The 54924-nt window shown below is 73.2% G+C and carries 55 protein-coding genes, 1 other RNA gene and 1 pseudogene (2 of these 57 running past the window's edge); 28 read left to right on the plus strand and 29 right to left on the minus strand.

Annotated features, from left to right (window positions below; translation table 11 throughout):
- A protein-coding gene (locus DRV96_RS05835) for a GspE/PulE family protein (RefSeq protein ID WP_210756981.1) crosses the window boundary here: on the plus strand, positions 1-702 show its 3' end. The gene continues 1797 nt to the left of window position 1, outside the view; only the last 702 of its 2499 coding nucleotides appear in the window; its start codon lies beyond the left edge, outside the window; the stop codon is at positions 700-702.
- Between the two features lie 15 nt (positions 703-717).
- Here DRV96_RS05835 and DRV96_RS05840 read toward each other — a convergent pair whose 3' ends face one another.
- The 7 genes from DRV96_RS05840 to pedF form a co-directional block, all read right to left on the minus strand.
- A complete protein-coding gene (locus DRV96_RS05840) occupies positions 718-1017 on the minus strand; it encodes a hypothetical protein (RefSeq protein ID WP_235823302.1) in 300 nt (99 codons plus the stop codon).
- Between the two features lie 13 nt (positions 1018-1030).
- Positions 1031-1285: a sulfur carrier protein ThiS gene (gene thiS / locus DRV96_RS05845; protein WP_119288798.1), complete on the minus strand. Its 255-nt coding sequence runs from the start codon at positions 1283-1285 to the stop codon at positions 1031-1033.
- Between the two features lie 46 nt (positions 1286-1331).
- Complete coding sequence (locus DRV96_RS05850) at positions 1332-2597, minus strand: NAD(P)/FAD-dependent oxidoreductase (RefSeq protein ID WP_119288800.1); 1266 nt, start codon at positions 2595-2597, stop codon at positions 1332-1334.
- Between the two features lie 67 nt (positions 2598-2664).
- Entirely contained in the window at positions 2665-4512 is a 1848-nt protein-coding gene (locus DRV96_RS05855; RefSeq protein ID WP_119288802.1) for an aldehyde ferredoxin oxidoreductase family protein, read from the minus strand.
- 10 nt (positions 4513-4522) lie between these two features.
- Entirely contained in the window at positions 4523-4999 is a 477-nt protein-coding gene (locus DRV96_RS05860) for a 4Fe-4S dicluster domain-containing protein (protein WP_119288805.1), read from the minus strand.
- Between the two features lie 155 nt (positions 5000-5154).
- A complete protein-coding gene (locus DRV96_RS05865) occupies positions 5155-6000 on the minus strand; it encodes a substrate-binding periplasmic protein (protein ID WP_235823303.1) in 846 nt (281 codons plus the stop codon).
- Positions 5997-6476, minus strand: coding sequence for a cytochrome c-550 PedF (gene pedF, locus DRV96_RS05870; protein WP_119288809.1), 480 nt, complete (start codon positions 6474-6476; stop codon positions 5997-5999). Before pedF ends, DRV96_RS05865 begins: the two co-directional genes overlap by 4 nt.
- Positions 6477-6697: 221 nt before the next feature.
- Here pedF and DRV96_RS05875 point away from each other — a divergent pair, with 221 nt between their 5' ends.
- The 6 genes from DRV96_RS05875 (at position 6698) to DRV96_RS05900 (ending at position 12328) form a co-directional block, all read left to right on the plus strand.
- Positions 6698-8785 (plus strand): sigma-54-dependent Fis family transcriptional regulator, encoded by a 2088-nt coding sequence (locus tag DRV96_RS05875; RefSeq protein WP_235823304.1) that lies wholly within the window; start codon positions 6698-6700, stop codon positions 8783-8785.
- A gap of 282 nt (positions 8786-9067) precedes the next feature.
- Positions 9068-9805, plus strand: coding sequence for an MBL fold metallo-hydrolase (locus DRV96_RS05880; RefSeq protein WP_119288814.1), 738 nt, complete (start codon positions 9068-9070; stop codon positions 9803-9805).
- A 46-nt stretch (positions 9806-9851) separates the two neighbouring features.
- Positions 9852-10499, plus strand: coding sequence for a MotA/TolQ/ExbB proton channel family protein (locus DRV96_RS05885; RefSeq protein ID WP_162910960.1), 648 nt, complete (start codon positions 9852-9854; stop codon positions 10497-10499).
- Positions 10500-10506: 7 nt separating this feature from the next.
- A complete protein-coding gene (locus tag DRV96_RS05890) occupies positions 10507-11109 on the plus strand; it encodes a hypothetical protein (protein ID WP_119288818.1) in 603 nt (200 codons plus the stop codon).
- Positions 11106-11606: a hypothetical protein gene (locus DRV96_RS05895; protein ID WP_119288820.1), complete on the plus strand. Its 501-nt coding sequence runs from the start codon at positions 11106-11108 to the stop codon at positions 11604-11606. Before DRV96_RS05890 ends, DRV96_RS05895 begins: the two co-directional genes overlap by 4 nt.
- Positions 11603-12328 (plus strand): hypothetical protein, encoded by a 726-nt coding sequence (locus DRV96_RS05900; RefSeq protein ID WP_235823305.1) that lies wholly within the window; start codon positions 11603-11605, stop codon positions 12326-12328. The genes DRV96_RS05895 and DRV96_RS05900 overlap by 4 nt, the downstream gene beginning before the upstream one ends.
- Before the next feature lie 126 nt (positions 12329-12454).
- On the opposite strand, the gene DRV96_RS05905 is transcribed toward DRV96_RS05900, so the two are convergent.
- The 3 genes from DRV96_RS05905 to DRV96_RS05915 all read right to left on the minus strand — a co-directional run bounded on the left by DRV96_RS05905 (position 12455) and on the right by DRV96_RS05915 (position 16157).
- A complete protein-coding gene (locus DRV96_RS05905) occupies positions 12455-14194 on the minus strand; it encodes a PQQ-dependent methanol/ethanol family dehydrogenase (RefSeq protein ID WP_119288822.1) in 1740 nt (579 codons plus the stop codon).
- Positions 14195-14367: 173 nt separating this feature from the next.
- Entirely contained in the window at positions 14368-15333 is a 966-nt protein-coding gene (locus DRV96_RS05910; RefSeq protein ID WP_119288824.1) for a quinoprotein relay system zinc metallohydrolase 1, read from the minus strand.
- The gene (locus tag DRV96_RS05915; RefSeq protein WP_119288827.1) at positions 15330-16157 is read right to left on the minus strand and encodes a quinoprotein dehydrogenase-associated SoxYZ-like carrier; all 828 of its coding nucleotides are present in this window, start codon (positions 16155-16157) and stop codon (positions 15330-15332) included. The genes DRV96_RS05910 and DRV96_RS05915 overlap by 4 nt, the downstream gene beginning before the upstream one ends.
- A 172-nt stretch (positions 16158-16329) precedes the next feature.
- On the opposite strand from DRV96_RS05915, the gene DRV96_RS17995 reads away from it, so the two are divergent.
- A complete protein-coding gene (locus DRV96_RS17995) occupies positions 16330-17193 on the plus strand; it encodes an SAM-dependent methyltransferase (RefSeq protein ID WP_162910961.1) in 864 nt (287 codons plus the stop codon).
- 4 nt (positions 17194-17197) lie between these two features.
- On the opposite strand, the pseudogene DRV96_RS05925 reads toward DRV96_RS17995, so the two are convergent.
- Positions 17198-18151, minus strand: a pseudogene (locus DRV96_RS05925) (DUF808 domain-containing protein).
- A gap of 75 nt (positions 18152-18226) precedes the next feature.
- Between DRV96_RS05925 and DRV96_RS05930 the strand changes: the two are divergent.
- From DRV96_RS05930 to DRV96_RS05940, 3 genes are all read left to right on the plus strand, one after another.
- A complete protein-coding gene (locus DRV96_RS05930; protein ID WP_119288829.1) occupies positions 18227-18859 on the plus strand; it encodes a DUF938 domain-containing protein in 633 nt (210 codons plus the stop codon).
- A complete protein-coding gene (locus tag DRV96_RS05935; RefSeq protein WP_119288832.1) occupies positions 18856-19503 on the plus strand; it encodes a nitroreductase family protein in 648 nt (215 codons plus the stop codon). Before DRV96_RS05930 ends, DRV96_RS05935 begins: the two co-directional genes overlap by 4 nt.
- Before the next feature lie 69 nt (positions 19504-19572).
- Positions 19573-20418, plus strand: coding sequence for a DUF2189 domain-containing protein (locus DRV96_RS05940; protein ID WP_119288834.1), 846 nt, complete (start codon positions 19573-19575; stop codon positions 20416-20418).
- 34 nt (positions 20419-20452) lie between these two features.
- On the opposite strand, the gene DRV96_RS05945 is transcribed toward DRV96_RS05940, so the two are convergent.
- Together DRV96_RS05945 and DRV96_RS05950 are read right to left on the minus strand one after the other, a co-directional pair.
- Positions 20453-21085 (minus strand): response regulator transcription factor, encoded by a 633-nt coding sequence (locus DRV96_RS05945; RefSeq protein WP_119288836.1) that lies wholly within the window; start codon positions 21083-21085, stop codon positions 20453-20455.
- On the minus strand, positions 21085-22557 hold the full coding sequence (locus DRV96_RS05950; RefSeq protein WP_162910962.1) for a sensor histidine kinase: 1473 nt from the start codon (positions 22555-22557) through the stop codon (positions 21085-21087). The genes DRV96_RS05945 and DRV96_RS05950 overlap by 1 nt, the downstream gene beginning before the upstream one ends.
- A gap of 149 nt (positions 22558-22706) precedes the next feature.
- On the opposite strand from DRV96_RS05950, the gene DRV96_RS05955 reads away from it, so the two are divergent.
- Positions 22707-25001, plus strand: a complete 2295-nt coding sequence (locus DRV96_RS05955) for a TonB-dependent receptor (protein ID WP_119288940.1) — start codon at positions 22707-22709, stop codon at positions 24999-25001.
- Positions 25002-25077: 76 nt separating this feature from the next.
- Here the strand turns inward: DRV96_RS05955 and DRV96_RS05960 are convergent, their stop codons facing one another.
- Both DRV96_RS05960 and DRV96_RS05965 read right to left on the minus strand, forming a co-directional pair.
- Complete coding sequence (locus DRV96_RS05960) at positions 25078-26073, minus strand: quinone oxidoreductase family protein (RefSeq protein WP_419187034.1); 996 nt, start codon at positions 26071-26073, stop codon at positions 25078-25080.
- Positions 26074-26129: 56 nt separating this feature from the next.
- Complete coding sequence (locus DRV96_RS05965; RefSeq protein ID WP_119288840.1) at positions 26130-26519, minus strand: DUF2784 domain-containing protein; 390 nt, start codon at positions 26517-26519, stop codon at positions 26130-26132.
- A 21-nt stretch (positions 26520-26540) separates the two neighbouring features.
- On the opposite strand from DRV96_RS05965, the gene DRV96_RS05970 reads away from it, so the two are divergent.
- From DRV96_RS05970 to DRV96_RS05980, 3 genes are read left to right on the plus strand one after another with little or no spacing between them, the layout of a single operon-like run.
- Complete coding sequence (locus DRV96_RS05970) at positions 26541-26846, plus strand: putative signal transducing protein (RefSeq protein WP_119288945.1); 306 nt, start codon at positions 26541-26543, stop codon at positions 26844-26846.
- A gap of 25 nt (positions 26847-26871) precedes the next feature.
- On the plus strand, positions 26872-27816 hold the full coding sequence (locus DRV96_RS05975; RefSeq protein ID WP_119288842.1) for a DMT family transporter: 945 nt from the start codon (positions 26872-26874) through the stop codon (positions 27814-27816).
- On the plus strand, positions 27813-28424 hold the full coding sequence (locus DRV96_RS05980) for a nitroreductase family protein (RefSeq protein WP_119288844.1): 612 nt from the start codon (positions 27813-27815) through the stop codon (positions 28422-28424). The genes DRV96_RS05975 and DRV96_RS05980 overlap by 4 nt, the downstream gene beginning before the upstream one ends.
- Before the next feature lie 27 nt (positions 28425-28451).
- On the opposite strand, the gene DRV96_RS05985 is transcribed toward DRV96_RS05980, so the two are convergent.
- Positions 28452-29348, minus strand: a complete 897-nt coding sequence (locus tag DRV96_RS05985) for a LysR family transcriptional regulator ArgP (protein ID WP_119288846.1) — start codon at positions 29346-29348, stop codon at positions 28452-28454.
- Positions 29349-29424: 76 nt separating this feature from the next.
- On the opposite strand from DRV96_RS05985, the gene DRV96_RS05990 reads away from it, so the two are divergent.
- On the plus strand, positions 29425-30048 hold the full coding sequence (locus tag DRV96_RS05990; protein ID WP_119288848.1) for a LysE/ArgO family amino acid transporter: 624 nt from the start codon (positions 29425-29427) through the stop codon (positions 30046-30048).
- A 30-nt stretch (positions 30049-30078) separates the two neighbouring features.
- On the opposite strand, the gene acuI is transcribed toward DRV96_RS05990, so the two are convergent.
- A complete protein-coding gene (gene acuI / locus DRV96_RS05995) occupies positions 30079-31059 on the minus strand; it encodes an acrylyl-CoA reductase (NADPH) (RefSeq protein ID WP_119288849.1) in 981 nt (326 codons plus the stop codon).
- A gap of 105 nt (positions 31060-31164) precedes the next feature.
- Between acuI and DRV96_RS06000 the strand changes: the two genes are divergently transcribed.
- The 8 genes from DRV96_RS06000 (at position 31165) to DRV96_RS06035 (ending at position 37035) form a co-directional block, all read left to right on the plus strand.
- A complete protein-coding gene (locus DRV96_RS06000) occupies positions 31165-31734 on the plus strand; it encodes a C40 family peptidase (protein WP_119288851.1) in 570 nt (189 codons plus the stop codon).
- 47 nt (positions 31735-31781) lie between these two features.
- Positions 31782-32906 carry a GTP 3',8-cyclase MoaA gene (gene moaA / locus DRV96_RS06005; protein WP_119288853.1) on the plus strand — a complete coding sequence of 375 codons (1125 nt, stop codon included), beginning with the start codon at positions 31782-31784 and terminating at the stop codon, positions 32904-32906.
- Between the two features lie 2 nt (positions 32907-32908).
- Positions 32909-33217, plus strand: a complete 309-nt coding sequence (locus DRV96_RS06010; RefSeq protein ID WP_119288855.1) for a hypothetical protein — start codon at positions 32909-32911, stop codon at positions 33215-33217.
- Positions 33210-33821 (plus strand): molybdenum cofactor guanylyltransferase MobA, encoded by a 612-nt coding sequence (gene mobA / locus DRV96_RS06015; RefSeq protein ID WP_119288857.1) that lies wholly within the window; start codon positions 33210-33212, stop codon positions 33819-33821. The genes DRV96_RS06010 and mobA overlap by 8 nt, the downstream gene beginning before the upstream one ends.
- A 7-nt stretch (positions 33822-33828) precedes the next feature.
- A complete protein-coding gene (moeA, locus tag DRV96_RS06020; protein WP_119288859.1) occupies positions 33829-35115 on the plus strand; it encodes a molybdopterin molybdotransferase MoeA in 1287 nt (428 codons plus the stop codon).
- Positions 35116-35300: 185 nt separating this feature from the next.
- Positions 35301-36230 (plus strand): M23 family metallopeptidase, encoded by a 930-nt coding sequence (locus DRV96_RS18550; protein ID WP_162910963.1) that lies wholly within the window; start codon positions 35301-35303, stop codon positions 36228-36230.
- 9 nt (positions 36231-36239) lie between these two features.
- Complete coding sequence (locus DRV96_RS06030) at positions 36240-36575, plus strand: hypothetical protein (protein WP_119288864.1); 336 nt, start codon at positions 36240-36242, stop codon at positions 36573-36575.
- Positions 36576-36585: 10 nt separating this feature from the next.
- The gene (locus DRV96_RS06035) at positions 36586-37035 is read left to right on the plus strand and encodes a bactofilin family protein (protein WP_119288866.1); all 450 of its coding nucleotides are present in this window, start codon (positions 36586-36588) and stop codon (positions 37033-37035) included.
- Between the two features lie 16 nt (positions 37036-37051).
- Here DRV96_RS06035 and DRV96_RS06040 read toward each other — a convergent pair whose 3' ends face one another.
- From DRV96_RS06040 to DRV96_RS06055, 4 genes are all read right to left on the minus strand, one after another.
- The gene (locus tag DRV96_RS06040; RefSeq protein WP_119288948.1) at positions 37052-40126 is read right to left on the minus strand and encodes an efflux RND transporter permease subunit; all 3075 of its coding nucleotides are present in this window, start codon (positions 40124-40126) and stop codon (positions 37052-37054) included.
- A 10-nt stretch (positions 40127-40136) separates the two neighbouring features.
- The gene (locus DRV96_RS06045) at positions 40137-41375 is read right to left on the minus strand and encodes an efflux RND transporter periplasmic adaptor subunit (protein ID WP_162910964.1); all 1239 of its coding nucleotides are present in this window, start codon (positions 41373-41375) and stop codon (positions 40137-40139) included.
- A gap of 93 nt (positions 41376-41468) precedes the next feature.
- Complete coding sequence (rnhA, locus tag DRV96_RS06050) at positions 41469-41921, minus strand: ribonuclease HI (RefSeq protein ID WP_119288869.1); 453 nt, start codon at positions 41919-41921, stop codon at positions 41469-41471.
- Positions 41918-42727: a class I SAM-dependent methyltransferase gene (locus DRV96_RS06055; RefSeq protein ID WP_419187035.1), complete on the minus strand. Its 810-nt coding sequence runs from the start codon at positions 42725-42727 to the stop codon at positions 41918-41920. Before DRV96_RS06055 ends, rnhA begins: the two co-directional genes overlap by 4 nt.
- A 115-nt stretch (positions 42728-42842) precedes the next feature.
- Between DRV96_RS06055 and gloB the strand changes: the two genes are divergently transcribed.
- Together gloB and DRV96_RS06065 are read left to right on the plus strand one after the other, a co-directional pair.
- Positions 42843-43631 (plus strand): hydroxyacylglutathione hydrolase, encoded by a 789-nt coding sequence (gene gloB / locus DRV96_RS06060; protein ID WP_119288873.1) that lies wholly within the window; start codon positions 42843-42845, stop codon positions 43629-43631.
- Entirely contained in the window at positions 43628-45205 is a 1578-nt protein-coding gene (locus DRV96_RS06065) for a transglycosylase SLT domain-containing protein (protein ID WP_119288875.1), read from the plus strand. Before gloB ends, DRV96_RS06065 begins: the two co-directional genes overlap by 4 nt.
- Before the next feature lie 21 nt (positions 45206-45226).
- Here the strand turns inward: DRV96_RS06065 and DRV96_RS06070 are convergent, their stop codons facing one another.
- The 4 genes from DRV96_RS06070 to dnaX all read right to left on the minus strand — a co-directional run bounded on the left by DRV96_RS06070 (position 45227) and on the right by dnaX (position 48464).
- Complete coding sequence (locus tag DRV96_RS06070; RefSeq protein ID WP_119288877.1) at positions 45227-45589, minus strand: cupin domain-containing protein; 363 nt, start codon at positions 45587-45589, stop codon at positions 45227-45229.
- An 11-nt stretch (positions 45590-45600) separates the two neighbouring features.
- The gene (gene recR, locus DRV96_RS06075; RefSeq protein WP_119288879.1) at positions 45601-46188 is read right to left on the minus strand and encodes a recombination mediator RecR; all 588 of its coding nucleotides are present in this window, start codon (positions 46186-46188) and stop codon (positions 45601-45603) included.
- Positions 46189-46282: 94 nt separating this feature from the next.
- Entirely contained in the window at positions 46283-46609 is a 327-nt protein-coding gene (locus tag DRV96_RS06080) for a YbaB/EbfC family nucleoid-associated protein (protein ID WP_119288881.1), read from the minus strand.
- Positions 46610-46628: 19 nt separating this feature from the next.
- A complete protein-coding gene (gene dnaX / locus DRV96_RS06085) occupies positions 46629-48464 on the minus strand; it encodes a DNA polymerase III subunit gamma/tau (protein WP_119288883.1) in 1836 nt (611 codons plus the stop codon).
- A 74-nt stretch (positions 48465-48538) separates the two neighbouring features.
- On the opposite strand from dnaX, the gene DRV96_RS06090 reads away from it, so the two are divergent.
- Positions 48539-49654, plus strand: a complete 1116-nt coding sequence (locus DRV96_RS06090) for an AIR synthase-related protein (RefSeq protein WP_119288885.1) — start codon at positions 48539-48541, stop codon at positions 49652-49654.
- 20 nt (positions 49655-49674) lie between these two features.
- Here DRV96_RS06090 and DRV96_RS06095 read toward each other — a convergent pair whose 3' ends face one another.
- Complete coding sequence (locus tag DRV96_RS06095) at positions 49675-50031, minus strand: hypothetical protein (RefSeq protein WP_119288887.1); 357 nt, start codon at positions 50029-50031, stop codon at positions 49675-49677.
- 106 nt (positions 50032-50137) lie between these two features.
- Positions 50138-50563, minus strand: coding sequence for a hypothetical protein (locus DRV96_RS06100; RefSeq protein ID WP_162910965.1), 426 nt, complete (start codon positions 50561-50563; stop codon positions 50138-50140).
- 125 nt (positions 50564-50688) lie between these two features.
- Here DRV96_RS06100 and ffs point away from each other — a divergent pair.
- An RNA gene (gene ffs, locus DRV96_RS06105) (signal recognition particle sRNA small type) lies at positions 50689-50786 on the plus strand.
- Between the two features lie 51 nt (positions 50787-50837).
- On the opposite strand, the gene DRV96_RS06110 is transcribed toward ffs, so the two are convergent.
- Both DRV96_RS06110 and DRV96_RS06115 read right to left on the minus strand, forming a co-directional pair.
- Positions 50838-53240, minus strand: a complete 2403-nt coding sequence (locus DRV96_RS06110) for a serine/threonine protein kinase (RefSeq protein WP_119288891.1) — start codon at positions 53238-53240, stop codon at positions 50838-50840.
- Positions 53237-54924, minus strand: partial view of a serine/threonine protein kinase gene (locus DRV96_RS06115; protein WP_119288894.1) — the 3' portion only. It continues 148 nt past the right edge of the window; the window shows 1688 of its 1836 coding nt (coding positions 149-1836); its start codon lies beyond the right edge, outside the window — the gene reads right to left on this strand; the stop codon is at positions 53237-53239. Before DRV96_RS06115 ends, DRV96_RS06110 begins: the two co-directional genes overlap by 4 nt.

The following is a 54924-nucleotide window of genomic DNA, read 5'->3' on the forward strand; positions in this document are numbered from 1 at the left end:
GAGATCACGCAGCGCGGGCTGCGCCAGGTGCAGGTCAACCCGAAAATCGACTGGACCTTCGCGAAGGCGCTGCGCGCGTTCCTGCGCGCCGACCCCGATGTGATCATGGTCGGCGAGATCCGTGACGAGGAGACGGCGAACGTCGCGATCGAGGCTTCGCTGACCGGCCATCTCGTGCTCAGCACGCTGCACACGAACTCCGCACCCGAGACCGTCACGCGGCTGCTCGACATGGGCATGGACCCGTTCAACTTCGGCGACTCGCTGCTCGCGGTGCTCGCGCAGCGCCTGGTGCGGCGGCTGTGTCCGCACTGCCGCACCGCGCGCGACGCGACCGATGCCGAGGTCGACGACCTGCTCGGCGACCACCTGCACGTGTTCCCCGAGGCGCTGCGCCCGTCGCGCGACGCGGTGCTGGCCGACTGGCGCGTGCGCTTCGGCGAGGACGGACGCATCCAGTTCTACGAGGCCCCGGGCTGCCCGCGCTGCGACGGCAGCGGCTTCGACGGCCGCGTCGGCATCCACGAGCTGCTGACCGTCACGCGGCCGCTGCGCCAGCTCATCGTCGGCGGCGGCCGTGTCGAGCAGCTGCTCGACCAGGCGCTTGCCGACGGCATGCGCACGCTGCGCCAGGACGGCATCGAGAAGGTGCTGCAGGGGCTGACGACGATCGGCGAGGTGCGCGCGACGAGCAACGTCTGACGCGCGGCGGGTGCCCTACCCGCCGCCGCGCTGCGTGCACAGGTCGAAGTGGCGCATGAAGCGGCGGCGTTCGTCGTCGCCGACGCTTTCGAACGCGAAGCGCACCGCCAGCCGCGGCAGCACGACGAGCGCGATGCGCCGCGGCGGCAGCACCTGCCAGTCGAGCCGCAGGCGGCCGGCGCCCAGCGTCACGTCGGCACCGCCGTCGCGCCACGCGAGCGCGGCACCCCGGCAGGCGCCCGGCAGCCAGCCGCGCAGCTCGTCGGCCGTGCAGCCCATCTCACGCTCGAAGACGGGCCCGTCGTGCGGCAGCACGCGCGCCGCCCGCTCAGCCGCCGGCGATCGGCGGCCAGATCGCGAGCACGTCGCCGTCGGCGAGCGTGCGCGTCGCGCGCTCCTCGGGCGGCACGTAGACGCCGTTGATCAGCACCAGGTGCACCAGCTTCATCGGCAGCGCGAACGGCTCGATGACCTGCGCGATCGTCGCGCCGGGCGCGACGTCGAGCGCGACCTGATTGCCGCTGCGCGCCTCGGGCGGCAGGTACTGCGCGAGGCTGGCGTAGAGCTTGAACGTGATCTGCATGCCGCGATGTTGCCGCATGACCGCCGCAGGCGGTGCCGGCGTGCCGTCAGGCCTTGACCAGGGCGCGCGCCTCCTGCGCCTGCGCGCGGGCGAGATAAGCCTCCATCAGCAGCGTCGGATCGGCGAGCAGCTTGTCCTTCCACTCGCCGAGGCTGACCTGCCCTTCGACGAGGCCGCGCATCACGCCGACGTGCTCGGTCCAGCCGATGCTGTTGCAGCCCACGAGGCGATCGCCGGCGAACTGCAGGCTCAAGTGCTTGCCGGCGTCGCGGTCGGTCAGCTCGACGTGGTCGCCGCCGGGCACACCCTGCCAGTTGCCGAAGCTGGCCGAGATCAGCCCGAGCGTGTCGAGCACGTTGATCTGCGTGACGCCCTTGAGCTCGGCCTTCAGTCCGACCATGTTGAGCCCCGCCACGCGCGCCTGGTCGGCCGCATTGGGCTGGATCGCGCTGACCACCGTCTTGCCGCTGACCTTGTCGAACGCCTCGGCGCAGTCGCCGGCGGCGTAGATGCCCGGCACGGTGGTCTGCATGTGCTCGTCGGTCAGCACGCCCTGCAGGCATTTGATCTCGGAGTTCTCGAGGAAGCCGATCGCCGGCTTGACGCCGGTGGCGCTGATCACGAGGTCGGCCTCGAGGTGGTCGCCAGTCGACAGGCGCACGCGCAGCGGCACGTGCGGCTCGATCGCCTCGACGCGCGCACCGGTGAACACGCGCACGCCCTTGGCTTCGCACCACGCCTTGATCATCCCGCCGGCCGTCGGGCCCATCATGCGCGGCACCATGCGGTCGCCCATCTCGACGACGGTCAGCTGCACGCCGCGCACCGCGAGCGCCTCCATGATGATGCAGCCGATGAAGCCGGCGCCCATCTGGATCACGCGCGCGCCCTTCTGCGCGCGCTGCATGATCGCCCTCGCGTCCTTCAGCGTCCAGCAGGTGTGCACGCCGGCGGTGTGGATGCCGGGGATCGGCGGGCTCGCCGGGCGCGAGCCGGTGGCGATCAGCAGGCGGTCGAACGGCACCGTGCTGCCGTCGTCGAGCGCCACGGTGCGCGCCTTCGTGTCGACACCGGTCGCACGCACGCCGCGCCGGATGCCGATGCGCAGCTTCTCGTAGTGGTCGCTGCCGTGCCGCAGGTGCGTGCCCTCCTCGCCGATATTGCCGATCAGCAGGTACGGGATCGCCATGCGCGAGTACGGCACCTCGGGCTCGTCGCCGACGATCAGGATCTCGTCGTGCGGCGCATGCTTGCGGATCGTCTCGGCCGCGATGACGCCGGCGGGGCCGGCGCCGAGGATCACGTGCTTCATCGTGGGTTCTCGAAGTGAGAAGGCGGTCTCGCGACCGCCTTCGGGTGGGTTCAACCGGGACGCGGGATCACAGCCCCAGCCGCGCGCGCGTCTCGGGCTTGAGCGTGCCGTCGGGGTTCCAGCCACGCACCTCGTAGTACTTCGGCAGCATCTCGGGCAGCTTGTTGACCAAACCCTTCGCAGGCCCCGTCTTGGCCGGCTCGTTGAGCAGGCGCGGCGGCAGCGTGTCGTCCTTGGCCGTGAAGCCGGCACGGTTGTTGAAGTCGCGCTCCATGTTCCAGATGCGCTCGCCGATCACGTTGAGGTTGTCGAGCGTGAACTCCTCGCCGCAAGCGGCAGCGAGCTGCGGCTGCACGTCGGCCAACGTCCACGCGAAGCTCGTGAACACGCAGATACCGGCCGAGTCGAACACCGCGGTGGCGTCCTGGAACGCCTTCACGAGCTCGGGCTTGCCTTCGGCGCTCAGCGGGTCGGTCTTGACCGGGATGCCGAGCACCTCGGAAGCCACCGTGTAGCTGCGCAGGTGGCAGGCACCGCGGTTGCTCGTCGCGTAGGTCAGCCCCATGCCCTGGATGCCGCGGCTGTCGTACGCCGGGAACTCCTGGCCCTTGACGCTCATGCTCAGTTCGGGATGGCCGTACTTGGCAGTCAGCCGCTTGCTGCCCTGGCCGATCTCCTTGCCGAAGCCGATGCCGCGCGCCGTCATGTCGGCGAACTCGCACAGCGCCTTCGCCGAGCCGAAGGGCGCCTCGATGCCGAGCTGCTCCTTCGTCAGCACGCCCATCTCGTACAGCTCCATCACCGCGCCGACGGTGGCCCCGAAGCTGATCGGGTCCATCCCGTGCTCGTTGCAGATCAGGTTGGCGTACTGCAGCGCCTCGAGGTCGTTTACGCCGTTGGCCGCGCCGAGCGCCCACGCCGCCTCGTACTCGAGGCCGCCCGACGCGCCCCAGTACTGCGGCTTGTTCTGCACGCTGAAGTGCGTCTGGTCGATCTTGCTGATGCGCCCGCACGCGATCGTGCAGCCGAAGCACGCCTGGTTCGTGACGAGCTGCGGCTTGCCGTCGCTCTTGCGCGGTGTGGCCATCGCCTCGGCCGAGATGTCCTTCGCGCCCTCGAACTGCACGTCGCGGTGGTTGCGCGTGGGCAGCGCGCCGATCTCGTTGATGACGTTCATCAGCACCTGCGTGCCATAGGTCGGCAGGCCCTGGCCGGTGACGGCGTTGTCGGCGAGCACCTTCTTTTTCTCGAAGGTGACCTTCATGAACTCCTTCGGGTTCTTGATGTTGCCGACACCCTTGGTGCCGCGCACCGCGATCGCCTTGAGGTTCTTGCTGCCCATCACGGCGCCGACGCCCGAGCGCCCGGCAGCGCGGTGCAGGTCGTTGACGACGGCGGCGAACAGCACCTGGTTCTCGCCGGCCAGGCCGATGCTCGAGATGCGCAGCAGCGGGTCCTGGTGCTGCTTCTTCAGCGTCTCCTCGGTCTCCCAGACGCTCTTGCCCCACAAGTGGCCGGCGTCGCGCAGCTCGGCCGTGTCGTCCTCGACGTACAGGTACACCGGCTTGGCCGACTTGCCCTCGAAGATGATCATGTCCCAGCCGGCCATCTTGAGCTCGGCGCCCCAGTGGCCGCCCGAGTTCGAGCACGCGATCGCGCCGGTCAGCGGGCCCTTGGTGACGACGGTGTAGCGCCCGCCGGTCGAGGCCATCGTGCCGGTCAGCGGCCCTGTCGCCCAGATGATCTTGTTGTCGGGGCCGAGCGGGTCGACCTTCGGGTCGACCTCCTCGACGATGTACTTGGTGGCCAAGCCGCGCGAGCCGAGGTAGGCGCGCGCCCAGTCCATGTTCAGCGGCTCGGCCTTGACGGTGCCGGCACTCAGGTTGACGCGGAGGATCTTTCCTGCCCAGGACATGTCGTACTCCTTATGCGGCAGCGGGTTGGTTGCCGAGCTTGTCGGCCCAGGCCTGCATCTTCGACAGGCCCGTCCAGTTGGCGTCGATGTAGGTGATCGCGCCGGTGGGGCAGGCTTCGGCACAGGCCGGCTGGCCGCCGCACAGGTCGCACTTCTGCACCTTGCCGGTTTCCTGCACGTAGTTGATCGTGCCGAACGGGCAGCTGATCGTGCACACCTTGCAGCCGACGCAGGTCGTCTCGTTGACGACCTTGGCGCCCGTGAGCTTGTCGATCGTGATCGCCTCGACCGGGCACGCGTGCAGGCACCAAGCCTCGTCGCACTGCGTGCAGGTGTAAGGCACCTTGCGCCCGGTGTGGTGGAAGTCGAACACCTTGATGCGCGACTTCGCCGGCGCGTAGGTGGCGTAGTTCTCGAACGAGCACGCCATCTCGCACTGCAGGCAGCCGGTGCATTTGTCGGGGTTGATGTGCAAGGTTTTCTGCATGGGGTCCTCGGGGTGGAGTGGACACGGGGCATACCGGCGCAGCCTGCCCTGGCGACGCCACGGTGCCTGTGACGTATGTTGCGAAGGTGGCCTCGGCGCCGAAACCTAGGTCTAACCCTAGCGGTGTTCCACGCCGTGACAGCGTCGCCGCGCTGTCACGGCCGGCGCCACGACACGTTGCGCGACGCGAACATCGCCGCCAGTTCGCCGCTGGCGGCGAGCGCCTCGACGGCCGCCTGCAGCGCCTGCGCGAGATCGCGCGCGTCGCGCTTGACGGCCATGCCCACCGCCCAGCCGTTGCGCATCTGCGGCAGCGGCAGCGGCTCGATCGCCACGCCGCTGGCGCCGCCCAGGACCGACTCGAGCTCGGAGGCGAGCCCCGCGGCGCCGGCGACTTCACCGCGCCGCAGCCGATGCGCGGCCTCGGTGCCGTCGGCGATCTTGGTGTCCAGCTGGTCGCGGTAACGCCCGCCTTCGGCACCGATCAGCAGCCAGCCGGCCAGGCTCTGCCCCGCCACGGCGATGCGCTGCGTGCCGAAGTCGGCCAGACCGTCCATGCGCGGCACGGCGTCGAGGCGGCGCGCGATCATCACCCGCTCGCGGTAGTACGGCGCGAAGATCTCGACCTGCGGCGTCGCGCGCATCAGCGGCGGGTCGACCGGCACGTGCAGCATCACGTCGGCCGGACCGAAGCCGAGATAGTGGCCGCGCCAGACCATGTTGCGCAGATCGTCGCCCATGCTCTCGCCGGCGTGAAACGGCAGCAGCGACAGCGTGACCCCGAGGTGCTGCGCCAGCGCACGCGCGAGCATCACGTCGATGCCCTCGCCGCCGACGTGAAACGGCGGCATGTCGTGGTAGACCGCCACCGACAGCCGCCCGCGCTCCTTCACGCGCGCCAGCGCCTCGGCACGCGCAGCCAGCGGCAGCGCAGCGGTGGCGACGGCGGCCGCCGCCGCCGTGATCAGCCGGCGGCGCCGGCGGTCGGCCGGCGGCCTCAAATCGGCTTCTCCCGCCGCGTTTCGAGGTACGACTTGATCGACCACATCGCCTCCTGACTCAAGATGCCCTCGAAAGGCGGCATGTAGACCGCACCGTTGCGGGCCACGCCGCGGCGCACCCTGCCGAGGTAGAAGTCGTCCATCTCCTTCACGCACGCGGCCTTGCGCTTGTCGTCGCGCAGTGTCGCGCAGTCGCCATCGAGCTTGCGCAGGTCCGGTGCAATGCCGCCCGAGACCGCCTCGAGACCGTGGCAGCGCGCGCAGTTCTGGTTGTACGCCGAACTGCCGATGCGCACCGCCACCGCATTGTTGCGGTAGGGGTTCTCGGTGCGCCACTGCTCGCCGAGCTGCGGCAGCTCGCGGGTGTCGACGGCCTGCGGCGTGACGTCGCCGTGGGCGAACGCCGCGCCCGACAGCGCCAGCACGAGGGCGGCGGCGAACGGCCGCAGGTCGAAACGAAGGGGCTGCGTGATCATCGGAAGGTTGCTCCGTGGTTGGAATGCAGGGATGCACCGTTTCTGCAAACCGCGTGCCATCGGCCGCGGCGCCAGGAGCACCGCGCAGCGTCGGGGTCGGCCCGAGGCCTCCTGTTCCGATCAGGAACGGTTCAGGTTCGCGATGCAGCATGTGGAACACTCGCGCCCGGGACGCGGACAGCGAAGCCGCGCCCGCCGAAGTGCAGCAGAGGAGACGAAGGATGCCTGCCTACCGAACATTCGCCACCGGCCCGGCCGGGCGCATGAGTGCCGAGCGCGAGGGGCGCGCAGCCTCGGTGAACGCCACCGCACCGCATCCGGGGCACATCGACGCGATCAAGCAGTCGCACGAGCGCTGCGCGGCGTTCGGGCTGTCACGCATCGAGCGCCCCGATCACGCACCGCTCGGCCGCTCCGACCTGAGCATCGTGCGCGAGCGCAACCTGCGGCTGTACAGCCACGCCGCGCCGGTGATGGAGATGCTCTACGAGCAGATCGTCAACACCGAGAGCATGGTCGTGCTGTGCGACGCCACCGGCACGATCATCCACGCGATCGGTGACGACGACTTCCTCGCGAAGGCGCAGAAGGTCGCGCTGCAGCCCGGCGTCAACTGGTCCGAGCCTGCCAAGGGCACGAATGCGATCGGCACGGCGCTCGTCGACGAAGCGCCCACGCTCGTCCATGCCGACGAACACTTCCTGCACGCCAACCACTTCCTGACCTGCTCGGCCGCGCCGATCCTCGACCCGCGCGGCAACATCCTCGGCGTGCTCGACGTCACCGGCGACCATCGCAGCTACCACCAGCACACGATGGGGCTGGTGAAGATGTCGGCGCGGATGATCGAGAACCACTGGCTCAACGACGACTTCCGCCACGTGATGCGGCTGCACTTCCACAGCCGGGTCGAGTTCATCGGCACGCTGATGGAGGGCATCCTCGCCGTCTCGCCCGAGGGACGCATCGTCGGCGCCAACCGCGGCGCGCTCGACCAGCTCGGCATGAGCAGCGCCGCGGTGCGCATGCACACGCTGGTGTCGCTGTTCGGCACCAGCGTCGGCGCGCTGGTCGACCGGTTCCGCTCGCCGCTGGCCACGCCAGTGGCGGTCACGACGCCTGGCGGGCGCCAGTTCCACGTCGTCGCGCGCTTCAACTTTCCGGTCTGGCACGACCTGTCCGACCGGCTCCGGAGCGCGCCGGCCGCCGCCGCCGAGCCGGCCGCGCCCGCGGCGCCAACGGCCGACGCGCCGGCCGTGTCGGCGCGCGATGCGTCGCCCTCGGGCCTTGCGCAGCTGCAGACCGGCGACGCCCAGATCGAGCAGGTCGTCGCCAAGATCCGTCGTGTGCTCGACCGCGACATCCCCGTGCTGATCCTCGGTGAAACCGGCACCGGCAAGGAACTGCTGGCGCGCGCGATCCACCACGACTCGCGCCGCTCGCGGCAGCCGTTCGTCGCCGTCAACTGCGCGTCGATCCCCGAGACTCTGATCGAGGCCGAACTGTTCGGCTACGAAGAGGGCGCGTTCACCGGCGCGCGGCGCAAGGGCGCCGTGGGCAAGATCGTGCAGGCCAACGGCGGCACGCTGTTCCTCGACGAGATCGGCGACATGCCGCTGCCGCTGCAGGCGCACCTGCTGCGCGTGCTTCAGGAGCGCCAAGTCACGCCGCTGGGCAGCACCAAGTCGATCGGTGTCGACGTCGCGATCATCTGCGCGACGCATCGCAACCTGCGCGAGATGATCGCCGCCCACACGTTCCGCGAGGACCTGTACTACCGCCTCAACGGCCTGGCGGTGCGGCTGCCGCCGCTGCGCGAGCGCACCGACCTGATGGCGCTGGCGCGCCGCATTCTCGAGCGCGAGTCGCCGCAGCGCCCGCTGCAGCTCAGCCCCGAGGTCGTGCGGCTGTTCCAGGCGTACCGATGGCCGGGCAATGTGCGCCAGCTGTTTAACGTTTTGCGCACCGCCGCCGTGATGGCCGCCGGGCAGCCGACGATCACGGTCGATCACCTCAGCGACGACTTCCTCGACGACGCACGCGCGGCCGCGGCGCAGGCCGGCGACGAGTTCCCGGCGGCGCCGCCGATCGTCGCGGCGCCGCCCGTGCCGCCACCGCGCCCGGTACCGCCGCCGGCGCCGACCCTGCCCGCCGCGCCACCGGTGGCCGGCCGCTCGCTCGAGGAGATCGAGATCGAGACGATCCGCCTCACGCTCGAGGCGGTGGGCGGCAACATCTCGGAAGCGTCGAAGCGGCTGGGCATCAGCCGCAACACGATCTACCGCAAGCTGCGCTGGAACCGGAACTGACGCCTCGGCGAGCGCCCGGCCCTGCCCCGTGCCGGCGCGGCATGGCGCCGCCGATGGCGACCCAGCCGCAGCCGCCGGACCTGCACGCACCAGCCATCCGGCAGGGCCTGTCCACGGCATGGCTCTTGCTCACGATCGCGGCGCACGGCCGCACGCGTCGCCAGCACGGCGCGGCGCTGCGGTCCGGGACCGTCACCAGACACGACACGATTGCGAGGGAGATCCGATGGCCGCCGCGCCGAACCTGCCACCGACACCGGTCCGCACCCGCGGACGATCGCGGTGAAGATCGTCGTCCTCGGCCCGCCACCGAAGCGGCCCACCCAGCGGCCGGGACTGGGCCTGTCGGTCGACGGCCACCACTGGGTGATGCTCGACGCGGCCGGCGCGGTGCCCGACGCGCTGGAGCCGCCGAGCCGCGACGAGCCGATCGCCGTCGTGCTGACCGACGCGCGCGCCGACCACGCGAGCGGGCTGCTGAGCCTGCGCGACGGCCACCCGATCGACCTGTACGCGACGCCGGCGGTGTTCGAGCAGCTGACGGTCGGGCTGCCGGTGCTGCCGGTGCTGCAGCACTACTGCGACGTGCACTGGCGCCTCGTCGCGGTGGCCGGTGACGCGCAACTCGCGCGCTTTCGCATCGACGCCTGGCCGTCGCTGGACTTCACCGCGGTGGGTCTCGACGCCGGGCAAGGCAGCGGCGCCGGCGAGGCGATCGCGCTCGTCGTGCGCGACGCCGCGAGCGGCCACCAGCTGTTCTACGCACCCGCCCTCGACAAGGCCTCGACGCCGCCGGCTCCCTGGATGGACGACAGCGACTGCGTGATCGTCGGCGGCGATTGCCGCGTGTGGCGCGAAGGCCCCGCGGGAGCGCTGCCGCCGCCGTGGATCGCCGCCCTGTTCGAAGCGCGCGCCGCGCGCAAGGTGCTGCTGCAGCCGCCGGCGGCCAGCGGCTGCGCCGACGTCTCGGGCGCGCGGGCGATCGAGATCGCCTACGCCGGCATGGAGATCGAGCTGTGAGCGCTGCGCCGCCGCATGCGGCTGCCGGCGCGACGGAGCCGAAGGCGTGAAGGCGCTGCTCGACGTCGCGATCCGGCGCGGTGGCGGCGGCACGGTCGCCACCAGCGGCACGCGCACGCTCGCGCAGGGCCTGTTCTGGGCCTGGGTGCTGCACGCGGCGCTGGCGCTGTTCGTCGGCTGGCAGGTCGCGCGCGCCGGCGGCTGGGCGCTGCTCGTCGAGCGCGACCCGAGCCGCATCAGCCTGCTGATCGTCGCGCTCGCGCTGGCCGTGACCGCGTGGTGCGGACGGCGCGCGTGGCGCCTGGCCCGCGAGGCCGCGCCCGACGGCGAATGGGCGCGCCTGTGGCGGCTCGAGGGCGGCGGCGCCGACCCGCAGGCCGCGCAGCGCCTGGCCGAGCGCAGCCACGGCCCGCACGAGACGGCGTGGTGGTTCGCCGCCTCGGCGATCAAGCTCGGCCTGCTCGGCACCGTCGTCGGCTTCATCGTGACGGCGTCGCGGCTGGCCGCGAGCCAGGTCTTCGAGCTCGCCGAGGTGCAGCTGCTGCTCAAGCAGATGACCGAGGGGATGGCGATCGCGCTGTACACGACGCTCGTGGGCCTCGTCGCCAACCTCTGGCTCGGGCTGCAGCTGCTGCTGCTCGACCGTCTGGCCGACCGCGTTGCGGCGTCGATCGCCGGCGGGGAGCTGGGCTGAGGCGGCGATGGCCTACCTGCGCCGGCGCCGCCACGACGACCTCGACCCGTTCAGCGACCTGCTGTTCAACACGCTGCTGGTCTTCGTGCTGCTGTTCGCGGTGGCGCTGGTGGCGATGAATCCGAAGGCGCGCACCGGCGTGATCGACGCCAAGGCCGAGTTCATCGTCACCGTGACCTGGCCCGACATGGACCCCAACGACATCGACACCTGGGTCCAGGACCCGGCCGGCAACCTGGTGTGGTTCCGCGCGCGCGAAGGCGGCATGATGCACCTGGACCGCGACGACCGCGGGATGACCAACGACACGATCGTGATCGACGGCCGCCAGATCGTGAACCCGCTGAACCAGGAGGTGGTGACGATCCGCGGCTTCGCGCCCGGCGAGTACACCGTCAACGTGCACTACTACGAGAGCCGCAACGGCCAGCCGGTGACGGTCAACGTCTCGGTCGTCAAGGTCAACCCGCGCGCGAGCGTCGTCTTCTACGGCAGCGTCGACCTCGCGCGCAAGGGCGACGAGGCCACCGCGGTGCGCTTCACCGTCGACCGCGACGGCGAGGTGCGCGATGTCAACACGCTGCCGAAGTCGATCGTGGAGCGTTCGTGAGCGGTACCGACGTCCTGCTGTGGCTCTACGTCGCCGCGGTTTTCGCGGCGGCGCTCGCGCTGCTGTTCTCGCGCTGGCCCGGGTGGGCGCGCGCAGCCGTCGTCGCGGGCGCGGTCGGGCTGTGGTTCGCCGCGTCGGCCACGCTCGGCGACGTGTGGGGGCGCCCGAGCCGCGAGGCGCTGCCCGAGCGCTTCGTGCTGCTCGCCGCCGTCATCGAGGAGCCCGGCAAGACGACGCCGGGCGCGCTGTACGTCTGGGTCCACGAGCTCGTCGACGGCAAGCCCGCCCCCGAGCCGCGCGCCTTCCGGCTGCCTTACAGCAAGGACCTGCACGCGCTGCTCAACGACGCGCTGAAGAAGGTCCGCCAGGGCATCAGCCAGCTCGGCACTGCCGAACCGCGGCGCGGCGTGCAGGGCCTGTCGTGGCTGCGGCCCGGCAGCGAGGCGCAGGAGATCAGGATCCGCGACCTGCCGGTGCCGCAGCTGCCCGAGAAATGACGGCAACGATCGCGCACCCGTCCTGGCGTCTGGCCGCGCTCGCGCTGGCCGCGGCCGCGCTGGCCGGCTGCCGTGCACCGGCGGGCGAGGCCCTGTTCCCGCTCGACCCCGGCCACGAGTGGACGTACCGCGTGACGAGCGAGCGCGACGACTCGGCCGCCGTCGAGCACGAGACACTGCGGCTGCGCACGCTCGGCCGCGAGGCGCTCGACGACGGCCCGGCCTGGCGGCGGCGCAGCGACGACGGCGTCGACTACTGGCTGCGCGCCGACGACAGCGGCATCTACCGCGTCGCGAGCAAGAGCGACCTCGACGCCGAGCCGCGGCCCGACGCGCAGCGCCGCTATGTGCTGAAGGCACCGTACCGCGTCGGCACGCAGTGGCAGGCGCCGACGACGACGTACCTGCTGCGACGGCGCGCCGACTTCCCGCCCGAGCTGCGCCACGTCGTGCCGCCGGTGGCGATGCACTACCAGATCGAGGCCACCGACGAGGCGGTGGAGACGCCCGCCGGCCGCTTCGTGCGCTGCCTGCGCGTGCGCGGCGTCGCCAGCGTGCACGTGTTCGCCGACTCGGTGGCCGGCTGGCGCGACCTGCCGCTGGTGACCACCGAGTGGTACTGCCCCGGCCCCGGCCTCGTGCGCCTGAAGCGCGAGGAGCCGGCGCGCTACGCGTTCGTCCACGGCGGCACGCTGACGATGGAGCTCGTGGCCTGGCAGTAGCCCGCACCCCACGGCAGCGGGGGCGTCGCGCCGCATGCGGACCCGCGGCTCACGGCGCAGGCGCGCAAGAAAAAGGGGCTGCGTCGCCGCAGCCCCTGCCGGTGCGAGGTGGACCGGCTCAGGTCCTCACTTCATCAGCTTGAAGACCCACACCATGCCGCCCTGCTCGAGGTAGTTGACCTTCTTGGCCACGTCGCCACCCCACAGCGGCACCGCGCCGCCCCAGCCGGAGACGACGGCGATGTACTGCTCGCCCTTGTCTTCCCACGTCACCGGCGGCGCGACGACGCCCGAGCCGGTCTGGTACTGCCACAGCACCTTGCCGGTCTTGGCATCCGCAGCCTTCAGGTAGCCCTCGGGCGTGCCCCAGAACACGAGGTCGCCGCCGGTGGCCAGCACGCCGCCCCACAGCGGGGCCTCGTTCTTGACCTCCCAGACGATCTTGCCGGTCTTCGGGTCGATCGCACGCAGCGCGCCGATGTAGTCGTCGTTGATCGTCTTGATCGTGAAGCCGGCGCCGAGGTAGGCCGCCCCCTTCTTGTAGGTGATCGGCTCGTTCCAGATCTCCATGCCCCACTCGTTGGACGGCACGTAGAACAGCTTCGTGTCGGGGCTGTACGCCATCGGCATCTGGTTCTTGCCGCCGAGGAAGCTCGGCGCGGCGAACACGACGCTGCCCTTCTTGCCGTCGGCGCTCGCGGTCGGGTCGCCGGGGCGGTTCTCGGGCACGTAGTTCGGGCGCCCGGTCTTGAGGTCGATGCCGGTGGCCCAGGTGACCTTCTTGACGAACGGGAACGCGTTGACGAGCTCGCCGGTGCGCGCATCGTTGACGTAGAAGAAGCCGTTGCGGTCGGCCTTGGCGCCGAGGATGCGGTTGCCGTCGTCGAACGTCACGAACTCGTTGACACCGTCGAAGTCCCAGCCGTCGTTGGGCGTGTTCTGGTAGTGCCACTTGATCTGGCCGGTCTTGACGTCGATGGCCACCGTCGAGCACGAGTACAGGTTGTCGCCCTTGCGCAGGTGGCTGTTCCACGGTGCGGGGTTGCCGGTGCCGAAGTACGCCAGGCCGGTGCGCGGGTCGTAGGTGCCGCCGAGCCAGGTCGCGGCGCCGCCCGTCTTCCACAGGTCGCCCGGCCAGGTCTTGCCGGGGGTGCCCGAGACGCCGTTCTCGATCGCCTTGCCGTCCTTGTCGTAGCGGTAGCCCATGTGGCCTTCGACGACCGGGCGCACCCACACCTTCTCGCCCGTCTTCGGGTTGCGCGCCTCGACGCGGCCGACGACGCCGAACTCGCCGCCCGAGACGCCCGTCAGCAGCAGCCCGTCGGCGATCAGCGGCGCGGCGGTGTAGCTGTAACCGGCGCTGTAGTCGTCGATCTTCTCCTTCCAGACGACGTCGCCGGTCTTGCGGTCGAGTGCGACGAGCTGCGCATCGAGCGTGCCGAAGATCACGAGGTTGTCGTACAGCGCCGCGCCGCGGTTGATGACGTCGCAGCACGGCATGATGCCTTCGGGCAGCCGGTGCTCGTACTTCCACAGCCGCTTGCCGGTCTTGACGTCGAGCGCGTAGATGCGCGAGTACGACGCGGTGACGTACATCACGCCGTCGTGGATCAGCGGCTGCGACTGCTGGCCGCGCTGCTTCTCGCCGCCGAACGAGTACGACCACATCGGCACCAGGCGCGCGACGTTGCTGCTGTTGATCGTCTTCAGCGGCGAGTAGCGCTGGCCCTGGGTGCCGATGCCCCAGCTCAGCACGTCGCTCGTCGTCTTCGCGTCGTCGCGGATCATCTGATCCGTGACCGTCGCATGGGCCGCCAGCGAGGCCATCGCGGCACCCACCAGCAGGGTCGTCAGCTTCATTCGCATCGATCTCTCCTCCAGGTCACACCAATCAGCGTCGGCGCCACCATCGCCACCGAACGTGCTGCTCACGGCAATCCGCGTGCCAGCGCCGCCAGCCACGTCGAACGCCCCGGACTTGCGGGGTTACCCGCAAGGCGGTGTTCCACCGTTGCACAGCGCAGCGACGTGAACACCGCTCAGCGCGACGCCCCGCCCTGCAACACCGCGCGCTCGTGGCCGGGGTACAGGTGGGTGACGTTGCGCAAGTATTCGGTGCCGAACGCGGCCCAGCCGCGGAACTCGGCCGGCACCGGCGCAGCGAGCACGTCGGTGAGGTCGTCGCCCGCCGCCGCCGCGCGCGCCAGGTGCTGGTCGAGCCAGGTCAGGTAGCGCCGCGTCTGCTCGATGCCCAGCGCGTCGTCGCGCACCGGGCCGTGGCTCGGCACCAGCATGCGCCAGCGCTGTGCGGGCAGCGCGGCCAGACTCGCGAGCCAGCGGTCGATGCGCGCGTGCGGCGTCGTCGGGATGCGGTCGACGAACACGAGACCGCCGACGAATGCCACGCCGCTCGCACGGTCGACGAGCACGAGGTCGCTGTCGGTGTGGCCGGCCAGTTCGATCAGCTCGAACTCGCGTGCACCGACGCGCCACGTGCCGGCAGCCACCGACGCGTTGGGCAGCAGCACCTCGGTGCCCTTCATCCAGTCGCCGCAGAGGCGGTACAGGTTGTCCTCGTAGGCCTTGCCCTCGCGCGCCATCCCCTCGCGGGTGGCCGCCGTCGCGCGCCGCGGCACGTCGGCGAACGCCTGGTTGCCCAGGAAGTAGTCGGGGTGCAGGTTGAGGTGGATCACCTCGACCACCGGCTCGGTCGTCGTGCGTGCGATCAGCGCGCGCAGCTGCTCGCCGTAGCGGCGGCTCGGGCCCGTGTTGACGACGACGACGCCGGCGCCGGTGACGATGAACCCGGTGTTGATGATGTTGCAGCCGTTGGCGCGCGAGAAGTCGTCGTTGTCGCCTTCGACGACGTAGACGCCGGGGGCGAGCGCGCGCGCCTGCAGCCGGTAGTCGAGCGTCTTCTCGTCGGCGCGCGGCCCGCCGGCCAGGGCCGACGCGGCCGCCAGCAGCAGGCCCAGCACCAGTGCCGAAATCGTCGTCCGCGTCATGGCGACGGCACGCGCGACTGGATCCGATTGCCGCCGTTGTCGCTGCCGACGACGCGCACGCCGCCCTTGGGCGGCACCGGGAAGTCGAATGAGAACACCGGGTTCTCGCTGACCGGCTCGAAAGTGGCCAGCCGTGCGAGCTCGCGGTCGTCGCCGTCGCGCACCGACAGCCGGTTGACGTAGAACGCCGGGATGCCGCCGACGAGGCCGGTGTCCATCGGGTGCATCACCTGCAGCCGCAGCCGCGCCGCGGCGTCGCCCACCGGGCTCGACGCGAACATGCGCGCGTGCACCTGGCCGAGCGTGCGTACCCAGCTGCCGTCGTTGCGCGTGACGCCCGACACCGTGCAGCCGCCGCCGCTCGAATCGACCCAGGTGCCGCCGACGTGCCACACGCCGTCCTTCGTGCGCACCGCGGCGCGCACCGGCGACGCCTGTTCGAGCTTGAAGCGAAACGAGATCGCCGGCAGCGCCTGCAGCGGCCAGTAGTCGAGCACCTTGCGGATCGGGTTGCGGTCGACGACGACGGTGATCTGCTCGACGTCGCGCAGGTCGGTGCGCACGCTGATCGGCACGTTCATCGGGTCCTCGGCGAACTTCGGCCCGCTCACCTTGACCCGGTCGTCGAACTGCACGCGGGCGTCCTTGCCGAGGAACTCGCGGCGCATGTCGGGCCATGGATGCGACTTGAACGGGTCGCCCTCGAACGGGTCGGGCGCCGCGAGCGCAGGCGCCAGCAGCGGCAGCGCGCCGGTCGCACCGAAGCCGGCCAGCCGGCGCAGCCATCGGCGGCGGTCTTCGAGGTTCGGGCGTGAGGGGTTCATGCCGCAGGGGTCGTGGTCGGCACGACAATCGAACGTGGCGAGCTGCCGATTTCAGGGCCTGCGCCACGGCCGGCCAAGCCCGTGGATACCCGGCGCGGCTGCGCCAACTTGGATCAATTCCGTGTCCGAACGCCACGCCCGCCCGCAAACCCCCGTTCAGCAACCACTGCCGGTGTCCGGCGCGCCGACGGCCCCGCGGCACGCGGCGTGGCGTGCCGCGCTGCTCGCCGGCGCGCTGCTGACCGCAGCGCTGCTCGCCCGCCCGGCGGCCGCCGACACCGACGTGCCGTTCGTCGTAACGCCCGACAACGTCACGCTGGCGATGCTCGAACTCGCCGGCGTGCGCCGCGGCGACCACGTGATCGACCTCGGCTCGGGCGACGGGCGCATCGTGATCCTCGCCGCGCGCCGCTTCGGCGCCACCGGCCTGGGCGTCGAGATCGTCGACGACCTCGTGCAGCGCAGCCGCCGCAGCGCGGTGCTCGCCGGCGTCGCCGACCGCGTCGAGTTCCGCACCGAGGACCTGTTCACGACCGACCTGTCGCGTGCGACGGTGGTCACGATGTACCTGCTGCCCGAGGTCAACCTGCAGCTGCGCCCGCGGCTGCTCGCGCTCGCGCCGGGCACGCGCATCGTCTCGCACGACTACGACCTCGGCGACTGGCGCCCCGACCGCAGCGTCGTCGACGCCCCCGACAAGCCCGTCGGGCGCGACAGGCGCAGCACGCTGCACCTGTGGGTCGTGCCGGCGCGCGTCGCGGGCCGCTGGTGCGGGCGCGGCGCGGCGGCCGGGCGCACGCTGGTGCTGCTGCAGCAGCACCAGCACGTCGACGCGCGGCTCGACGACCGCGGGCTAGCCGGCCGCGTCGACGGCACCCACCTCGCGCTGGCGGCGCGCGACGAGGGCGCGCTGTGGGTGCGTGCCGCCAGCGCCGCGGCTGCGGCGGCGCCGGCCAGCACGCTGACGGTGGAGGTCGCCTCGGGACGCTGGGCCCCGCTGGCCGGCGCGCGCTTCGAGCGCTGCGCGGGCGGCTGAACGCTCAGGCCGGCAAGGCCGGTGCGCGCCGCACGCGCTGCACCGCCGAGACGACGAGCAGCACGACGGCCCCGACGACGACGCCGACCAGCGCATCGAACAGCGTCGGCAGCAGCGCCGCCAGCCACGACAGCGCCGCACCCGGCGCCAGCGCGGCGAGCGAAGCCACCGCGTGATGCAGCGCCGGCACGCCGTGCACGACGATGCCGCCGCCGACGAGGAACATCGCGACGGTGCCGGCCACCGACAGCGCCTTCATCAGCCACGGTGCCGCGCGCAGGATGCCGCGGCCGAGCGCCCGCCGCGCGGCGGCGCGCTCGCCCTCGAGGCGGCTGAGGTACAGCCCGAGGTCGTCGAGCTTGACGACGCCGGCGACGAAGCCGTAGACGCCCACCGTCATCAGCAGCGCGACGGCCACCAGCACCGCGACCTGCGTCGCGAACGGCGACGCGGCCACCGCCCCCAGCGTGATCGCGATGATCTCGGCCGACAGCACGAGGTCGGTGCGCACGGCGCCGCGGATCTTGTCGCGCTCGAGCTGCACGAGGTCGACCTGCGGGTCGGCCAGCGCCTGCAGGCGCTCGGCCCGCAGCCCGGCGTCGGCCGCGTCCGCCGCGTCGGGGCCGCGCCACGCGTGCCACAGCTTCTCGGCCCCCTCGTAGCACAGGAACGCGCCACCGACCATCAGCAGCGGCGTCACGGCCCACGGCGCGAGCGCGCTGATGGCCAGTGCCGCCGGCACGAGGATGGCCTTGTTGACGAGCGAGCCGCGCGCCACCGCCTACACCACCGGCAACTCCCGGTCGGCGCGCACGCCGCTGACCTGCTGCGCGTTGAGCGCCAGGTCGTCGCCGAGCACGCCGGCGGTCTTCTTCGTCGCGACCTTGGTCATCGTCGCGACGTCGTCGAGCACGCTGGCGACGTCGTCGAGCAAGGCGAGCAGGCTGGCGGCAGGCATCGGGCGCTCGGGGGTGGCGGCAGCGATTGTCGTCGCCCGCTGGCCGCGGCACGGCCGGCGTCCTATGCTCGCGCGATGGACCCTGCTGCCGTCCCCGACGCCCGCCGCCACAGCCCCGCGGCCGAGCGCAACCGCGAGCCGATCCTCGCGGTGCTGCGGCGCGTGCTGCCGCCGCGCGGCGTCGCGCTCGAGATCGCCAGCGGCACCGGCCAGCACGCGGCGCACTTCGCCGCCGCGCTGCCGGGCTGGACCTGGCAGCCGAGCGACCCGTCGCCCGACGCGCTGGCGTCGATCGCCGCGTGGTGCGCCGGCCTGCCCCACGTGCGGCCGCCGCTGCGCCTGGACGTGCACGACGCCGAGTGGCGCGGCGTGCCGCCGCGCGTCGACGCCCTCTACGTCGCGAACCTGCTGCACATCGCACCGTGGAGCGCCTGCGCGGCGCTGATGGCCGGTGCCGCGCACCACCTGGCGCCGCAGGGCCGCCTGATCGTCTACGGGCCGTTCGTCGAGCGCGACGTGCCCACGGCGCCGAGCAACCTCGCGTTCGATGCCGACCTGCGCCAGCGCGACCCGGCGTGGGGGCTGCGCGCGCTCGACGACGTCGACGCGCAGGCGCGCCGCGCGGGCTTGCGCCGCCGCGAGCGCGTCGCGATGCCGGCGAACAACCTGCTGCTCGTCTACGAACCCGACACCGGAGAGACGCGATGACGACGCTGACCAAGCTCGCGCTCGGCCTGATGGGCCAGCTGCGCCCGAGGCCGGCTGCCGGCGACGCCGCCGCGCAGATCCGCCTGCCGCGCCCGCAGCGCCACGGCGGCATGCCGCTGATGGCCGCGCTCGCGCACCGCCGCTCGTCGCGCGAGTTCGCCGCCACGCCGCTGCCGCCGCAGGTGCTCGCCGACCTGCTGTGGGCTGCCGATGGCGTCAACCGGCCCGCGAGCGGCGGGCGCACCGCACCGTCGGCGCTCGACGCGCAGGAGATCGACGTCTACGTCGCGCTGCCGCAGGGCGCGTACCGCTACGACGCGGCCGCGAACACGCTCGAACTCGTCGCCGGCGCCGACCTGCGCCGCGTCACCGGCTACCAGGACTTCGTCGACGACGCGCCGCTGGACCTGGTCTACGTCGCCGACCACCGCCGCCAGCGCATGGTGCCGGCCGAGCAGCGCGGCCTGTACGCGGCCGCCGCGGCGGGCGCGATCGCGCAGAACGTGTACCTGTTCGCCGCCAGCGCCGGGCTGGCCACCGTGATCCGCGCGTGGATCGACCGCGGCGCAATCGCCGACGCGCTCGGCCTCGACCCCGACCAGCAGGTGCTGCTGTCGCAGACCCTCGGGTGGCCGAAGCGCTGAGCCGCACCGGCCGCCGGGTGGGGGTCGGCCCGATGGACGATGCGGCGCCACGCCCCTACCCTGCCCGGCATGCAGACCGCCCCGTCTTCGCCACCGACCCCGCCGCAGGCGGCGCCCGAACGCGCCCCGACCGAGGTGCCGGCCCCGCCGCCGCCATCGCCGTCGGCGTTCTCGATCGCGCTGAACCGGCTGCCGCTGTCGGCGCCGGTGCGCTGGCTTGCGCTGGGCACGCGCGACTTCGCGCGCGCGCCGTTCATCGGCCTGTTCTACGGCGCGTGCTTCATGGTGATGGGCTGGGCGCTGCTGCGCGTGTTCGAGCACGCGCCGGCATACACGCTGGCGCTGTCGGCCGGCTTCCTGCTGATGGGTCCGTTCCTGTGCCTCGGGCTGTACCAGACCAGCCTGCGGCTCGAGCGCGGCGAGAAGCCCGACTTCGGCGACTCGCTGCTCGCGTGGCAGACGCGCACCGGCACGCTGGCGATCTTCGGCTTCGTGCTGCTCGTGCTCGAGATGCTGTGGGGGCGCGCCGCGCTCGTCGTGTTCGCGGTCAGCTTCGACGGCATGCCCGACTTCAAGGGCTCGATCCGCGCGCTGCTCGATCCCGAGAACGTGCAGTTCATCGTCGCCTACCTCGCGGTCGGCGGCGTCTTCGCCGGGCTGATCTTCGCGGTGAGCGTCGTCGCGATGCCGATGATCCTGCACCGCCAGACCGACGCGATCACCGCGGGCCTGACCAGCCTGCGGCTCGTGCTGACGCAGCCGCTGGTGATGATCCTCTGGGGTGCCGTGATCACCGTGCTCGTCGTGCTCGCGATGCTGCCGTGGTTCGTCGGACTGGTCGTGGTCGGTCCCGTCATCGGACACGCCAGCTGGCACGCCTACCGCGCAGCCGTGGCCGATCCGCCGCCGGCGTGACGCACGCCGTGCGGCCGGTGGCCGGGGCGCGCTCTCAATCCACCAGCAGGCCGTGGCGGCGCGCATAGCGCAACAGCTCGACCGCGCTGGACACGCCGAGCTTGGCCCGGATCGCACTCTGGTGATTGGCCACCGTCTTCGGGCTCAGGTGCAGCCGCTGCGCAATCTCGGGCAGCGGACAGCCGTCGAGCAGCAGGCGCAGCACGTCCAGTTCGCGCGCGCCCAGTCGCAGGTGCGGTGCGCCATCGCACGGCACGCCGGCTGCATCTGGCGCGACGTCGGGTGACAGCGCCTGCTGCCCGCGCGCCACGCGCCGCAGCGCGTCGACCAGCAGCGCCGGTTCGCTCGACTTCGTGACGTAGCCCGCCGCGCCCGCCGCCAGCGCCTGGTGCACCAGCGCCGGCGCGTCGTGCATCGAGAACACGAGCACGTGCAGCGCCGGCCAGCGCAGCGTCGTGCGCCGCAGCAGGTCCAGCCCGCTGCGCCCGGGCATCGCCAGGTCGAGCACGAGCACGTCGAGCGCCCCGTCGAGGGCATACAGGCCGGCGTAGGTGGCGTCGGCGTCGGCGAACTCGGCCACGATGGTCATGTCGGACTCGAGTTCGATCAGGCGGCGGTAGCCGGCGCGCACGATGGCGTGGTCGTCGGCCAGTGCGATGCGCAGCATCAGGCGCCTCCTGCCACGCGGCCGCCGGGCCACGCGTCGAACGCGAAGCGCGCACTCAGCCGCAACCCGGGGCGGCCCTGCCCTGCGCGATGCAGCGGCTCGCACTCCAGCCGCGCTCCGAGCGCCCACACGCGCTCGTGCAGGCCGGCGAGTCCGCTGCCGCGGCGCCAGGCGGCATCGAGGTCGTCGATGCCCACGCCGTCGTCTTCGACACGCCATTGAAGGGTCTGCGGCCGCTTCGCGTCACCGTGCAGCTGCAGCTCCACGTGCGCGCGCGTGGCCTGCGCATGCCGCGCGACGTTCGTCAGCGCTTCCTGCGTGATGCGGTAGACCGTCAGCGCCAGCGGCCCCGGCAGCGCGACGTCGGCCGCCGCGTCGCCGTGGCCGACGTGCACCGTCACGCGCAAGCCCTGGCGCACGCCGTGCCAGCCCGCCGCCAGCGCCTCGATGCGCTCGCCCAGACGCCGCAGCGTCGGCGCCGCGCCGTCGCCGCCGAGCGGATTCAGCCGCGAGAGCAGGTCGCGGACCTCGCGCTGCAGACATTCGCCATGCGCGGCGATGCCGGCGAGCACGGTGCGCACCTCGTCGCCGAAGCAGCCCCCGCGCTCGTCGAGGCGGCGCGCCAGCCAGGCGACGTCGGCGCGCAGCGCCGTCAGTCGCTGGCCGAGTTCGTCGTGCAGTTCGCGCGCGATGCGCTGGCGCTCTTCTTCCTGCACGCCGAGCAGCTGTTGCGTCAGTAGCCGCTGGCGCTGCTGCGCCGCGTCGAGCGCCTGCGCGAGGTGGCGCAGCGTCGCCGCGACGGCCTCGAGCTCGGTCACCGGCATCGGCGGCAGGTGGCGCAAAGCGTCGCGGTCGTGCGATTCGGCGCGCACGATGGCGCGACGCATTGCGTCGAGCGGCGCCAGCGCGCGCCGCGCGCTCCACGCCATCGCCGCCAGCGCACCGGCGGCCAGCAGCAACATCATGAGCAGCGACTCGATGGTGCTGGCCAGGGCTTCGGCGCGCTCGCTGTCCGGCGCCGGCTGCAGCGTGACGCGCCACGCCGGCGCCGACGGCCGCGGCAGATCCCACTGCACGGCAGGCGTGCGCGCATCGGCCGCGGTCGGCCCGACGGCATCGCTGGCGTACACGGTGCGCCCCTGCGCGTCGTGCACGACGAGCCGCAGGTGACGCAGGCGCTGCGCCGCCTCGAGCGCATGCAGCTGCGCGAGCACGTCGTCGTCGCTGCGCGTGTGGGCCGTCGACAGTGTCGCGGCCAGCTGCGCCAGCACCATCGCACCGCCCAGCTCGTCGCCGACGTCGCGCTCGGTGCGCGCCCACGCGAGCACGAGCGCGAGCACGACGACGATGACGACGATGAGCGCCGAGCGCCGGGCGATCAGCCGCGTGAGCGACACGGTGGGCGCCACGGCCGCGGCGTCGGCGCGGGCCTGAGCGCCAAGCACGGTGGCAAGGGGTGTCGAGCGTTGCATCGTGAGCGCATTGTCGGTCGCGCACCCGCGGCGACGCCGCGAGAGCACGCCGCCGGCGATCGGGAGCTTTTCCCGGGCTCGCGGGCACGGCCGCTGCAATGCCGTTGCGGGCGCGTCCGCGCCCCAACGACATCGACGACGAGGAGACCATGACCGCTCGACTGCTTTGCATCGCGCGCCGCCGGCACGCGTTCACCCCCCTGCGACCCGCTGCGCTCGCGGCAGCGTGCATCGCCGCACTGATGCCGGCGGCGCTGCACGCCCAGACGCCGGCCGCCACCGTGGAAATCATCGGCACCGCGCCGCTGCCCGGCCAGGGCATCGACCGCAACTGGCTGCCCTACGGCACGCAGGTCCTGCGCCGTGCCGAGATCGACGGCGCCGGCAGCGACAACCTGATCGACCTGTTCGACCGCCGGCTGCCCGGTGTGCAGCGCAACGACATCCAGGGCAGCCCCTACCAGGGCGACCTCACTTACCGCGGCTTCCGCGCCTCGGGGCTGCTGGGCGCCGCGCAGGGGCTGTCGGTGTATCTCGACGGCGTGCGCATCAACGAGGCTTTCGGCGACATCGTGCAATGGGACCTCGTGCCCGAGTACGCGCTCGACAGCGTCGCCCTCGTGCCCGGCGCCAACCCGGCATTCGGCCTGAACACCCTCGGCGGCGCGATCTCGCTGACGACGCTCGACGGCCGCCGGGCGGCCGGCACGCGCGCCGATCTGACGCTGGGCAGCTTCGGCCGCCGACGCGTCGACGCGTCCCACGGAAGCGCGGGCGACGACGGCTGGCACCACTACGTCGCCGGCACGGCGTTCGCCGAGGACGGCTGGCGCGACCATTCCGCCGGCCGCATCGGCCTGGTCTTTGCCAAGGTCGGGCACAGCCAGGGCGACACCGACTGGTCGCTCGGACTGCTGGCCGGCCGCAGCCGCCTGATCGGCAACGGCCTCGTGCCCGCCTACACGCTCGACGACGACGGCGGCGACATCGACACCGAGCCCGATCTGTACGCCGCGCGGCGCAGTGCGATCTACACGCACCCCGACCTGACGCGCAACGAGCTGCTGCAGCTGGCGTTCAACGCCCGCCACGCGATCGATGCCGCCACCGAGCTCGAGCTGCTGGCCTACGTGCGCTCGAGCCGCCGCCGCACCGTCAACGGCGACGCCGCCGACGACGGCGATGCCGAGGCGTCGCTGAACAGCTCGCACACGACGCAGCTCACGGGCGGCGTCGCGGCCAGCGTGTCACGCAGCGTCGGCAGCCACCAGCTGCAGTTGGGCGCGTCGCTCGACGCCGGACGCACGCGCTACGCACAGACCGAACAGGAAGGCGAGTTCACCGCCTCGCGCGGCGTCGTCGGCGATCCCGACGAGCCGCCCGAACTCAGCGCGAAGGTGCGCGGCCGGTCGCTGGCCTTCGGCCTGTGGGCGATGGACACCTGGCGGCTCGCGCCGGCCACCGCGCTGACGGCCTCGGCGCGCTACAACCACGCGCGTGTCAGCAACACGCTGACCACCGTCGACGACGACACCGGCCTGCTGGAAGAAAAGCCGCGGGAGCGCTTCACGTACCGCAGCCTGAACCCGGCGCTGGGCCTGGCGCACCAGCCGACGCCGTCGCTGACGCTGTTCGGCAACGTGGCGCGCAACACGCGCGTGCCCACCGTGATCGAACTCGGCTGCGCCGACCCCGACGAGCCGTGCCGCCTGCCGGCCGGGCTGCAGAGCGACCCGTACCTGAAGCAGGTGAAATCGACCACCGTCGAAGTCGGCGCGCGCTGGCGCGTGACGGACGCACAGCGAATCGCGCTGTCGCTGTACCGCACCGACAACCGCGACGACATCCTGTTCACCAGCGTCAGCGCGACCAGCCAGCTCGGCTACTTCCGCAACTTCGACAAGACGCGGCACCAGGGGCTCGACGTGCAGTGGGACGGCCGCCTCGGCGCCGTGCGCGCGTGGGCCGCCTACAGCCTGCTCGAGGCCACTTACCAGGCCGACGGCACGCTGCGCATCGGCGAGCGCAACGTCGAGGTCAGCCCGGGCATGCTCATGGCCGGGCTGCCGCGGCACACCGTCAAGATGGGGCTGGACTGGCAGGTCGCACCGGCGTGGACGCTCGGTGCCGATGCCAGCTGGCGCTCGCGGCGCATCGTGCAGGGCAACGAAGACGGTCTCGTCGAGGACGGCGGCGACGCCTTCGATGCGAGCCTGCCCGGCTATGCCCTCGTCAATCTGCGCGCCGCGTGGAAACCGCGCAAAGACATCGAGCTGGGACTGCGCATCGACAACGTCTTCGACCGGCGCTACGAGACCTATGGCGCCCTGGCCGAAACCGTGTTCGACGCCAGCGGCGCCTACACCGGTGTCGAGCGCGACGCCGTCTTCGTCGCACCCGGCGCCCCCCGCGCGTATTACGTGACGCTGCGCGTGCGCTTCTGAGCTCAGGAGCGGCAGGCGGCAGCGCGCGGCTGCCCCAAGAACCTCAGGGCAGTAGCACGCTGCTGCCGCACGAACCTCAGGGCAGCAGCACGCTGCTGCCCGTGGTGCGCCGCGCCTCGAGATCGCGGTGCGCGAGCGCGACGTCGGCCAGCGGGTAGCGCTGGTCGATGCGGATCTTGACCTGCCCCGACAGCACGACGGCGAACAGGTCGTCGGCCATCGCCTGCGTGCTCTCGCGCGTGGCGATGTGCGTGAACAGCGTCTGCCGCGTGACGTACAGCGAACCCTTGGCCGCCAGCGTCGCCACCTGCAGCGGCGGCACCGGCCCCGACGACTGGCCGAAGCTGGCCAGCAGGCCGAACGGCGCCAGGCAGTCGAGCGAGCGCTCGAACGTGTCCTTGCCGACCGAGTCGTAGACGACCTTGACGCCGCGCCCGCCGGTGATCTCGCGCACGCGCGCGACGAAGTCCTCCTTGTTGTAGTTGATCGCGTGCGCCGCACCGTGCTCGAGCGCGAGCTGGCACTTGGCGTCGCTGCCGGCGGTGGCGATCAGCTGCAGCCCCAGCGCCCGTGCCCACTGGCACGCGATCAGGCCCACCCCGCCGGCGGCGGCGTGGAACACGATGGGGTCGCCCGGCTGCAGGCCGCCTTGCGGCAGCGTCTTCTTCAGCAGGTACTGCACCGTCAGGCCCTTGAGCATCATCGCCGCGCCGGTCTCGAAGTCGATCCCGTCGGGCAGCTTGACGACGCACTTGGCCGGCATCACGCGCCGCTCGCTGTAGGCGCCGGGCGGCATGCTCGCGTAGGCGGCGCGGTCGCCCGGCTTCAGGTGCGTGACGCCGTCACCGACCGCCTCGACGACGCCGGCGCCTTCCATGCCGAGCGCCAGCGGCAGCGGATTCGGATAGCGGCCGGTGCGCTGGTACACGTCGATGAAGTTCAGCCCGCAGGCGTGGTGGCGGATGCGGATCTCGCCCGGACCGGGGTCGCCGACGGCGACGTCGACGAGCCGCATCTCGTCGGGCCCGCCGAACTGCTCGATCATCACGGTCTTGCTCAAGGTCTCGGCCATCGCTCGCTCCGGTGGAAGGGGGTCGGGTGCACGGCCACGCCGCGCGGCGGCGCAGGTTAGCGCATCCGCCGTGGCCGCGTGGCGCAGCGGGCGTGGCGGCGCAGCACCCACGCGTACAGGCCCGCGTTGACGAGCGCCAGCGCGCCGGCCAGCACCCACTGGGCCTCGCGCGTGAGCCCGGCCGGGTAGACGATGGCGCCGAGGTAATGCTCGACGAAGCTGCCGGCGTAGCCCGCCTCGCCAGCCGCGCGCCGCAGCGCGACTTCGAGCGGCGTCAGCGGGCACAGGCCGCCGCTGGCCTCGATCCACAGCCCCCAGGCCAGCGCCGGCAGGTGCGCCCATGCGAGCCGCGGCCAGCGCGCGACGGCCAGCGCGCCCGCGACGACCCACGCGATGAACAGCGCGTGCAGCACGAGCACGGCGTCGGCGAGAATGGCTGCGATCATGAATCGATGTTCCCACGCGCGATGCGGCGCGTGACCTCCGCGCCCAACCTCGCCGTGGCCACGCTGTGGGCCGACGTGCTCGCGCAGGCCGGCATCGCGGCGACGGTGCAGCGCCAGTGGACGAGCAGCATCGCCGGCGAGATCCCGCCCGACCAGGCCTGGCCCGAGGTCTGGGTCGCCGACGACGCGCAGCTCGACGCCGCGCGCGAGCTGCTGCGCGCGCTCGAACGCGCCCCGCAGCGCGACTGGGTGTGCCGCGAATGCGGCGAGCGCGTCGAGGGCGCGTTCGAGCAGTGCTGGCACTGCGGCGCGTCGATGCCGCGCTGACCCCCCCGTTCTCCGGACGCCGCGCATGCGCCTGTCGCCCCGCCTCGTCGTGCTGCTGACGCTGCCGCCACTGCTGTGGGCGGCCAACGCGATCGTCGGCCGGCTGATGGTCGGCCAGGTGCCGCCGGTCACGCTCAACGCGCTGCGCTGGATCCTCGTCGCGGTGCTGCTGCTGCCGCTGGGCTGGCGCGCGCTGGCCACCGCCGGCGCGCGCCGCGCCGTGATGGCGCGCTGGCGCGAGCTGGCCTTGCTCGGTCTGCTCGGCATGGGCTGCTTCAACACGCTGCAGTACACCGCGCTGACGACGTCGACGCCGCTGAACGTGACGCTGATCGCCGCCAGCACGCCGGTGTGGATGCTCGCGGTCGGCGCGCTCGCCTACCACGAGCCGGTCACGCGCCGCGCACTGGCCGGTGCGCTGCTGTCGCTGGCCGGCGTGGCGGCCGTGCTGTCGCGCGGCGAGCCGGCGCGGCTGGTACAGGTGCAGTTCGTGGCCGGCGACCTGTGGATGCTGCTGGCCGTCTTCACGTGGGCGTTGTACACGTGGCGCCTCGCGCGTCCCGGGCCGCTGATGCGCGCCGACGCGCGCCCGGCGTGGAACTGGGTCGAGTTCCTGCTCGTGCAGACGCTGTTCGGCGTCGCGTGGAGCGCCGCGTTCGCCGCCGGCGAGCTCGCGTGGGCCGACCCGGCGCCGATCGCGTGGACGTGGCCGGTGGTGCTCGCGGTGGTCTACGTTGCGGTCGGCCCGTCGATCATCGCCTATTACTGCTGGGGCCGCGGCGTCGCGCACGTCGGCCCCGCGGTGGCCGCGTTCTTCGGCAACCTGTCGCCGCTGTTCGCGGCACTGATGCAAGCCGCGCTGCTGCGCGAGCCGCCGCGCGCGTACCACGCGCTGGCGTTCGCGCTGATCGTCGGCGGCATCGTCGTCTCCACGCGCCGCCCGGCCGCCGTGGCGGCCCAACCCCGATGAGCAGTGCCACCGACCGCGACGACGACCTCGCCGACTTCGCCGCCGCGCTGATCGGCAGCCGCTTCTCGGTCGCGCCCAAGCGCCTCGCCCCTCCCGGCCCCGACGCCGAGCAGCTGCGCCGCATGGTCGAGGCTGCCGCGACCGCCCCCGACCACCGCGAGCTGCGGCCGTGGCGGCTGCTGCGCATCGCGCCCGCGCAGCGCGACGCGCTGGCCGACCTGTTCGAAGCCGCGCTGCTCGAACGCGACGCCGCGGCCGGCGCCGCCGAACGCGCCGACGCGCGCGCAAAGGCGCACCGTGCGCCCGAGCTGCTGCTGGCCGTCGCGCGGCTCGCGCCCGCGCACGACGACGTGACCGAGCCCGAGCGCTACGTCACGCTCGGCGCCGCGCTGATGGCGTTGCTGCTGTCGGCGCACGCGATGGGCTTCGGCGCGATGCTGACCTCGGGGCGCGCGCTGCGCAGCGCGCGCTTCGCGCGCGGCCTCGGGCTCGCCGACGACGAACGGCCGGTGTGCTTCGTCTCGATCGGCACCCCCACCGAAGTGCGCCGCCACGCGCGCGCGCCGGCGAGCGAGTGGCTCGCCGACTGGCAGCCGCCATCGGGCTGACCGCGCGCCGGCCGCGGACGACGTGCGTCAGCGCTCGAGCACGCGCGCCGCGGCGGCCACCACCGCGTCGGTCAGCTGCTGCAGCCGCGGTGACGCGAGCCGCGGGTGCTGCCAGTGCAGCGGCACGTGCAAGTCGTGGCCGGCGCGCAGTGCGACGAGCTCCCCGCACTCGAGCCGCGGCCGCACGAGCACCGCCGGATGCAGCCCCCAGCCCAGGCCTGCCACGCACGCGTCGACGAAAGCGTGCGTCGATGGCAGCCAGTGGCGCGGCGGCGCCACCGGCGCGCCGAGCTGCAGGCTCTCGATCCACTGGTCCTGCAGCCGGTCCTTGGGGTTGAAGGTCAGGCACGGCGCGCGCGCGAGCGCCGCGGCGTCGATGCCGTCGGCGAAGTGCGCCGCGACGAAACCCGGGCTCGCGCAGGCCACGTAGCGCAGGCGCCCGAGCGCGACGCTGCGGCAGCCCTGCACCGGCGCGGCCAGCGTCGTCACCGCGGCCAGCACGTCGCCGCGCTTGAGGCGCTCGGCGGTGTGCGCCTCGTCGTCGAGGCTGACGTCGAGCAGCGCGTCGCCGCCGGCACAGAACGCCGCCATCGCCGGCACGAACCACGTCGCGAGGCTGTCGGCGTTGACGGCCACGCGCAGCGTCGGCGTACCGGCGCCGGCCTCGGCGAGCACCGGCAGCGCGGCGCGCAGGTCGGCCTCGAGCAGCGCGACCTGCTCGACGTGGCGCAGCAGCTGCAGTCCGACCGCGGTCGCGCTGCACGGCGCGCCGCGCACGACGAGCACCTGCCCGATGCGCTGCTCGAGCAGCCTGACGCGCTGCGACACCGCCGACGGCGTCAGGTGCAGCGCCTGCGCCGCGCGCTCGAAGCTGCCTTCGCGCACGACGGCGGCCAGCGCTTCGAGCAGGGTGTAGTCGAGCATTGGCTTCAGCGGCGCTTCAGCGGGTGCAGCAAGTCTAAGTGGCGGTCGTGGCGCGCCGCGGGCATGCTGCGCGCCGATGTCCGCCGCCACCTCCGCCTGGGCCGCCGCGTCGCAGGGCTTCGCGCTCGGCGGCTCGCTGATCGTCGCCATCGGCGCGCAGAACGCCTTCGTGCTGCGCCAGGGGCTGCGGCGCGAGCACGTCGCCGCGATCGTCGTCTTCTGCATCTTCGCCGACGCGCTGCTGATGCTCGCCGGCATCGCGGGGCTGGCCAGCGTGCTCGGCCACCGGCCCGGGCTGGCGCGCGCGCTCACGGTCGGCGGGGCGGCGTTCCTCGCGGTCTACGGGCTGCGCGCGCTGTGGCGCGCGCTTCGCCCGCAGGCGCTGCGCGTGGCCGACGACGGCCGCGGCGTGACGCTGGCCGCCGCGCTCGCGCAGTGCGCCGCGTTCACGCTGCTGAACCCGCACGTCTACCTCGACACCGTGCTGCTGGTGGGCAGCGTCGGCGCGCGGCTCGGCGAACTGCGCGGGTGGTTCGCTGCCGGCGCCGTGCTCGCGAGCACGCTCTGGTTCACGGCGCTCGGCTTCGGCGCGCGGCTGCTGGCGCCGCTGTTCGCGCGGCCGCGCGCGTGGCAGGCGCTCGACGTGCTGATCGGCGTCGTGATGCTGGCACTCGCCGCGATGCTGCTGGCGGGCTCCTGAGGACCGCCGGCGGCTTCGCGCGGGCTCGGGTCAGTCGATCCGCACGACGATGCGCCCGCGCACCTGCCCGTTCATCAGCCGCTGCGCCGCGTCAACGACGTCGGCCAGGCCGATCTCCTGCGTCATCGACTCGAGCAGCGCCGCATCGAGGTCGCGCGCCAGCCGCTGCCAGGCCTCGCGCCGGCGCGGCATCGGCGCCATCACGCTGTCGATGCCGGCCAGCGTGACGCCGCGCAGGATGAACGGCGCGACCGTGCCCGGCAGGTCCATGCCCTGCGCGAGGCCGCACGCGGCGACGACGCCGCCGTAGCGCGTCTGCGCGAGCGCGTTGACCAGCGTGTGCGAGCCCACCGCGTCGACGACGGCGGCCCAGCGCTCCTTCTGCAGCGGCTTGCCCGGCGCGGCGAGCTCGGCGCGGTCGATCACCGTCGCGGCACCAAGGCGGCGCAGGTAGTCGGCCTCGGCCGTCTTGCCGGTGGCCGCGGTCACGCGGTAGCCGAGCCTGGACAGCAGCGCGACGGCGACGCTGCCGACGCCGCCGGTGGCGCCGGTGACGAGCACGTCGCCGTCGCCGGGCTGCACGCCGTGGCGCTCGAGCGCGAGCACGCACAGCATCGCGGTGTAGCCGGCGGTGCCGATCGCCATCGCCTGCCGCGGCGTGAACGCGGCCGGCAGCGGCACGAGCCAGTCGCCCTTCAGGCGCGCGCGCTGCGCGAGGCACCCCCAGTGCGTCTCGCCGACGCCCCAGCCGTTGAGCACCACGCGGTCGCCGGGCTTCCAGTCGGGGTGTGTGCTCTCGAGCACGGTGCCCGCGCCGTCGATGCCGGGCACCATCGGCCACTGGCGCACGACGGGCGCCCGGTTCGTGATCGCGAGCCCGTCCTTGTAGTTCAGCGTCGAGTACTCGACGCCGAGCAGCACGTCGCCGGCGGGCAGTCGCGCGTCGTCGAGTTCGGTCAGCGCCGCGGTGACGCCGGCGTCGGTCTTGTCGAGCAGCAGGGCCTTGAACATCGGTGTCCTCCGGCGTGTCGCGGGGCTTTCGGAAGTGCGCGCAAGTCGCTGATTCTTCGCCACATTGCGGTGGCTAGAACGCACGGGTGCTGGTATTCTGCCGCGATGGCGACGTGGCAGGCGGCTCTCGTGTCGGGCATTGCACTGGTGCTCGCCGGCTGCGCGTCCGCGCCGCGGCCGCCGGCGGCGGTGCCGGCCGCAGGCAGCACCGTCGCCGACGCGGCCGCGGCGCACCCGGGCCTGCCCGAGGTCGTGCTGGCGGCGATGAGCTTTCTCGACCGCCCCTACGTGCGCGCCGGCAACGGGGAGACCGGCTTCGACTGCAGCGGCTTCACACGCCACGTGTTCGACATCGCCGCCGGCGTGCAGCTGCCGCGCCGCGCGCACGAGCAGGCGCACGCGAGCGGGCTCGTCGGCGTGCCGCGCGATGCCCTGCGCCCCGGCGACCTGGTGTTCTTCAACACGCTGCAGCGCCCGTTCTCGCACGTGGGCGTCTACATCGGCGAGCACCGCTTCATCCATGCGCCGCGCGTCGGCGCGCAGGTGCGCATCGAGGACATGCGCGTGGACTACTGGGCGCGCCGCTTCGACGGCGCCCGCCGCGCCGTGCTCGGCGGCGCCGAGCGACTCGTGCGCGCCGAGCCGGCGCTCGCCCCTGCCGCCGACAGGCCCTGAGGCGCACCGCCGCGCCGGCGCCGGGCCGCAACGGCACAATCTGCCGCATGGCCGAACGCACGATCCCGATCGCCGACCAGCGCCACGCCGCCGCGGTGCCCGCGATTCCCGCCGTGCTGCAGCCGCCGAGCGGGCTGCTCGCCGACCGCCTGGGCCGGCCGCTGCGCGACCTGCGCATCTCGGTGACCGACCGCTGCAACTTCCGCTGCAGCTATTGCATGCCCAAGGAGATCTTCGACGGCAGCTACCCGTTCCTGCCGCACGCGTCGCTGCTCAGTTTCGAGGAGATCACGCGGCTGGCGCGCATCTTCGTCGCGCACGGCGTGCGCAAGATCCGGCTGACCGGCGGCGAGCCGCTGCTGCGCAAGAACCTCGAGACGCTGGTCGCGATGCTCGCCGAGCTGCGCACGCCCGACGGCGAACCGCTGGACCTGACGCTGACGACCAACGCGACGCTGCTGGCCAAGAAGGCGCGCGCACTCAAGGACGCCGGGCTGCAGCGCGTGACGGTGAGCCTCGACGCGCTCGACGACGCGGTGTTCCGCGCGATGAACGACGTCGACTTCCCGGTGGCCGGCGTGCTCGACGGCATCTACGCGGCGATGCGCGCCGGGCTCGGGCCGGTCAAGGTCAACATGGTCGTCAAGCGCGGCACCAACGACGGCGAGATCGTGCCGATGGCGCGCTTCTTCCGCGACCACTACGACGGGCGCGTTGTGCTGCGCTTCATCGAGTTCATGGACGTCGGCAACACCAACGGCTGGCGCATGGACCACGTGCTGCCGTCGGCGCAGGTGCTGGAGCGCATCGACCGCGTGTTCCCGCTCGAGCCAGTCGAGCCCAACTACACCGGCGAGACCGCCGAGCGCTGGCGCTACCGCGACGGCCGCGGCGAGATCGGCCTGATCAGCAGCGTCACGCAGGCCTTCTGCCGCGACTGCAACCGCGCGCGGCTGTCGACCGAGGGCAAGCTGTACCTGTGCCTGTTCGCCACGCGCGGGCACGACCTGCGTGCGCTGCTGCGCAGCGGCGCGAGCGACGCGCAGATCGCCGGCGCGGTCGGCCTGATCTGGGCCGACCGCGACGACCGCTACTCGGAGCTGCGCAGCGCGGGCCAGGCGCCGCTGGCCAGCGGCGAGCGCAAGGTCGAGATGCACTACATCGGGGGCTGAGCATGTCGGTGTGGGACACGTGGCTCACGCGGCGCGTGCGCTGGCGCCTGCTGGCCTTCACGGCGGCGAGCTTCGCGCTGCCGTGGACGCTGGGCGAGTTCGCGAAGACGTTCTACCAGGCCGGGCTGCACGGCGACCCGGTGCGCAGCCAGCTGCTGATCGACTACATCGTGATCGGCGCGATCGTGTTTTCGCTGACGATGGTCGTCACCTACGCACTCGGCGCGTGGATCCACGGCGTCATGCGTGGCCCGCGCCACGACGGCGACCGCTTCCCCGACGCCAGCGGCGAGGCGCTGCGCGATGACTGAGCCGGCGATCGACCGCGCCGACGTCACCGGCCTGATCCTCGCCGGCGGCCGCGGCAGCCGCATGGGCGGCGTCGACAAGGGGCTGCAGAACCACCGCGGCATGCCGCTGGCGCTGCACGCGCTGTGGCGGCTGCAGCCGCAGGTCGGCCACATCATGATCAACGCCAACCGCAACCTCGGCGCCTACGAGTCGTTCGGCGTGCCGGTGTGGCCCGACGCGCTGCCCGACTTCGCCGGACCGCTGGCGGGCTTCCTCGCCGGGCTCGAGCACTGCGAGACGCCGTGGCTCGTCACGGTGCCGTGCGACACGCCCGACTTCCCCGCCGACCTCGTCGCGCGGCTGGGCGCCGCCGCGCTGCAGGCCGACGCCGAGATCGCGATGCCCACCGTGCGCGAGGACGACGGGCGCTGGCGCACGCAGCCGGTGTTCTGCCTGCTGCGCACGGCGCTGCTCGACAGCCTCGTGCGCTTCACGCACGACGGCGGGCGCAAGATCGACGCCTGGACCGCGCAGCACCGCACCGTCGAAGTGCCGTTCGACGACGCCCGCGCCTTCTTCAACGCCAACACGCTGGCCGATCTGCGCCAGCTGCAGACCCGCTGATCCGACGATGAGTGCCACGCCGAGCCTCGAACAGATCGCCTCCTGCGTCGCCGGCTACGACCCGAACGCGCTGCCGGTGGCGCAGGCGCAGGAATTCATCGCGCGGCTCGTGCCGCGCGTCGAGGCCGTCGAGAGCGTCGCGATCCGCAGCGCGCTCGGGCGCGTGCTCGCGCGCGACGTCGTCTCGCCGATCGACGTGCCGGCGCACGACAACGCGGCGATGGACGGCTACGCGCTGCGCGGCGCCGACCTCGCCGCCGACGGCGCGACGACGCTCGTCGTCGCTGGTACCGGTCTGGCCGGCGCGCAGTTCCAAGGTCCGGTGCCGCCCGGTCACTGCGTGCGCATCATGACCGGCGCCGTGATGCCCACCGGCCTGGACACCGTCGTGCCGCAGGAGTTCGCAACGCTCGACGGCGACCGCGTCACGATCCCCGCCGGCGTCGTGCGCCCCGGCGACAACCGGCGGCTCAAGGGCGAGGACCTCGCGCGCGGCGAGGTGGCACTCGCCGCCGGGCGGCGGCTGACGCCGGCCGACCTCGGCCTGCTCGCGTCGCTCGGCCGCGCCGAGGTGCCGGTGTGGCGGCGGCTGCGCGTGGCGTTCTTCTCGACCGGCGACGAGCTGCGCTCGATCGGCGAGCCGCTCGACGAAGGCTGCGTCTACGACAGCAACCGCTACACGATCTGGGGCATGCTGCAGCGCCTGGGCGTCGACGTGATCGACATGGGCGTCGTGCGCGACGAGCCGGCCGCGCTGGAAGCGGCATTCCGCGCCGCGGCGGCGAGCGCCGACGCGGTGATCACGTCGGGCGGCGTCAGCGTCGGCGAGGCCGACCACACCAAGCGCATCATGAAGCAGCTCGGCGACGTGCTGTTCTGGAAGATCGCGATGCGCCCCGGCCGGCCGCTGGCGATCGGCCGCATCGCCGACGGCACGAAGGAGGCGATCCTGTTCGGCCTGCCGGGCAACCCGGTGGCGGTGATGGTGACCTTCTACGCCTTCGTGCGCGACGCGCTGCTGCAGATGATGGGCGCGGCGCCGCAGCCGCTGCCGATGCTGCGCGCCGCGTCGACGAGCGCGCTGCGCAAGAAGCCCGGGCGCACCGAGTACCAGCGCGGCATCGTCACGCGTGGCGCCGACGGCGGCTGGCAGGTCGCGATCACCGGCAGCCAGGGCAGCGGCATCCTGCGCAGCATGAGTGCGGCCAACGGGCTCGTCGTGCTGCACCACGCGCAGGGCGACGTCGCGGCGGGCGAGTTCGTCGACGTCATTCCGTTCGACGGGCTGGTCTGAGCCGCCGGCCGCGGCGCGCCCCCTCGACGCCGCGCCGCGACCTACACGCCGTTGCGACCGGTAACGGCTCGATGCGGCACATCCCCCTAGGATGACGAGACGGACGGCGGGCTGCCCCGACCTCCGCAGCGATGCGCGGCACGCCGCCGCGCGAGCCGATCCATCGAACGTTGGGAGGGCGATCCGTGTCGCTCGTGTTGATCACCGCCAGCGCCCGCCGCGCCTCACGCGTGCGCACGTTGTCGGCCGCCCGCGTCGCGGCGTGCGGCGTCGTCGCGGCCGTGGTGCTGCTCGGCACCGGTGCCACGCTCGGCTACCAGGTCGCGCGGTTCGAGCCGGCGGCGGCGCCCGCCGACGCGCAGCCGCACCCGTTCGCGCTCGAGCAGATCGGCGCCCTGTCGGCGCGGCTGTTTCGCCTCGAGAGCCAGGCCGCGCAGCTGGTGCAGCGGCTGGGCGAAGCCGCCGAGGCACCGACGCGCGTCAGGGAGCGCCGCGTGGCCGAGGAGCGCGCGCCGTCGTCGACGGCCGCCGCGACGCCGGCGAAGCCGGCTGCCGCAGCGACATCCGGCGAGACCGTACCGCCGCCCGGGCGCGGCGGCCCGCTGCTCGCCCCGCGCCCGAGCCCGGCACTCGACGTGCTCGACGCGCAGCTCGGGCAACTCGAGGACCGCATCGACCGCATGCTCGACGCCGTCGCGCAGCGCCAGTCGGACCTGATGCGGCTGCCGACCCTGATCCCGCTGCCCGAGGGCGAGCTCGTCTCGCCATTCGGCAACCGCTCCGACCCGATCACGTCGCGCCACGCGTTCCACGCCGGCGTCGACTTCGCGGCGCCGCACGGCACGCCGATCGTCGCGGCCGCCGGCGGCGTCGTCGACGTGGCCGGCTGGCACCCGGACTTCGGCTGGACGGTCGAGATCGAGCACGGCAACGGGCTGCGCACGCGCTATGCGCACGCGTCGAAGCTGCTCGTGCGGCGCGGCGACATCGTCACGCCGGGCGAGCGCATCGCGCTCGTCGGCTCGAGCGGGCGCTCGACGGGCCCGCACCTGCACTTCGAGGTGCTGCGCGCCGGCGTCGCGGTCGACCCGCGCCGCTATCTCGCGCAGCGCTGAGACCGCGCGATGCTGGGCCTGCGCCGGCTGCCACGGGACCTGACGCGCTCGCCGCTCGTCGTCGCCGCACCGACGCGACGCGGCGGCGCATGGGCCGCGCTGGCGGCCGCGGCGTTGCTGGGGTTCGGCGCCGCGCTGGCGCTGCCACACGTCGTGCCCGCCGCCGACGGCATCGACCCGGCCGTGCACTGGCAGCACCTGGCCGAACAGCACCGCCTCGCGCTCGACCTCGCGCGTGCGCGCGCGCAGGAGCTCGAGCGCCAGATCGACGCGCTGAACCAGCGCGTCGGCGAATGCCGCGACGAGCTGACGTTCTTCCGCCAGGCGCGCGAAGGCAGGCGCTGAGGAGCCCACGATGTTCGGCAAGCCGCGACCGAAACCGGCGATCAAACTCACGCAGCTGTCCAGCCTCGTCGCCGCCGGCGTCGAAGTCGACGGCGACGTCGTCTTCACCGGCGGGCTGCGCATCGACGGGCACGTGCGCGGACAGGTCTGCGGGCGCAGCCAGGGCGGCGAGGCGCCGGCGCTGCTCGTGCTGTCGGACACCGGTCACGTCGAGGGCCGCGTGCGCTGCGGCCACGCGCTGATCAACGGCCGCGTCAGTGGCGACCTCGACGTCGAGCACTACGTCGAGCTGCAGGCCGGCGCGCGCGTCACCGGCACGGTGCGCTACCGCCAGCTGCAGATCGACGTCGGCGCCGTCGTCGAGGGTCAGCTGGTGCACCTCGGCGCCGCCGACGCGGCGGGCGCGGGCAACGTCGTCGAGCTGGTCCCCGACGCGCAAGCCGGCGGCGAGCGCCGCTGACGCGGCGGGCGCCGCATCAGGCCTTCGCGGCCTCGGTGCCGGCCTCGGGCGTCGTGATCTCGCCCGGGATGCGCCTGCGCGCGAGCAGCGTGTAGACGGTGGGCACGACGAAGACCGTCAGCAGCGTGCCCACCGTCATGCCGCCGACGATGACCCAGCCGATCTGCTGCCGGCTCTCGGCGCCGGCGCCGGTGGCCAGCGCCAGCGGCACGGCACCGAGCACCATCGCGCCGGTGGTCATCAGGATCGGGCGCAGGCGCAGCGTCGCCGCCTCGACGGTGGCGCTCATCACGTCGTGGCCCGCGCGGCGCAGCTGGTTGGCGAACTCGACGATCAGGATGCCGTGCTTGGTGATCAGGCCGATCAGCGTGATCAGCCCGATCTGCGAATAGACGTTGAGCGTGCCGCCGCTCCACTGCAGCGCCGCCAGCGCACCGACGATCGACAGCGGCACCGACAGCACGATGATGAACGGGTCGATGAAGCTCTCGAACTGCGCGGCGAGCACGAGGTAGATGAACAGCAGCGCGAGCACGAACACGATGCCCAGCGCCCCCGACGACGCGCGGAACTCGCGGCTGACGCCGTTGAGCTCGGTCTGGTAGCCCGGCGGCAGCACCTGGCGCGCCGTCTCGTCCATGAACTGCAGCGCCTGCCCGAGCGAGTAGCCCGGCGCGAGGTTGGCGGTGATCGTCACCGAGCGGCGCTGGTTGAAGTGGTTCAGCTCGCGCGGGCTGACCGACTCGCGCACCTTCACGAGCGCGGCCAGCGGCACCATCTCGCCGCTGCGCGCGCGCACGAACAGGCGGTCGATGTCCTGCGGCGTCGCGCGGCCGCTGGCCGCGGTCTGGACGACGACGTCGTACTGGTCGGCGCCGCGCTTGTAGCGCGTGACGTTGCGCCCGCCGAGCATCGTCTCGACGGTGCGCGCGACCGCGTCGACGCTGACGCCGAGGTCGGCCGCACGCTCGCGGTCGACCTCGAGGAACAGCTCGGGTTTGTTCAGCCGCAGGTCGATGTCGGGCTGCTGGATGCCGGGGTTCTTCGCCATCTCGGCGAGCATGCGCTGCGCGACGCGCGCGAGGTTCTCGTAGCTGTCGCTGGTCAGGATGACGTACTCGAGCGGACGCGAGCGGAAGCCCTGCCCGAGGCTCGGCGGCGTGACCGGGAACGCCGTCACGCCGGGCAGCTGCATGAACTGCGGCAGCAGCTCGCGCGCGATGTCGGTCGTCTTGCGCGCGCGCTCGTCCCAGTCGACGGTGCGCATCACGACGAAGCCCTGCGAGACCTGCGGGTTGCCGGCGATCGCGAACACGCGGTCGAACTCGGGCACGCCGGCGGCGATGCCCTCGATGGCCTCGAGGTAGCGCGAGGTGTACTCCAGCGTCGCGCCGTCGGGCGCGCTGACGATCGACAGCAAGACGCCGCGGTCCTCGATCGGCGACAGTTCGCTCTTCGCGTTGACGAACAGCCACCAGCTGCCCGCGCCGGCGGCCACCATCACGAGCAGCACGGCCCAGCGCTGGCGCAGCGCGACGCGCAGCACGCGCGCGTAGCCGCGGCCCAGCGCGGCCAGTCCGCGCTCGATGCCGCGATTGAACCAGCCGGGGTTCGGGTCGTGGCGCAGCAGCTTGCTGCACATCATCGGCGACAGCGTCAGCGCGACGAAGCCCGACACCAGCACCGCGCCGGCCAGCGTCAGGGCGAACTCGGTGAACAGCCGCCCGGTGCGCCCCGGCGTGAACGCCAGCGGCGCGTAGACGGCCGCCAGCGTCAGCGTCATCGCGACGATCGCGAAGCTGATCTCGCGCGCGCCCTTGAGCGCCGCCTGGAACGGCGCCATGCCCTCTTCGATGTGGCGGTAGATGTTCTCGAGCACGACGATCGCATCGTCGACGACGAGCCCGATCGCCAGCACGAGCGCGAGCAGCGTCAGCGTGTTGATCGTGAAGCCGGCGGCGGCCATGATCGCGAAGGCGCCGATCAGGCTGACCGGGATCGTCACCAGCGGAATGATCGACGCGCGCACCGTGCGCAGGAACAGGAACACGACGAGCGCGACGAGCACGACGGCCTCGGCGATCGTCGTGTAGACGCTGCGCACGCTGCGGTCGATGAACACCGACAGGTCGTTGGCGAGCACGACGTCGACGCTGGGCGGCAGCTCCTCGCGCAGCCGCGGGATCATCTCGCGCACGCCGGCCGCGACCTCGAGCGGGTTGGCCGTCGCGTTGCGGATCACGCCGGTCGACACCGACGTGACGCCGTTCAGCCGCGTGCTGCTGCGCTCGCTGGCGGGCGCCTCCTCGATGCGCGCGACGTCGCGCAGCCGCACGATGAAGCCGTTGGCGTTGCGCAGCACCACGTCGCCGAACTGTGCCGGCGTCGCGAGCTCGGTGCGCGACGTCACGCTGAACTCGCGCTGCGTGCTCTCGATGCGCCCCGCGGGCACCTCGAGGTTCTGCCGGCGCAGTGCGTCCTCGACGTCCTGCACCGTCAGCTGGTAGGCCGCGAGCGCCTCGGGGTCGAGCCACACGCGCATCGCCGGCACGCGCTCGCCGTACAGGCGCACGTCGGCCACGCCCGGCACCGTCTGCAGCCGCGGCTTGACGATGCGGTTGACGAGGTCGGTGATCTCGAGCGCCGACATCGTCTGGCTCGGGAACGCGAGCCAGATCGTCGGCGTCGCGTCGGCTTCGACCTTCGAGATCACCGGCTCGTCGGCGGCGTCGGGCAGGCGGCCGCGCACCCGCGCGACCTTGTCGCGCACCTCGGCGGCGGCGGCGTCGGGGTCGCGGTCGAGCTTGAAGCGCACCGTGATCTGGCTGTTCTCGGCGCGCGAGATCGAGGTCACGATGTCGACACCCTCGATGCCGGCGATCGAATCCTCGAGCGGCTTGGTCACCGTCGACTCGATGACCTCCGACGACGCGCCGACCAGCCGCGTGCTGACGGTGACCACCGGCTCGTCGATGCGCGGGTACTCGCGCACCGTCAGGCGCTCGAACGAGACCAGCCCGATCAGCACGAGCAGCAGCGACATCACGGTGGCGAGCACCGGGCGGCGGATCGACGTTTCGGAGATGCGCATCGCCGTGCCCTCAGCCGGCGCCGCCGTTGGGGCGGCCCGCCGGTGCGCTGCCGGCCGCCGCCGGTGGGCGCGGTGCGCCACCGCCGACCTGCACGATGCGCACCGGCACCGACGCCTCGCGCGCGATGCGCGCATGCCCGGCGGTGACGACGAGGTCGCCGTCGGCCACGCCCTGCAGCAGCTCGACCTTGCCCGGCAGGCGCACACCGATGCGTGCCTCGATGCGCTGCGACACCTTGCCGTTCGGCCCGTCGACGACCTTGAACACGAACTGCCGATCGCCCTGCGGCACGAGCGCCTCCTCGGGCACGACGACGGCGCCGTCGCGGCTCGCGAACACGGTGCGCGTGCGCGCGAACATGCCCGACTTCAGCGTGCCGGCGGCGTTGTCGAGCCGCGCGCGCACGAGCAGCGACCGCCCGCCGGCGTCGACCTGCGCGTCGAGCGCCTCGATGCGCGCACGCAGCGTCTGCCCCGGCTGCGCGTCGAGCACGACTTCCACCGGCTGGCCGATGCGCACACGCGGGATGAAGCGCTCGGGCAGGCGGTAGTCGACCCACAGCGACGACGTGTCCTCGATCGCGACGAGGTCGGTGCCGTCCCGGACGTAGTCGCCGACGCTGACGCTGCGGATGCCGGCCTGGCCCGAGAACGGCGCGACAATGCGCATGCGCTCGAGCTGCGCGCGCGACAGCGCCACCTGCGCCTCGGCGACGTCGAGCGCGGCCTGGCTCTGGTCGACTGCGCTCTGGCTGACGAAGCCCTGCGCGAGCAGCTCGCGGTTGCGCTGCAGGTTGGTGCGCGCGATCGCCGCCTGTGCCTGCGCCTGCTGCAGCTGCGCGGCCTGCAGCCGGTCGTCGAGCTGCACGAGCAGCTGCCCCTGGCGCACGCGCTGGCCGTCGGCGAAGCCGAGCGCGACGACGCGCCCGCTGACCTCGGGGCGCAGCATCACCGCCTGCCGCGCGCGCAGCGAGCCGACGGCCGACGCCTCGTCGTCGATGCGCATCGCCGTCGCGCGACCGACCTCGACGACGGCCGGCCCGCCGGGACCGCCGGGCCCACCGCCGGCACCGGGCCGCGGCGCGCCGGCGGGCCCCGCCGCACCGGGCGGCCCCGAAGTCACCGCACCGGGCGGCCCCGACGCCGCCGTGCTCGGCCCGGCCGCGGGGCCGCGGTGCTGGAACCACCATGCCGCGGCACCGGCCAGCGCGATGCCGACCACGGCCACCGAAACGTACAGCGCTTTCACTTCGAAGCGTCCTTCCACGACGTCGCGGAGAAACGACCGCGACGCAAAGCGGACAACTGTAGCGGCGATGCGTAAAGCGCGTGTTGCTGGCGGTCAGCGGGCGGCGGCGGCCGCCGCCGCGGCACCCCGGTTGGCCAGCGCGTCGGCGCGCTCGTTGCCCTCGTGGCCGGCGTGGCCCTTGACCCAGCGCCAGTGCACGTCGTGCTGCTGGCGCAGTGCATCAAGCCGCTGCCACAGCTCGACGTTCTTCACCGGCTTGCCGTCGGCGGTGCGCCAGCCGCGCTTCTTCCACGCCGGCATCCACTCCGTCATGCCCTTCTTGACGTATTCGCTGTCGGTGTGCACGGTGACGCGGCAGCGGCGCTTGAGCGCCGCGAGCGCCTCGATGACCGCGGTCAGCTCCATGCGGTTGTTCGTCGTCATCGCCTCGCCGCCGAAGAGCTCCTTCTCGTGCGAGCCCCAGCGGATCCACGCGCCCCAGCCTCCCGGTCCCGGGTTGCCCTTGCATGCGCCGTCGGTATAGATCGTCACCGTGTCGTCGCTCATCGTCCCACCTCGTCGCTCACCGCCTCGGCGCGCGTGCGCTGCGGCGTCGGGTGCCGGTTGGCGACGACGGCCGGCGCCGCCGCGACGCGCCGGCGCGCGTCCTTGGCCAGACCGACGAGACGCATGCCGCGCACCCGCTTGACCGCGATGAGCGAGTAGACGGCGCCGAACACCGGCCACCAGCGGTCGCCGGTGCGGTCCATCCAGCCGTCGCCCTGCAACCAGCGCGGCGACGCGACGGGCCACGCGTAGCAGCCGAAACGCCCGCCCTCCATCTCGAAGCTCAGCAACCGCAGCCAGTCGCGCAGCCGCCAGTAGCCGATGAACTCGCCGCTGCGCGGCAGGAAGGTGTCGCCGCGACCGCGCACGCGCCGCAGCCACTGGCCCGCACGCTGGCGCAGACCCCACAGGCTCGCGCCGTTGAAGCCGAACACGACGAGGCGCCCCTCGGGCACCAGCACGCGCTCGACTTCGCGCAGCGTGTGGTGCGGGTCGCGCGCGAACTCGAGCGTGTGCGGCAGCACGACGAGGTCGATGCTGTGCGACGGAAACGGCAGCGCGTCGAAGTCGCACTGCAGCGCGACGGCAGCCCCTGGCACGCCCTGCGCGTCGTCGGACGGCGCCGGCAGCCGATGGTCGGCCGCACACCAGCGGTGCGGCATGCGGTTGCAGCGCAGCGCGTCGAGCTGGCACAGGCCCAGCTGCAGCGCGTGGAAGCCGAACAGGTCGGCGACGACCTGGTCGACGCGCGACTGCTCCCACGCGAGCAGGTAGCGCCCGGGCGGCGTGCGCAGCCAGGCGGCCAGCTCGTCGCCGCCGTGCGCGACAGGGCTCAACGCAGGCACGAAGGCGTGGTGCATGCCGGGCGACGCGCCGTCAGTCGCGGCGTGTTCGCGAGGGAGCGGTTTCTATAATCCATCGATGCCTCTCGAGCTGACCCCGCTGCCGGCGTTCGAAGACAACTACCTCTGGTTGCTCGTGCGCGGCCACGACGCGGTGGTCGTCGATCCGGGCGATGCCATCCCGGTACGGCGTGCGCTCGAAGACCGCGGCCTCAGGCTGGCGGGTATTCTAGTGACGCACCACCACGGCGATCATGTCGGCGGCGTCGACGCGCTGCGCGCGCAGCTGCACGGCCCCGTGTGGGCGCCGGCGCGCGAGCGCATCGACGGTCCCGTCGTCGGCGTGAGTGACGGCGACGTCGTCTCGGTGCTCGGCATCGAGCTGCGCGTGATCGACGTGCCCGGCCACACCGCCGGCCATGTGGCCTATTACTGGCCCGGCGACGCGACGCAGGCGCCGCTGCTGTTCTGCGGCGACACGCTGTTCTCGGCCGGCTGCGGCCGCCTGTTCGAGGGCACGGCCGCGCAGATGCACGCCTCGCTGTCCAGGCTTGCGGCGCTGCCGGGGCCCACGCGCGTGTGCTGCGCGCACGAGTACACGCTGTCGAACCTGCGCTTCGCGCAGGCCGTCGAGCCCGACAATGCCGACATCGCGCACCACCGCGAGCGCTGCGAGGCGCTGCGGCGCGAAGGCCGCCCGACGTTGCCATCGACGATCGCGCTCGAGCGGCGCATCAACCCGTTCCTGCGCTGCGACGAGCCCGCCGTCGTGCGGGCCGCGCGCGCGCACGACGGCACGCTCGCCGCCGACGCGGATGCCGCCGAGGTCCTCGCCGTGCTGCGCGAATGGAAGAACCGATTCCGATGACCGACCCCTTCCGACTGCTGGCCGCACTGGCCGCCGCCCTCGCCTTGACCGCCTGCTCGACGCTGCTGCCAGAGCCGGTGCCCGTGGCCATCTCTGCGCCGGCGACGTCGCCCGCCAGTGCGCCGGTGCCCCCCGCCGCGCCCGCGGCCGCACCACCGCCCGTGACGTCTGCGGCGGCCGCGGTTGCGGCCGACAAGGCCGCCGAGGCGATCGACCCGCTGCGCCCCGACCGGCCGGTCGTCCTCGACGCGCCCGGCGCACGCGCCGACCTGTGGCAGCGCGTGCGCAACGGCTTCGCGGTGCCCGACCTCGACGACGAGCTCGTTGCCCGGCACGAGCGCTGGTACGCGAGCCGTCCCGACTACGTGCAGCGCATGACCGAGCGCGGTGGCCGCTACCTGTTCCACATCGTCGAGGAAGTCGACCGCCGCGGACTGCCGATGGAGCTCGCGCTGCTGCCCTTCATCGAGAGCGCGTTCAACCCTCAGGCGCTGTCGTCGGCGCGCGCATCGGGCATCTGGCAGTTCATGCCCGCGACCGGGCGCGACTTCGACCTGCGGCAGAACCTGTTCCGTGACGACCGGCGCGACGTGCTCGCCTCCACGCGCGCCGCGCTCGACTACCTGACGCGGCTGTTCAACATGTTCGGCGACTGGCACCTCGCGCTGGCCGCCTACAACTGGGGCGAGGGCAACGTGCAGCGCGCGATCCGGCGCAACGAGGCGGCCGGGCTGCCGACCGACTACCTCAGCCTGCGCATGCCCGCCGAGACGCGCAACTACGTGCCCAAGCTGCAGGCGGTCAAGAACATCGTCGCCAACCCGGCTGCGTTCGGGCTGGCGCTGCAGCCGCTCGAGAACCACCCGTTCTTCCTCGCGGTGCCGATCGAGCGCGACATCGACGTCGCGCTCGTCGTCGAGCTGGCCGGCATCACCGCCGAGGAGTTCCACCAGCTCAACCCGCAGCTGAACAAGCCGGTGATCCTCGCCGCCGGCACGCCGCAGGTGCTGCTGCCCTACGACAACGCCGGCGCGTTCGTGCGCCGCCTCGCCGCGCACCGCGGCCCGCTGGCGAGCTGGACGGCATGGACCGTGCCGCGCACCGTGCGTCCGGCCGAGGCCGCCAAGCTCGCCGGTGTCAGCGAGGCGCAGCTGGTGCAGATCAACCGCATCCCGGCGGGCATGCTCGTCAAGGCCGGCTCGACGCTGCTCGTGCCGCGCAGCGCGCAGCGCACGGCCGACGTGCCGGCGCAGGTCGCCGACAACGCCGTCATTGCGCTGACGCCCGAACGCCCGCCGCTGCGGCGCGTCGTCTACCGTGCGCGCGCGAACGACACCGTCGCCAGCGTCGCGCGCCGCTTCGGCCAGAGCGCCGCCAACGTCGCGCGCTGGAACGACGTCTCGACGAAGGCACGCTTCGCGCCCGGCGCGGCGGTCGTCGTCTACGTCCCGCAGACCACGACCGCGCGGGCACCGCGCAGCAGGGCCGCCAGCGCCGGCTCGACGCGCAGCGCCGCGAAGACCACGCCGCCGCCGCGCGCCGCGAAGGCACCGGCGCGGCGCCCGGCGCGCTGAAGCCGCGCGCCGGGAGCGCGTTCAGTCACCGACGATCGCGTAAGTCTTCGTCAGCGGCTCCAGCACCTCGAACGAGCCGCGGAAGCCGGCCGGGATCACGATCGCCTCGCCCGGCCCGGCCTCCTCGAACGAGCCGTCGTCGGCGTGCACGCGGCAGCGCCCGGCCAGCACCGTGAACAGCTCGCGCTCGCCCGCGCCCATCTCGATGCGCCAGTGGCCGGGCTCGCAGCGCCACACGCCGACGTAGAGCCGCCCCGTCACGGCTTCGTCGACGAGGTTCCAGGTCTCGCGCTTCGGGTTGCCGCGCAGCAGCCGCTCGGGCTTCGGGTGATCGACCTCGGGCGTGCCGGGCATCGTGGCGTGCAGCTTGATCAGGCGGGTCATCTCGGTGTCCTTCAGCGTCGCTCGACGAGCGCGTGCGCGATCGTCGACAGGTCCACGTATTCGAGTTCGCTGCCGGCGGGCACGCCACGCGCGAGCCGCGTGACCTTCAGCCCGCGCTCGCGCAGCGCCTGTGCCAGCAGGTGCGCCGTGGCCTCGCCCTCGGCGGTGAAGCTGGTCGCGAGGATCACCTCCTCGACGACGCCGTCGCCGGCGCGCTCGAGCAGCTCGGCCACGCCGATGTCGCGCGCGCCGACGCCGTCGAGCGGGCTCAGCCGCCCGAGCAGCACGAAGTACAGCCCGTGGTAGCTGCCGGTGCGCTCGAGCGCCGCCTGGTCGGCTGGCGACTCGACCACGCACAGCAGCCGCGCGTCGCGCTGCGCGTCGCGGCAGGTCTCGCACACCGGCTGCTCGCTGAACGTGTGGCAGCGCTGGCAGTGGCCGACCTTGTCGACGGCGTCGCGCAGCGCCTGCGCCAGCCGCAGCGCGCCGTCGCGGTCGTGCTGCAGCAGGTGGAACGCCATGCGCTGCGCCGACTTGACGCCCACACCCGGCAGCCGCCGCAGCGCCTCGACGAGCGCGTTCAGGCTCGACTCGGCCACCGTCGCTCCCGGCGGGGTGTCACGGGGATCTCGCAGGCGTCGCGCACGGCACCGCCGCCTCCGGCCAGCCGCAGGCCGCTTCTGGCAGGCGCCATCAGAACGGGAACTTCATCCCCGGCGGCAGCGGCAGCCCGGCCGTGAGCTTGCCCATCTTCTCCTGCGTCACTTCCTCGGCGCGGCGCACGCCGTCGTTGAACGCGGCGGCCACCAGGTCCTCGAGCATGTCCTTGTCGTCGGCGAGCAGGCTGGGGTCGATCACGACGCGCTTGACGTCGTGCTTGCACGTCATCACGACCTTCACGAGCCCGGCGCCGGACTGGCCCTCGACCTCGATCGATGCCAGCTCCTCCTGCGCGCGCCGCAGGTTGTCCTGCATCGCCTGCGCCTGCTTCATCAGGCCGGCCAGCTGGTTCTTCATCATCGTCGGGCTCCTCGAACGGTCAATGGGTCTGATGGGGCTTGATCGACCCCGGCACGATGCGCGCGGTCGGGAACTGCGACATCAGCTGCTGCACGACGGGGTCGTTGTGAATGATCTGCTCGGCCTCGCGCTGGCGGCGCTCGCGCTCGGCCGCGTCGCGCAGCGCCGGCGAGTCGGCGGGCGCGCCGGCCTCGACCTCGAGGCGCAGCGCGTGGCCCAGGTGCTCGGCGAGCGCCGCCTGCAGCTTGTCGCGAGGCGGCGCCGTGCGCAGCGACTCGCGCGCGACGCGCAGGCGCCACACCGGCGGCGTCGCGCGCTCGTCGACGGCGACGAGCTCGGACTGCAGCGCGAGCTCGCGCGCGAGCGCGCCGATGGCTTGCCTGCGGTCGAGCTCGGCGACGACGGCGGCCCAGCGCTCGCCGAGCGCCGTCGGCACGAGCGTGGCCGGCGCAGCGGCCGAGGCGACGGCCGCTGCGGCGGTCGGCACACTCGGCCGCGATGGCGGCGGCGCCGGCGCCGCGGCGCGCGCGGCGTCCAGATCGCCGTCGTCCCACGGCGGCGGGCCGTCGTCGGGCGACGTCGCCGGCGATGGCTGCGGTGCCGCATCGCGCCGTGCAGACGCCGGCGGCGCGGCGCCGCGCGACGCGGCAGCCGCCGGCGGCGGGGCCAGCGTCGCGCGTGCCGCCGACGCCGCACGCAGCGGCGCGGCCGCCGGACGGCCCCCGTCGGGCGTGGCGGCCGCGCGCGGCGCACCCCCGGCCGGGGCGAACGCGAACAGCCGCAGCAGCGTCATCGTCAGCCCGGCGTACTCGTCGGGCGCCAGCGCGAGCTCGTTGCGGCCGTGGATCGAGAGGCTGTAGAGCAGCTGCGTCTCGTCGGGCGGCAGCACGGCGGCCAGTGTGCGCGCCGCGGCGGTGTCGGGGTCGCTCGCATCGAGCGCGTCGGGCACCGCCTGCACGACGGCCATCTGCTGCAGCAGCATCGCCATCTGCTCGAGCGTCGCCGACGCCGACAGGCCGTGCTCACGCAGCGCGTCGACCTCGGCGAGCACCGCCGCGCCGTCGCGGCGCGCGAGCGCCTCGACGAGCCGCTCGGCGTGGCCGCGGTCGACGCTGCCGAGCATCGCGCGCACGTTGGCCTCGGTCACGGTGCCGCCGCCGTAGGCGATCGCCTGGTCGGTGAGCGAAAGCGCGTCGCGCATCGAGCCGCGCGCCGCGCGCGCGAGCAGCCGCAGCGCCGCCGGCTCGGCCGCGACGTGCTCGGCGTCGAGCACGCGCGCGAGATGCTCGTGCACGACCTCGGGCGCGATCGGCCGCAGGTTGAACTGCAGGCAGCGCGACAGCACCGTCGGCAGCATCTTCTCGGGGTCGGTCGTCGCGAGCACGAACTTGAGGTACTCGGGCGGCTCCTCGAGCGTCTTCAGCAGCGCGTTGAACGACTCCTTCGTCAGCTGGTGCGCCTCGTCGATCATGAAGACCTTGAAGCGCCCGACGCTGGGCTTGTAGGCCGCGCGTTCGAGCAGGTCGCGGATCTCGTCGATGCCGCGGTTGCTCGCCGCGTCGAGCTCGACGTAGTCCATGTAGCGGTCGGCGTCGATCTCGGTGCACGCCTGGCACACGCCGCACGGGTGCGCCGTGATGCCGCCGCTGCCGTCGGGGCCGGTGCAGTTCAGGCTCTTCGCGAGGATGCGCGACACCGTGGTCTTGCCGATGCCGCGCGTGCCGGTGAACAGGTACGCGTGGTGCAGACGCTGGCGCTCGAGCGCGTTCGTCAGCGCGCGCACCACCGCCTCCTGCCCCACCATCTGCTCGAACGAGCGCGGCCGGTACTTGCGCGCGAGGACCACGTAGGACATGCGGGTCATTCTACGGGTCGCCCCCTGCCCGAGGCGGCGCAGCCACCGCTGCGGCGACGCCGATAATGCCCGCCATGTCCAGCGCCCCCGCCACCCCCCTGACCTACCACCAGGCCGGCGTCGACTACGACGTGATCGACCCGCTGAAGGTGGCCGCGCAGCGCGCCGCTGCCGCCACCGCGGCGAACCTCGCGCCGCACGGCATGGCCGAGGTCGCCGCGTCGCGCGGCGAGTCGGCCTTCGTCGTCGACGCCGGCCCGTTCTACCTCGCGAGCATCGTCGAGTGCCTGGGCAGCAAGGCGCTGGTGGCCGACGAGATGGCGCGGCTGACGGGCCGCTCGTACTACGACGGCATCGCGCAGGACACGATCGCGATGGCCGTCAACGACCTGATCACGGTCGGCGCGACGCCGCTCGTCGTGCAGGCCTACTGGGCCGCCGGCGGCAGCGAGTGGTTCGGCGACGCGCAGCGCGCGCAGGCGCTCGTCGACGGCTGGAAGCACGCGTGCGACACCTGCGGCGTCGCGTGGGGCGGCGGCGAGACGCCGGCGCTCGCGGGCATCGTCGAGTCGGGCCGCATCGACCTCGCCGCGTCGTGTACCGGCATCGTGCAGCCGAAGTCGCGCCTGAGCCTGGGCGAGCGGCTCGCGCCGGGCGACGCCATCGTGCTGCTGGCCTCCAGCGGCATCCACGCCAACGGCCTGACGCTGGCGCGCAAGCTCGTCGAAAGGCTGCCGCAGGGCTACCTGACGCCGGTCACGTCGACGCTGAACTACGGCGAGGCGCTGCTCGCGCCGACGGTGCTGTACGCGCCGGTCACCGAGGCGCTCGCGAAGGCCGGCGTCGCGGTGCACTACGCGGCCAACGTCACCGGCCACGGCTGGCGCAAGCTGATGCGCCACCCGGCCGCGCTGACCTACCGCCTGCACACCGTGCCCGACGTGCCGCCGGTGCTGCGCTTCGTGCAGCAGCACGCGCAGCTCGACGACCGCGAGGCCTACGGCACGTTCAACATGGGCGCCGGCTTCGCGCTGTACGTCGCCGCCGGCGACGCGGCGCGCGTCGTCGAGGTGTCGCGCGCGCTGGGCATCGAGGCCTGGGTCGCCGGTACCGTCGAGGCCGGCCCGAGGCAGGTGCTGATCGAACCGCTGGGCGTGCGCTTCGGCGCCGACGAGCTGCAGCTGCGCTGAACGCGCGCAGACGCCGCCAGTCAGCGCGCTGTGGCCTGCATGCGCGCCAGCTCGCGCCGCTTCATCGCGAGGTACTCGTCGCGCTCGAGCTCCTTGAGCTGGCGCGGATGGCGCTCGACCAGCGCCCACCAGGTCTGCAGCCGTGCCTCGGGCTGCTGTGCCGGCGGCAGCGTACTCGTCGCGAGCAGCGCCTCGATCGCGTAGTGGTAGCGCAGCGCGTTGCGCTCGACGATGCCGCGCAGCCCGCCGACGTACACCGGCCGGCCGTCGCTGCGCCGGCCGACGACGGTGAACCCGACCTTGTCGCGGCCGATCGTCGCGAGGTAGGTCGACATCGCGACGCGCGCCAGCGCGCCGTGGCGGTAGGCGTAGGTCATGTGCACGAAGCTCGTGCGCTCGTCGAGCGGCGTCGCCTCGAAGTCGATGCGTTAGTCGCACGTGCCCAGCGGGCCGCTGGGCACGTGCAGCTGCACGCGCAGATAGTCAGTCGGCGTGGCTGTCGGCGACAGCGAAGCGGAAGTCGACGCGGTAGGCGTCGACCGGCGGCTGGTCGACCTTGCGACCGATCGATACCGTCACGCGCGCGTCGTGCGGCGCGTCGCTGCTGCGGCAGCCCTTGACGTTCTGGTGCAGCATCAGCGCGTCGCACCACGCCGCAGGCTGCACCAGCAGCTCGCGCAGCGGCACGAACGGGTGGGCGACGACGGCCGACACCTCGCCGCGCGACGCGCCGTCGGTGTGCCACGACTCCAGCACCAGCGGACGCGGGAACACGCTGCGCGCCAGCGCCTCGCCGAGCGCCGCGTGCCGCGAGCGCAGCGCCGCCGCGTCCTGCGCGACGCACGCCGGACTCAGCGCCATCGCGATCCCCCCGAGCACCGCAGCCCATCGGGCGCGCATCGTCGTCATCGTCGTGCCTGCTGCCGTCGGCGTCGCGCGCCAATCTACGCCAGATCGGGGCCGCTGCGCCGCTCGCGAGGCCGGCGCAGCCCGGGCAGCGGCTCGGCGCCGACCCGTCACCTACAATCGCTGCCGACGGGCCTCCTCGCATGGAAGCGCGGCCAACCGGGTCAGGTGGGGAACCAAGCAGCCCTAACCGTTGCGACCAGTGCCGAGGGCAAGGCTCGTCACCCTCCCTCACCCTTCCCGTTCGGCTGCCGGCGCGCGGCGTGCGCGCGCGCGTTCAGCCGCCCGCCTGCCGGAACGCCATCACCGCCTGGTTGCGCAGCGTGCGCAGCAGGCTGAGTTCCTTCTCGCCGAGCGCGATCCCGCCGGCGGTGGCCTGATCGGCGTAGATCAGGCCGAACGGCGCGTTCTTCAGCGTCAGCGGCAGCAGCAGGAAGCTCGGCGCGCCGACGCGCTCGCGGAACCACGGCGGCAGCCGCGACGCGATGTTCGCGACGTTCGCGTCGGCGATCAGCGTGTCGACGCCCTTCAGACACACCGCGGTGAACAGGTCCGCCGCCGCGCCGGGCGCGAGCTGCAGCGGCACGCGCAGCGCGGCGCTGACGGCGTCGGCGCCGTCGCCGAGGCCGAAGCGGCCGACCAGCGTGTTCGTCTTCGCGTCGCGCAGCGCGAACACGACGCGCCGCGCGCGCAGCGCGCGCAGCATCGTCTCGAGCACCATGCGCAGCACTTCGTTGAGGCGGAACCCGTCGGACACCATGTGGTTCGTGATGTCCTGGATGCCCGCGGCGAGCACGTCGGCCGCCGGTTCACCGAGGTCCAGGTCCAGCGCGGCGGGCGCCGCCGCGGCGGCGGCCGCCTGCAGCTGCAGCGGCGACAGCGAGTCCTCGGCCGCAGCCGCCGGCGGCGCGAGCAGGCGCTGCGCGCGGTCGGTGGGGCCAACGCGGATCGCCATCGCATCGACCAGCGACGCCAGTCGCTGCTGCGCCTGCTCGGCCGCGCGCTTGAGCTCGCCCGCCTTGAAGCCGAGCACGCGCGCGTAGCGCTGCTCGATGTCGCCGATCTTCGCGTCGGCGTCGTCGCTGTACAGCAGCGCGTCGGCGACTTCGTTGGCGGCCTGGCCGAGCCAGCGCATGCGCTCGGGACCGCGCTCGGCGGCACGCGCGGGCGTGTCGGCCCCGGCGCGGCGCATCGACTGGCGCAGCGTCTCGGGCAGGCCCCAGCTCTTGGCCACGCCCAGCCCCAGGTCCTCGAAGCTGATGCCCAGCACGCGCACCGCGGCGCTGTCCTGGTCGGGCGGCGCGGCGGCCTCGAGCGTGCCCGCGGGCGGTCGCATCAGCGCGCGGATCTGCTGCGCCTCCTCGCGCAGGTAGAACTCGGTCAGCAGCCGCCCGAGGTTCTGGAACATCGCACTGAGGAAGGCCTCTTCGCCGTCGCGCACCGCGGGCACGAGCTCGCCGGCGAGCGTGCCGGCCATCAGCGCGCGCAGGAACTCCTCCTTCAGCTGCTGCGCGTGGCCCTTGTCGTGCATGTGCTCGAGCAGCACCAGCGCCAGCGCCATGTTGCGCACGCCGGCGAAGCCCACCAGCGCCACCGCGCGCGACACCGTCGTCACCGGCCCGGCGGTGAAGAAGTGCGCCGAGTTGACCATGCGCAGCAGCTTGTTCGTCAGCGCGACGTCCTGCAGGATCTCGCTCGCGAGGTTGTTCAGGTTCTCGTTCTCCGAGCGCGTCAGCCGCTGGATGCGCGCGACTGCATCCGACAGCGCCGGGAAGTCGCTTTTCAGGCGCATGCGGCGCAGCAGGAACTCGAGCGTGCCGCTGGCCTCGGGGTCGACGACGGCCTCGACCTTGGGCTGCAGCCACTGCGCGAGCGCCTGGTGCATCTCGCCGACGTCGGCGAAGCGCTGCGCCGCATCGCGCGCGATCGCGCGGCGCACGATGGCGCGCAGCGCGTCGTCGGGCGGATCGCCCAGGTGCTCGGGCAGCTCGAGCTGTTCCAGCGCGACGCGCTCGATCGCGCGCATCGGGTCGCGCTCGCGCAGCAGCGGCGTGCCCGACAGCATCTCGGCGAGCACGACGCCGGCGCCGAACACGTCCATCGCCGGCGTCGGCGGCTTGCCGCGCGCGGCCTCGGGCGACATGTAGCCCGGCGTGCCGAAGATGCGCCGATCGTGCGGGTCGGCGATGCGCGCGGCGATGCCGAAGTCCATCACGCGTGCGCGCCCGTCGGCGTCGAGCAGGATGTTCGACGGCTTGAGGTCGCGGTGCACGATGCCGCGCGCGTGCGCGGCGCGCAGCGCGTCGAGCACGCCGAGCATCATCGTCACCGCCTCGCGCGGCGCGATCGCACCGCCGCTGCGCAGCCGCTGCGACAGCGTCGGCCCGGCGACGTACTCGAACACGAGATAGCTCTGGCCGTCGTGCTCGTCGGCCTCGAACACCGGCACGATGTGCGGGTGCGTCAGCTGGCTGACCGCGCGCGCCTCGTGCAGCCACTGGCTCACGGCACCGGCGTCGGCGTCGGGGGCGAGCAGCTTGAGCGCAACCTCACGCTCGAGCCGCGTGTCGCGCCCGAGCCAGACCGACGCCTGCGCGCCCTCGCCGAGCTTGCGCTCGAGCACGAAGCGCCCGAGCACGGTGCGCCCGGGCGACCGTGCCGCCGGCAGCACGGCGCTCATGTCGAGGCCCCGGTGGCCGCCGACCAGGTGGCGGCGCCGTCGTCGTCGCTGCGCGCGTCGTCGTCGAGGTCGTCGTCGACATCGCTGTCGTACTGCGACGCCTGCAGCGCGGCCTGCAGGTCGCGCAGGTTCAGGCCCAGCACGCGCGCGTAGCGCTGCGCGACGCGCTCGAGCGCGGCGTGCTGCTCGCGCGCCGGCAGCGCGAGCGCGTCGATCGCCTCGTGCGCGGCGCTCGCGACGGCGCGCAGCACGTCGTCGTCGTGGTCGGGCTGGCGCACCGGCACCGTCGGCGGCAGGCGCCGCATCATGTGCAGCACCGCGTCGTCCATGCCCCAGTGGCGCGCGACGGCGGCCGCGAGCCCCTCGATGTCGCAGCCCAGCACCGCGTAGGCGGCCTGCTGTTCGTTCATGCCGGGCTCGCCGCGTTCTTCCGGCGACGCGGGCGGCAGCGGCTGCATCAGGCGGCGGATCTGCACGGCCTCGTCGGGGAAGTGGTACTGCACGACGAGCCGCCCCAGGTTCTGCAGCATCGTCACGAGGAACACGACCTCGGCGTCGTAGCCGGCCGGCCGCAGCGCCTGCGCGAGCCGCCCGGCGCGGCGCGTGCGCTCGATCAGTGCCGCGAGCTCGCGCGCGCCGGGCTCCGAAAGCGGTCCGGGCCACGCGCGCAGGCCGTTGGCGGCGCGGCGCACGCCCTCGAGGCCGACCATCGCGATCGCGCGGCGCACCGTCAGCACCGGGCCGTTGCCCGAGACCTGCGTGCCGCGCACCTGCGCGGTGTTGACGACGCGCAGCAGCTCGAACGACAGCGCGAGGTCGCGCAGCACGATCTGCGCGAGCTCGGCGGTGTGCTCGCGGTCGAGCAGCGCCAGGCGCGCCGCGCGCGCGGCACCGCCGGGCGTGGCCGGCAGCGCGCCGATCTGGCGCACGCGCTCGACGAGCAGCGCGTGCGCGCCGCCGGCCTGCGCGGTCTCGGCCTCGATCCAGCCGCGCAGCGCGCGCGCCAGCGTGCGCGCGTTGAGGTAGCGCTGGCGCGGCTGGCGGTCGGTCGCGCGGTTGACGATCGCGCGCAGCGGCTCGGGCACCGGGCGCGGGATCGAGAACGGCAGCCGCACGATGTCGCGCCCGTGCGGCGGCAGCCGCTCGATCACCGCAGCGACGTCGGGCTCGTCGAGCGCCGGGCGGCCGGCCAGCAGGTGGTGCAGCAGCACGCCGACGGCGAGCACGTCGCGCTGCGCGGCGTCGCGCCGTGCGCGCAGCTCGCCGGTGTCGACCGACAGCGCGCGCGCCGGTGCGCCGTCGGCCTGCGGCCCCGCGGGCGTCGCCGCAGGGGCCACTTCGAGACCGAGCAGCTTGACCGTGCCCGACTCGCCGAGCACCAGCATGTGCAGTTGCAGGTCGCCGTGCGCGACGCCGGCCTCGTGCGCGAACGCGAGCCCGTCGAGCGCACCGGCGATCCAGCCCGCGATGTCGAGCGTCGCCTCGGGCTCGGCGCCGAGCCGCTCGGCCAGCGTCTGGCCGGCGCGGCGGTCGTAGGCGGCATAGGGCCACTGCTCGTGCTCGCCGACCTCGGTCGCCGGCACGAGGTGCGGGTGGTCCAGCCGCGCCGCACGGCGTGCGGCCTGCAGCCACGCGGCGAGGTCGGCGGGCAGCAGCGCCTGGCGCGGCAGCGCGAGCATCGTCT

It is taken from the genome of Azohydromonas sediminis (genome assembly GCF_003574675.1).
GTDB lineage: Bacteria > Pseudomonadota > Gammaproteobacteria > Burkholderiales > Burkholderiaceae_C > Calidifontimicrobium > Calidifontimicrobium sediminis.

What these genes read in the sequence shown, in the direction of transcription:
- DRV96_RS05985 (WP_119288846.1), bottom strand. Translation starts at nt 29,348, where the DNA reads ATGCTCGACTACACCCTGCTCGAAGCGCTGGCCGCCGTCGTGCGCGAA.
- DRV96_RS05970 (WP_119288945.1), top strand. Translation starts at nt 26,541, where the DNA reads ATGCGGCGCGTGACCTCCGCGCCCAACCTCGCCGTGGCCACGCTGTGG.
- DRV96_RS06100 (WP_162910965.1), bottom strand. Translation starts at nt 50,563, where the DNA reads ATGACGACGATGCGCGCCCGATGGGCTGCGGTGCTCGGGGGGATCGCG.
- DRV96_RS05945 (WP_119288836.1), bottom strand. Translation starts at nt 21,085, where the DNA reads ATGCTGCGCATCGCACTGGCCGACGACCACGCCATCGTGCGCGCCGGC.
- DRV96_RS05905 (WP_119288822.1), bottom strand. Translation starts at nt 14,194, where the DNA reads ATGCGAATGAAGCTGACGACCCTGCTGGTGGGTGCCGCGATGGCCTCG.
- DRV96_RS05910 (WP_119288824.1), bottom strand. Translation starts at nt 15,333, where the DNA reads ATGACGCGGACGACGATTTCGGCACTGGTGCTGGGCCTGCTGCTGGCG.
- DRV96_RS05875 (WP_235823304.1), top strand. Translation starts at nt 6,698, where the DNA reads ATGCCTGCCTACCGAACATTCGCCACCGGCCCGGCCGGGCGCATGAGT.
- DRV96_RS05860 (WP_119288805.1), bottom strand. Translation starts at nt 4,999, where the DNA reads ATGCAGAAAACCTTGCACATCAACCCCGACAAATGCACCGGCTGCCTG.
- acuI (WP_119288849.1), bottom strand. Translation starts at nt 31,059, where the DNA reads ATGTTCAAGGCCCTGCTGCTCGACAAGACCGACGCCGGCGTCACCGCG.
- DRV96_RS05915 (WP_119288827.1), bottom strand. Translation starts at nt 16,157, where the DNA reads ATGAACCCCTCACGCCCGAACCTCGAAGACCGCCGCCGATGGCTGCGC.
- DRV96_RS06095 (WP_119288887.1), bottom strand. Translation starts at nt 50,031, where the DNA reads ATGACCTACGCCTACCGCCACGGCGCGCTGGCGCGCGTCGCGATGTCG.
- DRV96_RS05850 (WP_119288800.1), bottom strand. Translation starts at nt 2,597, where the DNA reads ATGAAGCACGTGATCCTCGGCGCCGGCCCCGCCGGCGTCATCGCGGCC.
- DRV96_RS06070 (WP_119288877.1), bottom strand. Translation starts at nt 45,589, where the DNA reads ATGACCCGCCTGATCAAGCTGCACGCCACGATGCCCGGCACGCCCGAG.
- DRV96_RS05940 (WP_119288834.1), top strand. Translation starts at nt 19,573, where the DNA reads ATGCAGACCGCCCCGTCTTCGCCACCGACCCCGCCGCAGGCGGCGCCC.
- DRV96_RS06035 (WP_119288866.1), top strand. Translation starts at nt 36,586, where the DNA reads ATGTTCGGCAAGCCGCGACCGAAACCGGCGATCAAACTCACGCAGCTG.
- dnaX (WP_119288883.1), bottom strand. Translation starts at nt 48,464, where the DNA reads ATGTCCTACGTGGTCCTCGCGCGCAAGTACCGGCCGCGCTCGTTCGAG.
- moaA (WP_119288853.1), top strand. Translation starts at nt 31,782, where the DNA reads ATGGCCGAACGCACGATCCCGATCGCCGACCAGCGCCACGCCGCCGCG.
- DRV96_RS05930 (WP_119288829.1), top strand. Translation starts at nt 18,227, where the DNA reads ATGGACCCTGCTGCCGTCCCCGACGCCCGCCGCCACAGCCCCGCGGCC.
- DRV96_RS06010 (WP_119288855.1), top strand. Translation starts at nt 32,909, where the DNA reads ATGTCGGTGTGGGACACGTGGCTCACGCGGCGCGTGCGCTGGCGCCTG.
- pedF (WP_119288809.1), bottom strand. Translation starts at nt 6,476, where the DNA reads ATGATCACGCAGCCCCTTCGTTTCGACCTGCGGCCGTTCGCCGCCGCC.
- DRV96_RS05990 (WP_119288848.1), top strand. Translation starts at nt 29,425, where the DNA reads ATGTCCGCCGCCACCTCCGCCTGGGCCGCCGCGTCGCAGGGCTTCGCG.
- DRV96_RS05980 (WP_119288844.1), top strand. Translation starts at nt 27,813, where the DNA reads ATGAGCAGTGCCACCGACCGCGACGACGACCTCGCCGACTTCGCCGCC.
- DRV96_RS06040 (WP_119288948.1), bottom strand. Translation starts at nt 40,126, where the DNA reads ATGCGCATCTCCGAAACGTCGATCCGCCGCCCGGTGCTCGCCACCGTG.
- thiS (WP_119288798.1), bottom strand. Translation starts at nt 1,285, where the DNA reads ATGCAGATCACGTTCAAGCTCTACGCCAGCCTCGCGCAGTACCTGCCG.
- gloB (WP_119288873.1), top strand. Translation starts at nt 42,843, where the DNA reads ATGCCTCTCGAGCTGACCCCGCTGCCGGCGTTCGAAGACAACTACCTC.
- DRV96_RS05935 (WP_119288832.1), top strand. Translation starts at nt 18,856, where the DNA reads ATGACGACGCTGACCAAGCTCGCGCTCGGCCTGATGGGCCAGCTGCGC.
- DRV96_RS06080 (WP_119288881.1), bottom strand. Translation starts at nt 46,609, where the DNA reads ATGATGAAGAACCAGCTGGCCGGCCTGATGAAGCAGGCGCAGGCGATG.
- DRV96_RS06030 (WP_119288864.1), top strand. Translation starts at nt 36,240, where the DNA reads ATGCTGGGCCTGCGCCGGCTGCCACGGGACCTGACGCGCTCGCCGCTC.
- DRV96_RS06000 (WP_119288851.1), top strand. Translation starts at nt 31,165, where the DNA reads ATGGCGACGTGGCAGGCGGCTCTCGTGTCGGGCATTGCACTGGTGCTC.
- DRV96_RS05955 (WP_119288940.1), top strand. Translation starts at nt 22,707, where the DNA reads ATGACCGCTCGACTGCTTTGCATCGCGCGCCGCCGGCACGCGTTCACC.
- DRV96_RS05975 (WP_119288842.1), top strand. Translation starts at nt 26,872, where the DNA reads ATGCGCCTGTCGCCCCGCCTCGTCGTGCTGCTGACGCTGCCGCCACTG.
- DRV96_RS05890 (WP_119288818.1), top strand. Translation starts at nt 10,507, where the DNA reads ATGGCCTACCTGCGCCGGCGCCGCCACGACGACCTCGACCCGTTCAGC.
- moeA (WP_119288859.1), top strand. Translation starts at nt 33,829, where the DNA reads ATGAGTGCCACGCCGAGCCTCGAACAGATCGCCTCCTGCGTCGCCGGC.
- DRV96_RS05960 (WP_419187034.1), bottom strand. Translation starts at nt 26,073, where the DNA reads ATGGCCGAGACCTTGAGCAAGACCGTGATGATCGAGCAGTTCGGCGGG.
- DRV96_RS06090 (WP_119288885.1), top strand. Translation starts at nt 48,539, where the DNA reads ATGTCCAGCGCCCCCGCCACCCCCCTGACCTACCACCAGGCCGGCGTC.
- DRV96_RS05950 (WP_162910962.1), bottom strand. Translation starts at nt 22,557, where the DNA reads ATGCAACGCTCGACACCCCTTGCCACCGTGCTTGGCGCTCAGGCCCGC.
- DRV96_RS05965 (WP_119288840.1), bottom strand. Translation starts at nt 26,519, where the DNA reads ATGATCGCAGCCATTCTCGCCGACGCCGTGCTCGTGCTGCACGCGCTG.
- mobA (WP_119288857.1), top strand. Translation starts at nt 33,210, where the DNA reads ATGACTGAGCCGGCGATCGACCGCGCCGACGTCACCGGCCTGATCCTC.
- DRV96_RS06110 (WP_119288891.1), bottom strand. Translation starts at nt 53,240, where the DNA reads ATGAGCGCCGTGCTGCCGGCGGCACGGTCGCCCGGGCGCACCGTGCTC.
- DRV96_RS06065 (WP_119288875.1), top strand. Translation starts at nt 43,628, where the DNA reads ATGACCGACCCCTTCCGACTGCTGGCCGCACTGGCCGCCGCCCTCGCC.
- DRV96_RS05855 (WP_119288802.1), bottom strand. Translation starts at nt 4,512, where the DNA reads ATGTCCTGGGCAGGAAAGATCCTCCGCGTCAACCTGAGTGCCGGCACC.
- rnhA (WP_119288869.1), bottom strand. Translation starts at nt 41,921, where the DNA reads ATGAGCGACGACACGGTGACGATCTATACCGACGGCGCATGCAAGGGC.
- DRV96_RS05900 (WP_235823305.1), top strand. Translation starts at nt 11,603, where the DNA reads ATGACGGCAACGATCGCGCACCCGTCCTGGCGTCTGGCCGCGCTCGCG.